At 29.2% G+C, this 57671-nt stretch carries 64 protein-coding genes, 1 other RNA gene, 2 pseudogenes and 1 other annotated feature (1 of these 68 running past the window's edge); of the genes and pseudogenes, 45 read left to right on the forward strand and 22 right to left on the reverse strand.

The annotated features are described in order from the left end of the window. Positions 1 to 96: 96 nt before the first annotated feature. From ACESR5_RS07955 to rpmH, 10 genes are all read right to left on the reverse strand, one after another. Complete coding sequence (locus ACESR5_RS07955; RefSeq protein ID WP_087304813.1) at positions 97 to 1437, reverse strand: MATE family efflux transporter; 1341 nt, start codon at positions 1435 to 1437, stop codon at positions 97 to 99. Between the two features lie 135 nt (positions 1438 to 1572). Beyond that, positions 1573 to 1794: a hypothetical protein gene (locus tag ACESR5_RS07960; RefSeq protein ID WP_087245094.1), complete on the reverse strand. Its 222-nt coding sequence runs from the start codon at positions 1792 to 1794 to the stop codon at positions 1573 to 1575. A 1-nt stretch (position 1795) separates the two neighbouring features. Continuing rightward, a complete protein-coding gene (gene mnmE / locus ACESR5_RS07965; protein ID WP_373155006.1) occupies positions 1796 to 3130 on the reverse strand; it encodes a tRNA uridine-5-carboxymethylaminomethyl(34) synthesis GTPase MnmE in 1335 nt (444 codons plus the stop codon). Positions 3131 to 3224: 94 nt separating this feature from the next. Then, complete coding sequence (locus tag ACESR5_RS07970) at positions 3225 to 3461, reverse strand: hypothetical protein (protein WP_087245092.1); 237 nt, start codon at positions 3459 to 3461, stop codon at positions 3225 to 3227. Beyond that, positions 3454 to 5196 carry an ABC transporter ATP-binding protein gene (locus ACESR5_RS07975; RefSeq protein ID WP_087245091.1) on the reverse strand — a complete coding sequence of 581 codons (1743 nt, stop codon included), beginning with the start codon at positions 5194 to 5196 and terminating at the stop codon, positions 3454 to 3456. Before ACESR5_RS07975 ends, ACESR5_RS07970 begins: the two co-directional genes overlap by 8 nt. 70 nt (positions 5197 to 5266) lie before the next feature. Next, on the reverse strand, positions 5267 to 5626 hold the full coding sequence (locus ACESR5_RS07980; protein WP_373155009.1) for a hypothetical protein: 360 nt from the start codon (positions 5624 to 5626) through the stop codon (positions 5267 to 5269). A gap of 81 nt (positions 5627 to 5707) precedes the next feature. After that, entirely contained in the window at positions 5708 to 6310 is a 603-nt protein-coding gene (locus ACESR5_RS07985; protein ID WP_087297276.1) for a R3H domain-containing nucleic acid-binding protein, read from the reverse strand. A gap of 15 nt (positions 6311 to 6325) precedes the next feature. Further along, positions 6326 to 7189, reverse strand: a complete 864-nt coding sequence (locus ACESR5_RS07990) for a YidC/Oxa1 family membrane protein insertase (protein ID WP_087245088.1) — start codon at positions 7187 to 7189, stop codon at positions 6326 to 6328. A 2-nt stretch (positions 7190 to 7191) separates the two neighbouring features. Further along, positions 7192 to 7527 carry a ribonuclease P protein component gene (gene rnpA / locus ACESR5_RS07995; RefSeq protein ID WP_087245087.1) on the reverse strand — a complete coding sequence of 112 codons (336 nt, stop codon included), beginning with the start codon at positions 7525 to 7527 and terminating at the stop codon, positions 7192 to 7194. Positions 7528 to 7566: 39 nt separating this feature from the next. Continuing rightward, positions 7567 to 7701 (reverse strand): 50S ribosomal protein L34, encoded by a 135-nt coding sequence (gene rpmH / locus ACESR5_RS08000; protein WP_003535525.1) that lies wholly within the window; start codon positions 7699 to 7701, stop codon positions 7567 to 7569. A 510-nt stretch (positions 7702 to 8211) separates the two neighbouring features. On the opposite strand from rpmH, the gene dnaA reads away from it, so the two are divergent. From dnaA to ACESR5_RS08055, 11 genes and pseudogenes are all read left to right on the forward strand, one after another. Beyond that, entirely contained in the window at positions 8212 to 9555 is a 1344-nt protein-coding gene (gene dnaA, locus ACESR5_RS08005; protein WP_087245086.1) for a chromosomal replication initiator protein DnaA, read from the forward strand. 149 nt (positions 9556 to 9704) lie between these two features. After that, entirely contained in the window at positions 9705 to 10808 is a 1104-nt protein-coding gene (dnaN, locus tag ACESR5_RS08010; protein ID WP_373155012.1) for a DNA polymerase III subunit beta, read from the forward strand. A 51-nt stretch (positions 10809 to 10859) separates the two neighbouring features. Next, complete coding sequence (locus ACESR5_RS08015) at positions 10860 to 11531, forward strand: response regulator transcription factor (protein ID WP_087245084.1); 672 nt, start codon at positions 10860 to 10862, stop codon at positions 11529 to 11531. A 3-nt stretch (positions 11532 to 11534) separates the two neighbouring features. After that, positions 11535 to 12431, forward strand: a complete 897-nt coding sequence (locus ACESR5_RS08020; RefSeq protein ID WP_373155013.1) for a sensor histidine kinase — start codon at positions 11535 to 11537, stop codon at positions 12429 to 12431. 85 nt (positions 12432 to 12516) lie between these two features. Next, positions 12517 to 12657: pseudogene (locus tag ACESR5_RS08025) on the forward strand (ATP-binding cassette domain-containing protein); the annotation flags it as partial. 7 nt (positions 12658 to 12664) lie between these two features. Continuing rightward, entirely contained in the window at positions 12665 to 13066 is a 402-nt protein-coding gene (locus ACESR5_RS08030) for an FtsX-like permease family protein (protein WP_373155014.1), read from the forward strand. Positions 13067 to 13239: 173 nt separating this feature from the next. Beyond that, a complete protein-coding gene (gene yaaA, locus ACESR5_RS08035) occupies positions 13240 to 13458 on the forward strand; it encodes a S4 domain-containing protein YaaA (RefSeq protein WP_087245096.1) in 219 nt (72 codons plus the stop codon). Then, a complete protein-coding gene (gene recF, locus ACESR5_RS08040) occupies positions 13445 to 14554 on the forward strand; it encodes a DNA replication/repair protein RecF (RefSeq protein ID WP_087245080.1) in 1110 nt (369 codons plus the stop codon). Before yaaA ends, recF begins: the two co-directional genes overlap by 14 nt. Beyond that, on the forward strand, positions 14541 to 16463 hold the full coding sequence (gene gyrB, locus ACESR5_RS08045) for a DNA topoisomerase (ATP-hydrolyzing) subunit B (protein WP_087304829.1): 1923 nt from the start codon (positions 14541 to 14543) through the stop codon (positions 16461 to 16463). The genes recF and gyrB overlap by 14 nt, the downstream gene beginning before the upstream one ends. 15 nt (positions 16464 to 16478) lie before the next feature. After that, entirely contained in the window at positions 16479 to 18938 is a 2460-nt protein-coding gene (gyrA, locus tag ACESR5_RS08050; protein WP_289527491.1) for a DNA gyrase subunit A, read from the forward strand. 286 nt (positions 18939 to 19224) lie between these two features. Continuing rightward, a complete protein-coding gene (locus tag ACESR5_RS08055) occupies positions 19225 to 19992 on the forward strand; it encodes a DUF4241 domain-containing protein (protein WP_373155015.1) in 768 nt (255 codons plus the stop codon). An 88-nt stretch (positions 19993 to 20080) separates the two neighbouring features. Here the strand turns inward: ACESR5_RS08055 and ACESR5_RS08060 are convergent, their stop codons facing one another. Then, on the reverse strand, positions 20081 to 20428 hold the full coding sequence (locus tag ACESR5_RS08060; protein ID WP_129739480.1) for a DUF6054 family protein: 348 nt from the start codon (positions 20426 to 20428) through the stop codon (positions 20081 to 20083). 132 nt (positions 20429 to 20560) lie between these two features. On the opposite strand from ACESR5_RS08060, the gene ACESR5_RS08065 reads away from it, so the two are divergent. The 4 genes from ACESR5_RS08065 (at position 20561) to serS (ending at position 25190) form a co-directional block, all read left to right on the forward strand. Continuing rightward, entirely contained in the window at positions 20561 to 21172 is a 612-nt protein-coding gene (locus ACESR5_RS08065; RefSeq protein WP_129739478.1) for a DUF4230 domain-containing protein, read from the forward strand. A gap of 80 nt (positions 21173 to 21252) precedes the next feature. Then, on the forward strand, positions 21253 to 22596 hold the full coding sequence (locus ACESR5_RS08070; RefSeq protein ID WP_373155017.1) for a dicarboxylate/amino acid:cation symporter: 1344 nt from the start codon (positions 21253 to 21255) through the stop codon (positions 22594 to 22596). A gap of 544 nt (positions 22597 to 23140) precedes the next feature. Next, positions 23141 to 23644: a GNAT family N-acetyltransferase gene (locus ACESR5_RS08075; protein ID WP_373155019.1), complete on the forward strand. Its 504-nt coding sequence runs from the start codon at positions 23141 to 23143 to the stop codon at positions 23642 to 23644. Positions 23645 to 23681: 37 nt separating this feature from the next. Continuing rightward, positions 23682 to 23871: a binding site (T-box leader), on the forward strand. A gap of 41 nt (positions 23872 to 23912) precedes the next feature. After that, positions 23913 to 25190 (forward strand): serine--tRNA ligase, encoded by a 1278-nt coding sequence (gene serS / locus ACESR5_RS08080; protein ID WP_373155021.1) that lies wholly within the window; start codon positions 23913 to 23915, stop codon positions 25188 to 25190. 94 nt (positions 25191 to 25284) lie between these two features. Here the strand turns inward: serS and ACESR5_RS08085 are convergent, their stop codons facing one another. Continuing rightward, positions 25285 to 25503: an HAD family hydrolase gene (locus tag ACESR5_RS08085; RefSeq protein ID WP_373155023.1), complete on the reverse strand. Its 219-nt coding sequence runs from the start codon at positions 25501 to 25503 to the stop codon at positions 25285 to 25287. Continuing rightward, on the reverse strand, positions 25481 to 26062 hold the full coding sequence (locus ACESR5_RS08090) for an HAD-IIB family hydrolase (RefSeq protein WP_373155025.1): 582 nt from the start codon (positions 26060 to 26062) through the stop codon (positions 25481 to 25483). The genes ACESR5_RS08085 and ACESR5_RS08090 overlap by 23 nt, the downstream gene beginning before the upstream one ends. 348 nt (positions 26063 to 26410) lie before the next feature. Between ACESR5_RS08090 and ffs the strand changes: the two genes are divergently transcribed. The 14 genes from ffs to ACESR5_RS08160 all read left to right on the forward strand — a co-directional run bounded on the left by ffs (position 26411) and on the right by ACESR5_RS08160 (position 37583). Further along, positions 26411 to 26498, forward strand: an RNA gene (gene ffs / locus ACESR5_RS08095) — signal recognition particle sRNA small type. Between the two features lie 15 nt (positions 26499 to 26513). After that, complete coding sequence (locus ACESR5_RS08100) at positions 26514 to 26957, forward strand: nucleoside deaminase (RefSeq protein ID WP_373155026.1); 444 nt, start codon at positions 26514 to 26516, stop codon at positions 26955 to 26957. 99 nt (positions 26958 to 27056) lie between these two features. Further along, positions 27057 to 27749, forward strand: coding sequence for a Bax inhibitor-1 family protein (locus tag ACESR5_RS08105; protein WP_087245069.1), 693 nt, complete (start codon positions 27057 to 27059; stop codon positions 27747 to 27749). 57 nt (positions 27750 to 27806) lie between these two features. After that, positions 27807 to 29624: a DNA polymerase III subunit gamma/tau gene (gene dnaX, locus ACESR5_RS08110; RefSeq protein ID WP_373155027.1), complete on the forward strand. Its 1818-nt coding sequence runs from the start codon at positions 27807 to 27809 to the stop codon at positions 29622 to 29624. A gap of 1 nt (position 29625) precedes the next feature. Further along, on the forward strand, positions 29626 to 29931 hold the full coding sequence (locus ACESR5_RS08115; RefSeq protein ID WP_087245067.1) for a YbaB/EbfC family nucleoid-associated protein: 306 nt from the start codon (positions 29626 to 29628) through the stop codon (positions 29929 to 29931). Then, positions 29931 to 30524, forward strand: a complete 594-nt coding sequence (gene recR / locus ACESR5_RS08120; RefSeq protein ID WP_087297263.1) for a recombination mediator RecR — start codon at positions 29931 to 29933, stop codon at positions 30522 to 30524. Before ACESR5_RS08115 ends, recR begins: the two co-directional genes overlap by 1 nt. Positions 30525 to 30546: 22 nt before the next feature. After that, the gene (locus tag ACESR5_RS08125) at positions 30547 to 30738 is read left to right on the forward strand and encodes a pro-sigmaK processing inhibitor BofA family protein (RefSeq protein WP_255376342.1); all 192 of its coding nucleotides are present in this window, start codon (positions 30547 to 30549) and stop codon (positions 30736 to 30738) included. Positions 30739 to 30807: 69 nt separating this feature from the next. After that, complete coding sequence (gene tmk / locus ACESR5_RS08130) at positions 30808 to 31431, forward strand: dTMP kinase (RefSeq protein WP_087245064.1); 624 nt, start codon at positions 30808 to 30810, stop codon at positions 31429 to 31431. Further along, positions 31428 to 32381, forward strand: coding sequence for a hypothetical protein (locus ACESR5_RS08135; protein ID WP_373155030.1), 954 nt, complete (start codon positions 31428 to 31430; stop codon positions 32379 to 32381). The genes tmk and ACESR5_RS08135 overlap by 4 nt, the downstream gene beginning before the upstream one ends. 12 nt (positions 32382 to 32393) lie before the next feature. After that, positions 32394 to 33224, forward strand: a complete 831-nt coding sequence (locus ACESR5_RS08140; protein ID WP_129737647.1) for a stage 0 sporulation family protein — start codon at positions 32394 to 32396, stop codon at positions 33222 to 33224. Beyond that, positions 33205 to 33939, forward strand: a complete 735-nt coding sequence (locus ACESR5_RS08145) for a tRNA1(Val) (adenine(37)-N6)-methyltransferase (protein WP_373155031.1) — start codon at positions 33205 to 33207, stop codon at positions 33937 to 33939. Before ACESR5_RS08140 ends, ACESR5_RS08145 begins: the two co-directional genes overlap by 20 nt. Then, positions 33932 to 34786, forward strand: a complete 855-nt coding sequence (rsmI, locus tag ACESR5_RS08150) for a 16S rRNA (cytidine(1402)-2'-O)-methyltransferase (protein WP_373155033.1) — start codon at positions 33932 to 33934, stop codon at positions 34784 to 34786. The genes ACESR5_RS08145 and rsmI overlap by 8 nt, the downstream gene beginning before the upstream one ends. 66 nt (positions 34787 to 34852) lie before the next feature. Next, positions 34853 to 35776, forward strand: a complete 924-nt coding sequence (pfkB, locus tag ACESR5_RS08155; protein WP_373155035.1) for a 1-phosphofructokinase — start codon at positions 34853 to 34855, stop codon at positions 35774 to 35776. Further along, complete coding sequence (locus ACESR5_RS08160) at positions 35766 to 37583, forward strand: fructose-specific PTS transporter subunit EIIC (protein ID WP_373155036.1); 1818 nt, start codon at positions 35766 to 35768, stop codon at positions 37581 to 37583. Before pfkB ends, ACESR5_RS08160 begins: the two co-directional genes overlap by 11 nt. A 154-nt stretch (positions 37584 to 37737) precedes the next feature. Here the strand turns inward: ACESR5_RS08160 and ACESR5_RS08165 are convergent, their stop codons facing one another. Together ACESR5_RS08165 and ACESR5_RS08170 are read right to left on the reverse strand one after the other, a co-directional pair. Beyond that, positions 37738 to 37944 (reverse strand): hypothetical protein, encoded by a 207-nt coding sequence (locus ACESR5_RS08165; protein ID WP_087304683.1) that lies wholly within the window; start codon positions 37942 to 37944, stop codon positions 37738 to 37740. Positions 37945 to 38121: 177 nt separating this feature from the next. Then, entirely contained in the window at positions 38122 to 39309 is a 1188-nt protein-coding gene (locus ACESR5_RS08170; protein ID WP_087245764.1) for a C40 family peptidase, read from the reverse strand. A 196-nt stretch (positions 39310 to 39505) separates the two neighbouring features. Between ACESR5_RS08170 and ACESR5_RS08175 the strand changes: the two genes are divergently transcribed. Next, complete coding sequence (locus tag ACESR5_RS08175; RefSeq protein ID WP_373155039.1) at positions 39506 to 40540, forward strand: GH25 family lysozyme; 1035 nt, start codon at positions 39506 to 39508, stop codon at positions 40538 to 40540. Between the two features lie 90 nt (positions 40541 to 40630). Further along, positions 40631 to 41512: a YitT family protein gene (locus tag ACESR5_RS08180; protein ID WP_373155041.1), complete on the forward strand. Its 882-nt coding sequence runs from the start codon at positions 40631 to 40633 to the stop codon at positions 41510 to 41512. Positions 41513 to 41543: 31 nt separating this feature from the next. Here the strand turns inward: ACESR5_RS08180 and ACESR5_RS08185 are convergent, their stop codons facing one another. From ACESR5_RS08185 to ACESR5_RS08200, 4 genes are read right to left on the reverse strand one after another with little or no spacing between them, the layout of a single operon-like run. Then, on the reverse strand, positions 41544 to 42077 hold the full coding sequence (locus ACESR5_RS08185; RefSeq protein WP_087245771.1) for a ferritin-like domain-containing protein: 534 nt from the start codon (positions 42075 to 42077) through the stop codon (positions 41544 to 41546). Positions 42078 to 42119: 42 nt separating this feature from the next. Beyond that, positions 42120 to 42623, reverse strand: coding sequence for a GNAT family N-acetyltransferase (locus tag ACESR5_RS08190; RefSeq protein ID WP_087245773.1), 504 nt, complete (start codon positions 42621 to 42623; stop codon positions 42120 to 42122). Continuing rightward, positions 42614 to 43120 (reverse strand): GNAT family N-acetyltransferase, encoded by a 507-nt coding sequence (locus ACESR5_RS08195; protein WP_373155044.1) that lies wholly within the window; start codon positions 43118 to 43120, stop codon positions 42614 to 42616. Before ACESR5_RS08195 ends, ACESR5_RS08190 begins: the two co-directional genes overlap by 10 nt. 9 nt (positions 43121 to 43129) lie before the next feature. After that, positions 43130 to 44050 (reverse strand): aldo/keto reductase family oxidoreductase, encoded by a 921-nt coding sequence (locus ACESR5_RS08200; RefSeq protein WP_373155046.1) that lies wholly within the window; start codon positions 44048 to 44050, stop codon positions 43130 to 43132. Positions 44051 to 44118: 68 nt separating this feature from the next. Here ACESR5_RS08200 and ACESR5_RS08205 point away from each other — a divergent pair, with 68 nt between their 5' ends. From ACESR5_RS08205 to ACESR5_RS08220, 4 genes are all read left to right on the forward strand, one after another. Then, positions 44119 to 44322 (forward strand): DUF1146 domain-containing protein, encoded by a 204-nt coding sequence (locus ACESR5_RS08205; protein ID WP_087245779.1) that lies wholly within the window; start codon positions 44119 to 44121, stop codon positions 44320 to 44322. A 29-nt stretch (positions 44323 to 44351) separates the two neighbouring features. Beyond that, positions 44352 to 45251 carry a stage II sporulation protein D gene (gene spoIID, locus ACESR5_RS08210; protein ID WP_373155047.1) on the forward strand — a complete coding sequence of 300 codons (900 nt, stop codon included), beginning with the start codon at positions 44352 to 44354 and terminating at the stop codon, positions 45249 to 45251. A 31-nt stretch (positions 45252 to 45282) separates the two neighbouring features. Then, on the forward strand, positions 45283 to 45918 hold the full coding sequence (locus ACESR5_RS08215; RefSeq protein ID WP_087245781.1) for a M23 family metallopeptidase: 636 nt from the start codon (positions 45283 to 45285) through the stop codon (positions 45916 to 45918). 187 nt (positions 45919 to 46105) lie between these two features. Beyond that, positions 46106 to 47095, forward strand: coding sequence for a rod shape-determining protein (locus ACESR5_RS08220; RefSeq protein ID WP_087245783.1), 990 nt, complete (start codon positions 46106 to 46108; stop codon positions 47093 to 47095). 210 nt (positions 47096 to 47305) lie between these two features. Here ACESR5_RS08220 and ACESR5_RS08225 read toward each other — a convergent pair whose 3' ends face one another. Continuing rightward, complete coding sequence (locus ACESR5_RS08225; RefSeq protein WP_158095470.1) at positions 47306 to 47458, reverse strand: hypothetical protein; 153 nt, start codon at positions 47456 to 47458, stop codon at positions 47306 to 47308. A 207-nt stretch (positions 47459 to 47665) separates the two neighbouring features. Next, positions 47666 to 48223: a hypothetical protein gene (locus ACESR5_RS08230; protein WP_087244979.1), complete on the reverse strand. Its 558-nt coding sequence runs from the start codon at positions 48221 to 48223 to the stop codon at positions 47666 to 47668. A 658-nt stretch (positions 48224 to 48881) separates the two neighbouring features. Between ACESR5_RS08230 and ACESR5_RS08235 the strand changes: the two genes are divergently transcribed. Continuing rightward, positions 48882 to 49661, forward strand: a complete 780-nt coding sequence (locus ACESR5_RS08235) for an HAD-IIB family hydrolase (protein WP_373155050.1) — start codon at positions 48882 to 48884, stop codon at positions 49659 to 49661. Further along, positions 49662 to 50450, forward strand: coding sequence for an HAD family hydrolase (locus ACESR5_RS08240; RefSeq protein ID WP_373155052.1), 789 nt, complete (start codon positions 49662 to 49664; stop codon positions 50448 to 50450). Positions 50451 to 50710: 260 nt separating this feature from the next. On the opposite strand, the gene ACESR5_RS08245 is transcribed toward ACESR5_RS08240, so the two are convergent. Continuing rightward, positions 50711 to 51136 (reverse strand): acyl-CoA thioesterase, encoded by a 426-nt coding sequence (locus tag ACESR5_RS08245; protein ID WP_373155054.1) that lies wholly within the window; start codon positions 51134 to 51136, stop codon positions 50711 to 50713. 196 nt (positions 51137 to 51332) lie between these two features. On the opposite strand from ACESR5_RS08245, the gene ACESR5_RS08250 reads away from it, so the two are divergent. From ACESR5_RS08250 to ACESR5_RS08285, 8 genes and pseudogenes are all read left to right on the forward strand, one after another. Next, positions 51333 to 51866 (forward strand): helix-turn-helix domain-containing protein, encoded by a 534-nt coding sequence (locus tag ACESR5_RS08250; protein ID WP_087244984.1) that lies wholly within the window; start codon positions 51333 to 51335, stop codon positions 51864 to 51866. Between the two features lie 17 nt (positions 51867 to 51883). Then, positions 51884 to 52888, forward strand: a pseudogene (locus ACESR5_RS08255) (ABC transporter ATP-binding protein); the annotation flags it as partial. A 574-nt stretch (positions 52889 to 53462) separates the two neighbouring features. After that, positions 53463 to 54305 carry an ABC transporter permease gene (locus ACESR5_RS08260; RefSeq protein ID WP_087935794.1) on the forward strand — a complete coding sequence of 281 codons (843 nt, stop codon included), beginning with the start codon at positions 53463 to 53465 and terminating at the stop codon, positions 54303 to 54305. Further along, a complete protein-coding gene (locus tag ACESR5_RS08265) occupies positions 54302 to 55108 on the forward strand; it encodes an ABC transporter permease (protein ID WP_087244987.1) in 807 nt (268 codons plus the stop codon). The genes ACESR5_RS08260 and ACESR5_RS08265 overlap by 4 nt, the downstream gene beginning before the upstream one ends. After that, entirely contained in the window at positions 55089 to 56168 is a 1080-nt protein-coding gene (locus ACESR5_RS08270; RefSeq protein WP_191341902.1) for an ABC transporter substrate-binding protein, read from the forward strand. The genes ACESR5_RS08265 and ACESR5_RS08270 overlap by 20 nt, the downstream gene beginning before the upstream one ends. A 151-nt stretch (positions 56169 to 56319) precedes the next feature. Next, complete coding sequence (locus ACESR5_RS08275; RefSeq protein WP_087244989.1) at positions 56320 to 56886, forward strand: dihydrofolate reductase family protein; 567 nt, start codon at positions 56320 to 56322, stop codon at positions 56884 to 56886. Between the two features lie 84 nt (positions 56887 to 56970). Beyond that, the gene (locus ACESR5_RS08280; protein WP_087935790.1) at positions 56971 to 57516 is read left to right on the forward strand and encodes a flavodoxin domain-containing protein; all 546 of its coding nucleotides are present in this window, start codon (positions 56971 to 56973) and stop codon (positions 57514 to 57516) included. Then, positions 57513 to 57671 carry the 5' end (the start) of a DNA/RNA non-specific endonuclease gene (locus ACESR5_RS08285; protein ID WP_373155057.1) on the forward strand. 534 nt of this gene lie beyond the right edge of the window, so the window shows 159 of its 693 coding nt (coding positions 1-159); its start codon is at positions 57513 to 57515; its stop codon lies beyond the right edge, outside the window. The genes ACESR5_RS08280 and ACESR5_RS08285 overlap by 4 nt, the downstream gene beginning before the upstream one ends.

The following is a 57671-nucleotide window of genomic DNA, read 5'->3' on the forward strand; positions in this document are numbered from 1 at the left end:
CAATGGATATAATACCATATATTCTTTCATTTGAAAACTAAAAGCTGTTGACTTTTTTACTTTGTCAACAGCCTGAAATCAGCTTTATAAGCTGATTTATACAAAAGCATGTTTTCTTACTTTTAAGTAACAGATCATTTGAGCACTTAATGTCAAAATCCATGAAATTGGATAAGAAATATAAAGAACAAAGAGAGAATGATTCATTTGGAAGACTGTAAATATCCAAATAACACGGAATAAACAGGCTCCTGTTAAAGAGATAAGCATAGGCATGACTGAGTATCCCATACCTCTTAAACTTCCTACAATGACATCCATAATACCACATAAAAAATAAGATGCACTGACAATACTTAAACGAATAAGCCCAGCAGAAATAACTTGTGGATCAGTTGAATAAATAGTTAATAAAACATTTCCTAACAAGTATGCTCCAAAACCTAAAACAAATCCAATAATACTAACAACAACTAAACATCTCACAAGAATTTGATTCACTCTTGAATAATTCTTTGCTCCCATATTTTGACTTGTAAAACTTAAGGATGTCTGATAAATAGAATTCATAGCCGTATAGACAAATCCTTCAATATTACTTGCTGAAGTATTTCCAGCAACAATAATAGATCCAAATGAATTCACTGATGATTGAATTAAAACATTTGAAATATTAAATACCATTCCTTGTAATCCTGCAGGTAATCCAATTTGCAACATTTTTATTAATTTATCTTTATGAAAACGTAATTGATCTTTAGATAATTTTAAAACACCATCAGCATGAATTAAACATCTTAACACTAATACTGCTGATATACATTCAGACATCATTGTTGAAATGGCGACTCCTGCAACACCTAAATGAAAAACAATAACAAAGATTAAATTGAAAATAACATTAATAATTCCTGCAAAAGTTAAATAATAAAGTGGTCTTTTGGTATCCCCAACAGTTCGTAATAAGGCTGCCCCAAAATTATAAACCATAAAACCAGGCATACCAATAAAATAGATACGCATATATATTGTTGATAAATCAATCACATTTTGAGGTGTTCCCATTAATTCCAAAAGTGGTCTTGCAAATATATTACCTACAAAAATCATAATAATTCCACCATAAATAGCAGTACAAATAGCCGTATGTACTGTTTCTGATGCATTTTTATCATCGTGAGCCCCACAAAATCTTCCAAATAAAACATTGGCTCCAACCGATATTCCTATGAACAGATTCACTAATAAATTGATTAATGAACTTGTTGATCCTACAGCTGCTAATGCATCACTGCCAGTAAATCTCCCCACAACAATAATATCAGCTGCATTAAATAATAATTGTAATATTCCTGATAGCATCAATGGCACAGAAAATATAATAATTTGTTTTAATAATGGACCATGACACATATCAATTTCATAACTTTTATTCATGATTTTCCTCCCCATTTCTTCGCTTGCATATTATAGCACTCTTTCATTAGAAAATATGATCTTTTCTTTTTTTGAAATGATATGATTGAATATTCAAGTTATTTCAATAAAAAAAGATGAATCAACTCATCCTTTTCATTTATTTTTAAATATCAGATATAGAATATAGAGAATAACACATTCCAAAAGACATGCTAAGGTAACAAGTATTGCAAAGTAACTAATCAGCGATAAAGTCTGATTTCCTCTATTAAATGCTGTTACAACTAAGAAAACAATAACACTTATTAACCCTATTCTTCTTAAATATTTAAAAAATTTATAATATCTTTCTGCTAAAAACTGATACTTTTTCACATTATTTACCTATACAAAAGCGTTTAAATAACTCATCCAATAAGTCCTCTTTTGCTCTTTCTCCTAAAATCTCTTTTAAACTTTCCCAACTTTCATATAAATCTGTAACAATTAAATCAGTTGGCACATATTCTTGCATTGCTTGAATAGCATTTTTTAATGATTGATTTGCTTTTTCTAATAATTGAATTTGTCTTGCATTTGCAAGAATATCATCTTGTGATGAAGTAATTTGTCCTAATTCAAACATAGCTTTAATCTTTTGAATTAATGGTTCAATATCATGATTCTTAGCACTAATTGCAATACCATCAATATCTTTAATTTCTCCCTGATCCTTTTTATTAATGACAATAATTCTTTGTGTATCCTTTGATAACTCTAATAATTCATAATCTTCTTGAGTTAATGGTTGAGAACCATCTAATACCAATAATACTAAATCTGCTTTATGAACCAGTTCTTTTGATTTATGAACACCAATATTTTCAACAACATCATCAGTATCTCTGATACCAGCTGTATCAATCATATTTAAAACAATATGATCTAATCGAATCGTTCCTTCAACAATATCTCTTGTTGTTCCAGCAATATCTGTAACAATGGCTTTATCTTCATCTAATAAAGCATTTAACAAGCTTGATTTTCCAACATTAGGTTTTCCTATAATCACTGTTGAAATACCATCTTTTAATAAATGAACATTTTTAGATGAATCAATAATATGATTCATTTTTTCTTGTAATTGTATACTTTTAGGAAGTAAAGATTCAGCTGTTAATTCTTCAACATCTTCATATTCAGGATAATCAATATTGACTTCTATCTGTGTAATAATCTGAATAAGATCTTCTTTTAAATCTTCAATAAAATGACTGATATTTCCTTGAATTCCTCTTAATGCTAATTGAGAAGCATAATCATTTTTAGCACTAATTAAATCACTAATAGCTTCTGCTTGTGATAAATCAATACGTCCATTTAAGAAAGCACGTTTTGAAAACTCTCCATGTTCTGCCATACGTGCACCCATCTTTAAACAAAGATTCAAAACCTTTTGAGTAATAAAGATACCACCATGACAGTTAATCTCTACCATTTCTTCTCCCGTAAAAGTTCTATGTCCACGATATATATTAACCAAAACTTCATCAACTTTTTCATCTTGATCTTTAATAAATCCATATGTAATAGTATGACTTGCTTTATCCATGATTTTTCCAGTAAAAAACTGTTGAACAAAAGCAATACATCCTTTTCCACTTAAACGAATAATAGATATAGCTGCTTCTAATCTTGAAGTTGCTATAGCAACAATAATATCATCATTCATTTGAATCAATTCCTTTCTTTCTACTTCATATAGTATAACAATATCTTTTTGAAATATCTATGAAGTTATGAAAAAAAGTAGCACTCTTGTGCTACTAACAATGATTTGAAAGATACATTGCAGGATAATCTTGATATTTCTTAGCTTCTTGTTCATCTAAAAATATAGAATAATGAATCTGTCTTGATGAAATCTCATGATGACCACTACAATTTGCATATCCTTCAATTTTAAATGTATATTCCTGATCTTTGATTTGAATATCAAAAACCTTTCCATTCATAACAAACCCTTGAACAATAAAATATACAGTTTGTCCTTCTTTAAGCATTTTCTTCCAATCCTTCAAATTGTAAACGATAGTATTTGGCATAAACATTATTTTTATTCAATAAGAATTGGTGTGTCCCTCTTTCAACAATACCATTATTACCAATGACAATAATTTCATCAGCATTTCTAATTGTAGATAATCTATGAGCAATGGTAATACATGTACGATTCTTTGCTAAGGCTTCTAAGCTTTTTTGAATATGACGTTCACTTTCATTATCCAAAGCACTTGTTGCTTCATCAAGAATTAAAATCTTTGGATCTTTTAAGAATATTCTGGCAATAGAAATACGTTGTTTTTGTCCACCACTTAAACGTGTTCCTCTTTCACCTACATATGTATCATAGCCATCAGGTAAACTCATAATAAAATCATGAATATTCGCTTTTTTAGCTGCTTCAATAATTTCTTCATCACTGGCACCTGGTTTTCCATAAGAAATATTTTCTTTAATAGAACCAGTAAATAAATATACATCCTGTTGTACAATCCCAATAGATTGGCGTAATGATTTGAGAGTTAATTTTCTAATATCTTGACCATCTATTTCAATACTTCCACCTGTTACATCATAAAAACGAAGTAACAATGAACAAATGGTTGTTTTTCCTCCACCAGATGGACCAACTAATGCAATAGATTTTCCTGAATCAATATGAATATTGAGATGATCTAATACTTTTTCATCATCATATCCAAAGCTCACATCTTTATAATCAATGACACCCTGAACATTAACTAAATCATGACTGTCTGGAGCATCTTGAATTTCAACTTGAGTTTCCATCACTTCATTGAATCTTTTGAATCCTGAATAACCTTTTTGAAGCATTTCTGTAAATTCTACTAAGACTTCAATTGGAGTAATAAAGATATTAATATATAAAGCATAAGTTGCAAGAGCGACAGGTTCTAATGATCCTTCAGCAATAAAGAATCCCCCAGCAACTAAAATCGTAACATATAAAAGTCCCTGAAAGAAATTATTACCACCTTGGAATTTTCCCATACAATGATAATTATTTTTCTTACTTTGTAAAAATCTTTCATTACTTCTTGCAAATTTATGTCTTTCAATATCTTCATTTGCAAAAGATTTCACAACTCTAATTCCAGCTAAAGTATCCTGTAAAGATGCATTAACACCTGCAATCTTTTGACGATTATCCATAAATGTCTGTTGCATAGATTTATTTTGTTTTAATGAAAACAACAACATACATAATGTTACAATCATCAATAAGATAGTTAAAGGAACATGAATATACATTAATAAAATAAATGAACCTATAATTTTAAGTAATGATATAAATACATTTTCTGGTCCATGATGAGCAAACTCACAAATATCAAATAAATCACTTACTAACTTACTCATCATTTCCCCTGTATTATTACGGTCATAATAAGAAAAAGATAATTGTTCAAACTTATCAAACAAATCTTTTCTCATATCTCTTTCCATTTGAGCACCCATAATATGTCCCTGTGCTGATACATAATATTTACATAATGCACGAATAGCATACATAATCAGTAAAAAGATGGCTAACCAAAATAAACTTTGAATAATTGTCTGATGATCAGCGATATATAATGTATCATTTAAATAATTTAAGATTTGAGGAAAAGCCAAATCAATAAGACTGATAATCATGGCACAGATCATATCTAAAAAGAAAACTGTTTTATATGGTTTATAATATTGTATAAACTTTCTCATAATCTTCATAATATACCCTCCATTCTACAACTTTTCCCATTATAACATATCTAAAAAAAAAGAAAACATTTCTGCTTTCTTACTCATCAAATATATTGAAAATATCTTTTTTATTTTCTAATAAATAAGCTTTTTGATCTTTGATTATATCATTTCCATTGATTATATATACTTGTTGATCATCTAATTCAATTTGATATGTGGGTCCTTTTGTTTTTTCATAATCCTTTTGAGCATTTTGAACATGAATAGACTGATTTAATGTCTTAACTAATAAATCAATCTTATCTTGATTGTGAATGGAATATTGAATCGGCTTTTCTTGTTTTCCATAAATCGTTAATGTTGCATATTGATAAGAAAGTTGTTTCATTTTTAAACTTGACCCTCCTACCACAACAATAAATAATACAAGTATGGCTATGATTTTTCTTTTCATGATTACCCACCTCAAGTTCATTCTATCATAAACAAATGAAAATCTTATGTATAATTAAAAAAACTCTATCCATGATAGAGTTTAATCAACATATGAAATTGTCGTAAATCTTCCTTTTCCTTCTCCCTGACTTTCAGTTTTTAAATGTGGACCCATTTCAGAAATTGTTTGATGAATCACTTTTCTTTCATCAGCAGGTAAAGGATCAAGTTTCACATCTATCTTTGTACGTAAGACTTGTTTACCAAGTCTTTTTGCCATAGCTGAAACTTTTCTATATCTATTTTCTTTATATCCATTAATATCTAAGCTAATTTCAAATCTTTTCTTAAATTCATTTTGTACAGCTTGTCTTGCGATAAAATTAAATGCTCTTAGAATAACCCCATTTTTACCAATTAAAATAGAATTATTATCTGTATTAATATTACAATAAATACGTCCATCTTGAGTATATGAAACAGTTTCTACTTGAAATTCCATATTTGTAAGTGTCTTTCTTACAAAGTTTTCTAAATATTCCTGAACCATACTCTGACAATAACATTCAATCACAACTTTTTTAGAAAATAATCCCTTTTTTTCTTCAATAATTTCATATGTCAATTCATCAGGAGTAATTCCTAAATCTTGGCAAGCATGTTGAATCACATCATCTAATGTTTTTCCTTCATATGTCTTCATAGTTTTGCCCAGTCCTTATTTATCTTTTTTCTTTTCAATGTGATAAAGTTGAATATAAACTGTTCTTGCAATTGTAATTAAACTTGTTGTAATCCAGTATAATGACATTGCTGTTGGCATTGATACTGCAAACCATACAATCATAACAGTCATGACAATATTCATTGTTTTCATTGATTGTTGTTGTTTTGAAACCTTATATCTTGGATTTCTCTTTAACATAATATTATTGATTTCAATCGCAAAATATTGTGTTAAACCAACCAATGCTACAATAACGATATAAGCCCATTCTCCTTCTGTAATGGCTGATATTGGCGTAATTCCTAATTTTAATCCAAATAATGTTGAAGTATATAATATTTCAACTCTTTGCACTGCCTGCCAAACTGCAAGCATGATTGGTAATGTCAAGAACGTTGAAAAACTGCTTAACATGCTGATATTATGCTTTTTATATAAAGCTTGAATTTCAGCACTTTGACGCATTTGAGAGGCCTGATCTCTTCTTCCAGCATATTTTCTTTGAATTCTTTCCATTTCTGGTTGAATTAATTGCATCTTTTGAGTTGACTCTGTTGATTTAATCATGATAGGTAAAATCAGAATATTGATGAAAATTGTCATTCCCACAACACCCCAAGCAACATTACCTAACATATTGCTGATAAATAAAATACCTCTCGCAATTGGATAAGTTAAAATAAAATCAAAAAAACCTAAATCCTTTAAACTCCAAGGAGTTGATTCATTAATAGCACGTGATGCAATCAGTTGTCCATTTTGATCAAGATTACTTGTACATCCAACTAATACGAAGACCACAGCTACTAAAGCAAATGCTTTTAAAAATTTCTTTGTACGTTGATCTAAATACATTGTTACTTTTCCATCCTTCTATTTATTTTATTATATAGAGATACAAGGCTTTCTAAATTATCATGATAATTCTGATTTAAAAACTGATATCTCACTATAATAATAAAATCCATCTTTTGATTGTTATCAAAAACCTGCTGAACCATCATTCTGACTTGTCTTTTTATTCTATTTCGAACAACAGCATGACCTAATTTTTTACTTACTGAGATTCCCACTCTTAAATGATCTTTGTTTTGATCAAAATAAATGACAAACTGTCTGTTTGCTATTGATTTTTTCTTTTTAATGATGGATTGGAAATCTTCATTCTTCTTAATTCGATACTCTTTTTTCATATTTTTTTAGAAAAAAAACCACATTAAAGTGGAATTTTTTTAGGCAGATAAAACTTTTCTTCCTCTCTTACGGCGACGAGCAAGTACTTTTCTTCCGCCTACTGTTGCCATTCTAGCTCTAAAACCATGAGTTTTTGATCTTTTTCTCTTATTTGGTTGATATGTTCTTTTCATTGATTACACCTCCAAAATAATAAATTTTTTATACACAATAACATATGCCCCATTATTATATGGGTTTTGCTTTTATAAGTCAATGAAAATATAGAAAATTATTTGATTATTCAAGCATTTTCTTTCCTGATAAAGTTCTATTTACTTTCATTTGTGCATATCATTTATCAGGAGTATTTACGTCTATTCACAACTTATGCACAAACGCTTAAAAGTTATTCACAATTGTGTATAACTCTACATTTATTCACTTATATCGACATTTTTCTTGTGCATTATTTGTTGCTTTTTATGTGAATTAAAAAAATAAAATCATTTTGTGCACAATTATGCACATAGCATAACTTTTTATGCACAATTTCGATATCATGAAATTTGTGTAAAACTAAAAAAAGCCCGTCAATTCAATATAATTTGATGTGCATAACTATGTGAATAACTTGTGCGTATTTTTTTTCATCTTCTATTTATTCACTTTTTCCTTTATAATGTGTCTTGGAGATGGTGAAAATGAACAATTTAGATATGAACTGGCAAAAAACTTTAAGTTTATTCCAAGGAAAACTTGATGATTATGGATTAGATAAAATTACTTTTGATTCTTTTTTCACTACCTTAGAAATCAAAGACATTGTAGGAAGTGTCGTGACGATCACCATTGATACAAAATGGAGCTTAGATGTTGTAGAACCTTATTTAACGCATTTACAGGAAATCTACAATACTGTCACAAATGGACACTATCAGCTACATTTAATGACTGAAGAAGATTTTAAACAAAGTCATGCAAAACAAGAACATTTATTACATTTTGATGATCACTTAAATCCTGATTTGACTTTTGATAATTTCGTTATTGGAAACAGTAATAGAATTGCTCAAAATGCATCTTTAGCAGTTGCTATGAAACCTGGTATTTCTTATAGTCCATTATTTATTCATAGTAATTCAGGATTAGGAAAAACACATTTATTAAATGCTATTGGAAATTATGCTAAAAAACGTGATCCATCTATAAATGTTTTATTTACAACAAGTGAGAACTTTGTGAATGAATATATTCAATCATTAGCTAATCATGCAATGGATGAATTTAACTATAAATATCGTCAAATGGATATATTATTAATAGATGATATTCAATTCATGGCTACAAAAGAATCATCAAGTGAGATCTTTTTCAACATTTTTAATACTTTAATTAGTAATAAAAAACAGATTGTCATTACTTCAGATAAACCACCACGTGATCTAAAGGGAATGGAAAGTCGATTAGTCAGTCGATTTTCATCTGGTTTAACAGTAAGTATTGATACACCTGAATTTGAAACGGCTAAAGCCATTTTAAGAAAGAAAATAGAAATTGAAAATGTTGATTATCCAATAACGGAAGAAGTTTTAGACTTTATTGCCACTCATTTTAATACTGATGTCAGAGAACTAGAAGGAAGTTTAAAAAGATTATTATTTTATAAGCTCATATGTGGTAAAAAATTAGATATTATTGACTTGAATTTTGCCTTAGAAGCCTTTAGTGATTCTTATAGTCAGCCAACACAGAAAAAAGAATTAACTGTTTCAAATATAAAGAAATGTGTTGCTGATTATTATAATTTAACGGTCGCTCAAATTAATTCTAAATCAAGAACATCTAGTATTATTGTCGCAAGACATATTGCCATGTATTTAGTCAGAGAACTCATTGAAGATATTTCATTCATTCAAATTGGTCATGAATTTGGTGGAAGAGATCATTCAACTGTCATGAAAGCTTGTCATAAAGTTCAACAGAAATTAGAAAAAGATATGAATTATCGTCAAGCTATTCAAGATATTAAAAAGAAACTTGTGTAAAAGTTATGCACACTTATCCACAACTTATACACATCATAAAAATAAAAAAACAATGAATAAAACGTCACTTTTTTTCACTTATGCATATTGTGCACAATATTATTATTATGTTATTATTTAAATAATATAAAATATAAAGGAGATCATTTATGAATTTTAAGATTAAAAGATTGGAATTATTGAATGCTCTAACTAAAGTTTCAAGAGCAGTTTCTATAAAAAGTCCCTTACCTGTTTTAACTGGTATTAAATTTGATTTAAAAGAAGATGAACTTATTTTAACTGGTAGTGATAGTGATATTACAATTCAAACAAGTATTCAAGATCATATTGATATTATTGAATCTGGTAGTGTTGTTTTATCATCTAAATATATATTAGAAATTATTAAAAAGATTGATTCTGAAGATGTACATATTTTTATTGTAGATGGAACACTTACAAGAATTGAAGGAGCTAACTCTCGTTTTGATTTAAATGGAACATCTTATATTGATTATCCTCGTATTGATTTAAATAAAACAGGTGTTAATTTACAGATGAAATCTATTGATTTAAAAGAAGCAATTGAACAAACTTCATTTGCGACAAGTGAAAAAGAAACAAGACCTGTTTTAACAGGAGTTAACTTCAAAGCTAAAGATCATGTTTTAGAATGTATTGCGACAGATAGTTATCGTTTAGCAAAACGTATTTTAAATATTGATTCTGATATTTCATTTAATATTATTATTCCTAAAAAGAGTTTAATTGAAATCAGCCGTATTATTGAAAAAGATGAACTGATTGATTTATATGTATCTGATCGTAAAGTTTTATTTGTTTTTGATCATGTTTTAATTCAAACAAGATTAATTGATGGAACTTTCCCTGATACAAGTCGCTTAATTCCTGATAGTTTTGATTACTCTATGAGTATTGATAGCACAAGTTTATTAAATTCTATTGATAGAGCATCATTACTGACAAATGAACAAACAAATATCGTTAAACTCACAATGAATCAGGATACAGTGATCTTATCTTCATTCTCTCAAGAAATTGGGTCAGTAGAAGAAAACTTATCTAGAGCTTTCTATAAAGGTGAACCTTTAAAAATTTCATTTAGTGCCAGATATTTAACTGATGCTATTAAGAGTATTAATGGACAAAAAGTGAGAGTCTTATTTACTGGTGAAATGAAACCATTTATTATTAAAGACTTTGAAAGAGAAGATATTATTCAATTGGTTTTACCTGTGAGAACTTATTAAGCTAATCTATTCACGATTAGCTTTTTTTGTTATAATTTGAATGGTGGTATTATGGAAAAAATTTTACTGGTTGAAGATGATTTACAAATCGTTAAGCATTTAAATTCTTATTTAAGAGAAAATGGTTATCATTTAATAGCTGTTGATGGTCAAAAAAAGGCTATGCAAATACTCCAACAACAATCTATAGATTTAATCTTATTAGATATTTCATTAAAAGAAGGTAATGGCTTTTCTTTATATAATGAAATTAAAGCTTATTATGATATTCCTATTATTTTCTTAACGGCCCAAAGTGATGAATTTAGTATTATTACAGGACTTGATTTAGGAGCAGATGATTATATATCAAAACCATTTCAACCTCGAATACTATTATCACGTATTCAAAATATTTTAAGAAGATATAAAAAACAAGATCAGATATTCCAATATCAAAATCTTCAAGTTTATATTTCTCAGGCTAAAGTCTTTAAAAATCATCAGGAAATCTTTTTATCAGCTTTAGAATATAAATTATTGTTAATATTTGTACAACATGCTCATCATTTACTAACAAGAGAATTTTTATTAGAAGAACTTTATCAGATGACAGGTGAAGATATGAATGATAATACTTTGACTGTTTATATTAAAAGATTAAGAAATAAGATAGAAGATCAACCTCAACATCCCCAAATCATACAAACCAAAAGGGGATTGGGTTATCAACTGGGAGATTAGATCATGTATATCATTATATTCTTATTATGCTGTATTATAGTTAGTTTATGTTTTTATATCTATAAAAAAAATAAAAAAATTATTTCTATTTCTAAACAAATCAATGATGTTTTATTTCATCATAATGATTTTTATATTCAAAAATATAAAGAGGGAAATCTTTCTATCTTAGAGAGTGATATATGTAAATTAGTCAATAAGATTTATGAACAAAATCATTTATTAGAAAATGAAAAACTGATTCTAAAAGAATATCTGGAAGATATATCTCATCAAATGAAAACACCTTTAACAGCTTTAAATTTAATTCATGAAAGATTAAAGAAAGCAGAAGGCAATGAAAAAAGACAATTATTAAAAGAAGAAAAGAAATTATTAGATAAAATTGAATGGCTCGTGATGAGTTTATTAAAAATGGCTCAATTAGATGCCCAGACAGTCACTTTTCATCAGGAAAGTATTACACAGAAAGATTTTGTTTTGCAGTTATTAAATCCATTTGAAATACAAATAGATATGAAAGATATTCAATTACAAATCAATATTCAAGAATCAGAGATATTCAAATGTGATATTTTATGGACTTTAGAAGCTGTATCTAATATCTTAAAAAATTGTATAGAACATGTTGAACAAAATGGTATGATTCAAATATCAATGAATCAAAATCCTTTATATGATGAAATCATTATTCAAGATAATGGTTGTGGTATTGATCAGGAAGATTTAATTCATCTATTTGAAAGATTTTATAAAGGAAAAAATGCAAAGCAGGATAGTGTAGGTATAGGTTTAGCTTTGAGTTCTATGATTATTGAAAAACAAAATGGAACAATTCAAGTAGAAAATACATATCCTGGCACAAAATTTACAATTCATTTATATAAAGAAAATGTATAGATATTTGATTATGACAAATCTGTCACTTTATTGTCACGGGTTTGTCATTTTTATTTGATACAATACAATTGAGGAGGGAGAATATATGGCAATACTAGAAGTTAAAAATTTAACAAAAATATATGGAAATGATGAAAATAAGGTTGTAGCCTTAGATCATGTTTCATTTACTGTTGAAAAAGGTGAATTTATAGCTATTGTAGGTTCATCTGGATCAGGAAAGAATTGAGTTTATGACAATTGTAGAGATATTTGTTTATGGTTTTGTCACAATTATGTTGATATTTACACTAATGAATATCTTAAACATGATGAGTGCCAGCATAGAAAAAAGAAAAAAAGAATTTGCGATGTTCATGAGTATAGGCATGAGTGTCAATGATATGAAAAAAATGTTATGGAAAGAATCTTCTATTTATGGCATAAAATCATTTGTATATAGTTTACCATTCTGTATAATAATAGAATTTCTATTATATAATTTATCTTTTAACACTATACCTTTTAGACCATCATGGATAGCTTATTTGATATCATTTATTGTGATGATGATAGTGATGATTTTAACATTTAAATTAGGATTAAATCGTTTTAGAAAACAGAATATTATAGAAACATTAAAAGATGATATGTAGTCAAAAAGACTATATATCATTTTTTAGCTTATATTTAGCTTATAAGAGGTTTTTATATAAAAATGAGATTTATCACTTTTTTTATAAATATTGAATATAAGCCATAAAAACTATCATTTTTGATGTTTTTGTGATATAATAGTTCAGGTTATGAAAGTATGGGTGATAAATATATGAAAGAAGTTACAATTCATAGTGAGTATATTACTTTAGGACAATTACTTAAATTAGCTGATGCTGTAAGTAGTGGAGCTGAAGCTAAATTAGTCATTAGTGATGGACTGGTTCTTGTCAATGGTGAAGTAGAAACAAGACGTGGGAAAAAGCTCTATCATCAGGATATTGTTTCTTTTGATGGACAAGAATATCTAATCATTAATGAAGATTCATAGTATTCAATTAAAGAATTTTAGAAATTATATTGATTGTTCAGTAAAATTTGATCCTTTTATTAATATTTTAATTGGTCAAAATGCTCAAGGAAAAACAAACTTATTAGAAGCTATATATATTTTATCAATGTCTAAAAGTTTTAAGACAAAAGTCATAGATGAAATGATTTATTTTGATCAGGACTTTGCGAAAATTCAAGGACAGGTTATTAATAATCAAAAGACATTAAATTTAGAGATTGTTTTATCAAAGTTAGGAAAGAAAGCTTTGATTAATCATAATGAAATTAAAAAAACAAGTGATTATGTTGGTTATTTAAATGTTGTTTTATTTATTCCTGAGGATTTAATGTTAATAAAAGGGAGTCCAAAATTAAGAAGAAAATTGATTGATATGGAGTTATCTAAAATATCACCTATATATATGTATGATTTTAATAAATATCAAAGATTATTAAAAGAAAGAAATAAATATTTGAAATTATTAAATGAAAAACATTTAAAAGCTGATGATTACTTAGAGGTTTTATCTGAACAGATGGCACGATTACAAGTTCAATTATTAAAGAAAAGAATTGAATTTGTTGAATTATTAAATGAGATATCTACGAAAATGTATGATTATATTGCTTTACATCAGGAAGTATTATCAATTCAATATAAAACACATTATAAAGATATGAGTTATGAAGGTATTTTAGAAGATTATCGAAAGAATTATCAAAAAGATATTGCTTTTAAACAGACAACACATGGTATTCATAAAGATGATCTGGTGATGTGTTTAAATCAACAGGATGCTATAACTTATGCTTCACAAGGGCAACAAAGATCTATTGTTTTAGCAATCAAAATCGCTTTATTAGAATTGATTAAAAAAGAAATCGGAGAATATCCTGTTTTGTTGTTAGATGATGTTTTAAGTGAATTAGATGATACAAGAAAGACGAAGTTATTGAATTTAATTGAAGGAAAGGTTCAGACTTTTTTAACTTCAACAAATATTGATGGTATTCATCATCAGGTTATAGATAAAGCAAAGAAAATCGTCATTGAAAATGGAAATGTGAAAGGAGAAAGCTATGGAAGAAAATAAAGTTCAACACAGTTATAATGAATCTGATATTCAAGTCTTAGAAGGATTAGAAGCTGTTAGAAAAAGACCAGGTATGTATATTGGTTCAACGTCTTCTAGAGGTTTACATCATTTGGTATGGGAAATTGTTGATAACTCTATTGATGAAGCTTTAGCTGGATTTTGTAGTGAAATTAAAGTGATTTTAGAAGAAGGCGATGTTGTCAAGGTTATTGATAATGGACGTGGTATGCCAACAGGTGTTCATGCGAAAACTGGTAAGAGTACAGTTGAAACAATTTTAACTGTTTTACATGCTGGTGGTAAATTTGGTGGTGGAGGCTACAAAGTTTCTGGTGGTCTACACGGTGTTGGTGCCAGCGTTGTTAATGCATTGAGTGAATGGTTAGAAGTTTATGTACATAGAGATGGTCATATTTATTATCAAAGATTTGAAAAAGGTGGACAACCTGTTGAAGATTTAAAGATTATTGGTGATTGTGATGATACTGGAACAACAGTTACTTTTAAAGCTGATCCTTTGATTTTTGAAGAAACAACTGTATATGATTATGAAACATTAAATCAGAGAATCCGTGAATTGGCTTTCTTAAATAAAGGATTGAAATTAATTTTAGAAGATCATAGACAGACACCACATAAGAAAAATGAATATCACTATGAAGGTGGTATTAAAGAATATGTTGCTTATTTGAATCGTAATAAGACACCTATTCATGAAGAAATTATTTATGTAGAAGATGAAATAGATGATATTAAAGTTGAAGTTGGTATGCAATATAATGATGGATATCAGCCAAATATCTACTCTTTCTGTAATAATATTAATACACATGAAGGAGGAACTCATGAAGAAGGTTTCCGTCTTGCTTTAACAAGAGTCATTAATAATTATGCCAAAAATAATAATTTCCTGAAAAAAGATGAAGAATCTTTAAGTGGGGATGATTGCCGTGAAGGTTTAACAGCGATTATTTCAGTGAAACATCCTGATCCTCAATATGAAGGACAGACAAAAACAAAATTAGGAAATGCTGAAGTGAGAAAAATCGCAAGTAATATCATTTCAACAGCGTTAGATAAATTTTTATTAGAAAATCCAAATACTGCACAAATTATTATTAATAAAGCTATTGTCGCAAGTCGTGCCAGAATGGCAGCTAAACGTGCCAGAGAAATGACAAGAAGAAAAACAGCTTTAGATAGTATTGCCTTGCCAGGTAAATTAGCTGACTGCTCATCTAAGGATCCTAGTGAATGTGAAGTATTCATTGTCGAAGGGGATTCTGCCGGTGGTAGTGCCAAAATGGGTAGAGATCGTAGAACTCAGGCCATTTTGCCATTACGTGGTAAGATTTTAAATGTTGAAAAATCAAGATTAGATAGAATTTTAGGGAATGCTGAAATTCGTTCAATGATTACAGCTTTTGGAACAGGTATTGGTGAAGAATTTGATATTAGTAAATTAAGATATCATAAAATTGTCATTATGACCGATGCCGATGTTGATGGTGGACATATTCGTATTTTGATGTTGACATTCTTATATCGTTTCTTAAAGCCATTAATTGAAGAAGGATATGTGTATGCTGCACAGCCACCATTATATTTATTGAAACATGGAAAAGAAGAATATTATTTATATTCTGATTATGAATTGGAAAAGAAAAAAGAAGAACTTGGTGAAAATGCCAAAATTTCTATTCAGCGTTATAAAGGTTTAGGAGAAATGAATGCTGAACAGTTATGGGATACAACAATGAACCCAGAACATCGTGTTTTATGGCAAATTGATTTAGATGATGCGATGCAGGCTGATGCTATGTTTGATATGTTGATGGGTGAAAAAGTTGAACCAAGACGTGAATTTATTCAAGAAAATGCACAAATGGCAGAATTAGACTTATAGTAAAGGAGAGAAAAAATGGAAGAACGTGGAATTAAGAAAAGATCATTAACAAAAGAAATGAAACAATCCTTTATCAATTATGCCATGTCAGTTATTGTTCAAAGAGCTTTACCAGATGTGAGAGATGGATTAAAGCCTGTTCAAAGAAGAATTGTGCATGGAATGAATGAACTTGGATGTTATAGTGATAAACCATATAAGAAATCAGCGCGTATTGTTGGGGAAGTTATGGGGAAATACCATCCTCATGGTGACTCTTCAATCTATGAAGCTTTAGTTCGTATGGCACAGGATTTCAGTTATCGTTATATGTTAGTAGACGGTCATGGAAACTTTGGTTCTATTGATGGTGATGGCGCTGCGGCACAACGTTATACTGAAGCCAGAATGTCTAAGATTTCTATGGAAATGGTGAGAGATATTAATAAAGATACAGTCAATTTTATTCCTAACTATGATGGTGAAGAATCAGAACCAGAAGTTATGCCATCACGTTTCCCTAACTTATTAGTCAATGGGACAACAGGAATTGCGGTTGGTATGGCTACAAATATTCCACCTCATAATTTAGGTGAAGTCATTGATGCCATATTGGCTGTTTCTCATAATCCTGATATTACGATTCTAGAATTAATGGAAAATTATATTCAGGGACCTGATTTTCCAACAGGAGCTTATATCTTAGGTAAATCAGCGATTAAAAAAGCTTATGAAACTGGTAATGGCTTAATTGTCATGAGAGCGAAAACGGATATTATTGATATTCATGGTGGTAAAAAAGCTATTGTTGTTACTGAAATACCATATATGGTCAATAAAGCTCGTTTAATTGAAAAAATGGCTGAACATGTTAAAGAAAAACGTATTGAAGGTATTACAGAAATACGTGATGAATCTAACCGTGAAGGTATTCGTATTATGATTGAACTTCGTAAAGATGTTCAACCAGAAGTCATTTTAAATCAGTTATTTAAATTAACAGCTTTACAGACAACATTTGGTGTCAATTCTATTGCCTTAGTGAATAACCAACCTCAAACTTTAAATCTAAAACAAATGATTACTTACTATCTTGATCATCAAGAAGAAGTGATTAGAAGAAGAACAGCTTATGATTTAAAGAAAGCTGAAGATCGTGCTCATATTTTAGATGGTTTAAAAAGAGCATTAGATCAGATTGATGCTATTATTGAACTCATTCGTTCATCACGAACAACAGAAATTATTCAACAGAGATTGATGGATGAATTTAATATGTCTGATCGACAAGCAAAAGCAATCAGAGAAATGCAGCTTCAAAGATTAGCTGGTTTGGAAAGAGAAAAGATTGAAAATGAATTAAATCAATTATTAGAATTGATTGCTGATTTAAAAGATATTCTTGCAAAAAGAGAAAGAATATTAGAAATTATTGAAAAAGAATTATTAGAAATTAAAGCTAAATTTGCTGATAAGAGAAGAACTGAAATTATCCAAGGAACATTTGATTTAGAAGATGAAGATTTAATTCCAGTCGAAGATGTTATTATTTCTTTAACTTCTAATGGATATGTCAAACGTATGCCTGTTGATACTTATAAAACACAAAATAGAGGTGGTAGAGGTATCAAAGGTATGGGAACCAATGAGGATGATATTGTGGATGCTCTTATTCATATGAGTACTCATGATGATTTATTATTCTTTACAAACTTTGGTAAAGTCTATCGTTTAAAAGGATATAATATTCCTGAATTTGGTAGAACTGCTAAAGGATTACCTGTTGTTAATTTATTAAATCTAGATAAAGATGAAAGTGTTAAATCTATGATTTCTATTGATAAAGATGATATTGATGAAGATAAGAATCTATATCTATTCTTTGTGACATTAAATGGTTTAGTTAAGAAAACTTCTATTGAAGAATTTAAAAATATTAGACAGTCTGGTAAGATTGCGATTAATTTAAAAGATGAAGATCAGTTGGTTGCTGTAAAATTAACAAAAGAAAATGAAGAAATTCTCGTTGCAGCATCTAATGGAAAATTAATTAGATTTAATGAAAATGATGTCAGACCAATGGGTAGAACAGCATCAGGTGTCAGAGGTATTAATGTAGATGGTAGTCATGTTGTGGGTATGACAACAAACGGAGAAGGACAATATATTATGGCTATTAGTGAAAATGGTTATGGTAAGATGTCTCCAATAGAAGATTACCGTGAATCACATCGTGGTGGTAAAGGTGTGAAAACCATTAATACGACTGAAAAGACAGGACAATTGGTAGCTTTAAGAGCTGTTAATGGTGATGAAGATTTATTAATTATGACAAGTGAAGGTATTATGATTAGACTTCCAATGGAACAAGTGAAACTTGCTGGAAGAAATACTCAAGGTGTTAGATTGATTAAAGTTGCTGAAGGATCAATTGTTTCAAGTGTAGAAGTTGTTGATAAATCTGAAGAAGAAACTGAAGATAATGAAGAAGAATAGTATGTTGTAGGACATACTATTCTTTTATGAATACAAAAAGATATGTTTAATGTAGAATATCTCATAGTTACTGTATTTAATGGACTTTTTGGAATATAATAGCTAAAAATTTACAATGAAATTACAACAAATGAAAGAGCATTATATGACAACTTATAGGATAATATATCAATTTCTAAAAATATTTTTCTTCAATGTCTGAAAAATTATGACTACTAAATTTTTAATGATATAATTTTTAATGAAGATAGTGATAAATAATATAAAGTTGAAGGGAGCGTTGAATATGGGGTTATTCGACAAGTTTAAAAAGAAAAGTGAACCTGTAAAAGAAAAAAGAAATAGTGAATGGCAGGAAATATATGAGAAAAACAAAGAAAAATTTAGATGTAAGATAGATTTAGAAAGCTATTTCACTGAAAAGAAAATAGGGAAAATGGAAGTTGATATTTTAGATATTGGAGAAGTTAATTTACCTACTGGGAAAATTATAGCTTGTGATCCATTGGTAGAACTTGGAGAAGCAAAAACATATCTTCAAAAAACTCCTATCGGAAAATTTTCTGTAAAAATAGCTGTAGTACTAAGTAAAGATTATGGAAATAGATATGCTTGTGTAAAAGTTGAATTTAATAAAAATAAGCCAGTGGTTTACGAACTAGCTATAACAGGAAATGAAAAGAAAATGGAAGAGGCTGAGGAAGATGAGTTTTATGGTTTCTGTGTAGATGCAGGAATGGGCTGTATAGCAGACAAAAAATCTCAATATGAATATTCAAATTATTGGAATAAACTTGAGAAAGAAGGTGCTGATAATCCTTATGATGATATTTTTGAAGAATTATTAGCAGAAAGTTTTAAAAAGTTTCCTAAATATCAAAGAGATATGGGAGACTGGGCTAATTTTATAATTCCTGACACTGATTTAAATATCCTTATTTTTGCATCAGGGTGGGGAGATGGATATTACCCTTGCTATTTTGGATATGATGAAAAAGGAGAGCTTTGTGGATTCTATATTCATTTTATAGATATTGAAAAAGAATATGAATAGTCACAAATTCCAATTTGTACGTGCCTTTGATAAAAAAATCTCATTCTGACGAAGTGATTCAAATATGGCGGTGAGAAGTTTTCTATTATTATCTAGAAATCTTTTTATATTGTTGAATAGCTTCTTTCAATTTATTTAAAAAAGCATCTTCACCTAAAGTGTTGATTTTAAAAAACATAGCTTGACTTCCACCGGAACTTATAGCAGTGACCTGAATATGATTTTGATATTCTGTTATAGTAATAGACAAGCTTAATCGGTTTCCGCCTGTATAACTATATCTCTCTAATATTAAAATACCAACATGAACATCGTGTATATCATAATAATGTTCATCTTCTATTGAAGCTGAAAAACTTGAATTTATTAATTCATTTTTTAAAAACTGACAGAAATGATTGAAAGAACCATGAAGTTCACAAGAATATTTAGCCATGATCATACCTCCTTATTTATAGATTATCATGAAGTTTTGAAAATCATGTGTATTTTATATGTTCATATCATTTCAACAATATTTGACAAATATCTTGATCTTTTCTACAATGTTTGTAAGTAGGTGAAATGAATGAAAAAAATACAAATCAGTCAAACTTTAAAAAATATTATTGTTATTGTTGTGATAGCAGTTGTTTTCTTTTTTGTTGGAAAAGTATGGCCAAGTGGTGAAGAACCAACAGCCATTACAAGTGATTTATTGTCACAACAAATTCAAGGTATTAGCGAATTAGCAAGTGTAGAATATAATTATACCAATATGGGAAAATATGAAAATCAGGCGACTTTTTATGGTTGGAAAGTCCCTTTTACAACAAAGAGTTTCATTTTATCATATGATGGTCAAATTAAGGCTGGTATTGATATGAGTTTAGTAGAAGTCAATGTTCATGGTCAAAATATTGATATAACAATACCACAAGCTAAAATCCTATCTCATGAAATTGATCAGGAAAGTATTGAAGTTTTTGATGAAACAAAAAATATATTTAATCAGATTAGTATTACTGATTATAATCAATTTGCGATAGATCAAAAGAAGAGCATGGAAAGTAAAGCACAAGAAAAAGGATTATTGGAAGAAGCTCAAAATAAAGCTAAAGAAACAATACAAACATTTGTAGAATCAATGTATTCATCTTCAGATGATTATAAAATTGAAATAAAAGTGGCAGAATCTTAAAGTTCTGTCATTTTTTGTTGAAATATAACGATATTATAGTATAATGTTAGAAGTTTGGATATAGAAATGGGAGGTCATATATGAATTCAAGTCAAAGTGGTAAGAAATTAGCGAAGAAAATGATTATTGCTTTAATTTGTGGTTTAATTGCAGGGTTTGGATGTATTTTATTAAGAGAAAATTTATTAACGAATGGGCAGGAAGCTTTATGGAATACAATCAATAATGTATTATTTCAAGATATTACTGCTGAAGGCGCTAATAGTGCAATTGGTTTATTTTATATTGTAGGTCAATTATTTGTAAATGCATTACAATTAATTATTATTCCAATGGTATTTGTATCTATTATTTTAGCTATTTGTGTTATTACAGATACAAAGAAATTAGGAAGAATTTCTTCTAAAACAATAGGAACATTCCTTATAACAACAGTTTGTGCTTTAATATGGGCTGGTATTATTGGTTCAATTGTTTATCATTTAGGAGCATTTAATGCTGTACATGCTGATAACTTAGTGATTCAACAAGGAGCTGTAGGTTCTAATCCATTAAATATCATTGTATCAGTGATTCCTAATAATTTAATTAATGCATTTACAAATAATGGTAATGTTTTAGCAGTTGTTTTCTTAGCAGTAGCGATTGGACTTGCGATGAATCAATTAAAAGATAAAACAAAAACATTAAAGAAATTATTAATTGAATGTAGTGATATTATTTCAGTTTGTTTATCATTTATAATTACAAAATGTGCACCATATGCAATATTTTGTTTATTAACAAGAACATTTGCAATCTATGGAATTGATTATTTATTACCTGCTTTAGCTTATGTCTTAACAGTTCTATTTGCTTTGTTTGTTTATCTGTTTATAGCTTATCCTATCTATTTAATGGTGATGGGAAAAATCAATCCAAAACCATTTATGCGTAAAATACCAAAAGTTGCTTTATTTGGTTTTTCAACATCATCAAGTGCAGCAACATTACCATTAAATAAAGAAACAACAGTTCATGAATTGGGTGTAAGTGATGAAATAGCTTCATTTGTTTTACCATTAGGAATGACAATCAATATGGATGGTACAGCCATCATGCAAGTTATTGCAGCTATCTTTATTGCAGCAAGTTCTGGTTATGATGTATCTTTAACATCTATGGCAGTCATTGCATTTCTTGCTTTAATTGCATCAGTAGGAACACCTGCTGCACCAGGAGCAGGAGCTGTTATCTTATTTACTATTTTGACTGGTATGGGATATACAAATGATGGGGCATTATTGGCTTATTCATTAATTTTAGCAATCAATAGACCAATTGAAATGCTTGTGACATCATTAAATGTTGTTGGAGATTCAGCAACTTCAGTGATCGTTGCCAAAAAAGAAAATATGTTAGACGAAGATATTTATAACAGTTAAGTAAGCTCATAATCGAGCTTATTTTTTGTTTTGATATTTGCTAAAAGTAAATTTCAAAAATAAAATCATTCTTTCTAAACATTATAGAATACGATATTTATGAATGATATAATGCATATGAGCAACAATAGCGGTAGGTGGTTATGCCTTGGTCGTCTTGATCGAAGGTACGTAATCCTTCGTTAACATAGATATCCATCAATTTGATGGAAATATGAATGACGGAGGTGATTGACATGACATCTTATGAAATGATCACGATAGTATTAGGAATGCTGACATTCCTTGTGACATTAATAAGTTTGATTGTGAAAATGCTTCTTATTATTATTGATAAGAGCATAAAAAAATAACTACCTCTGTCTCTGGAAAAGTTGAGGTAGTTATTCTTACTTCACAAAATCCAAGGCATAACCGTTTATTGGTTGCTCCTTTTACATTTTTATTATAGTTTATGTATTTTTAATTGTCAATATACTGATTCATTTGTTTGTAATTATTAAAAATGATATAATTTTTTATAAGAAACAGAGGTGTTATGAGGATGACTTGTTTGATTAGAAAATGGAAAAGAGAAGATGCTCAAGATTTACAACAATCTATTAATGATTTAAGAGTTTTAAATAATTTAACAGATCGTATACCTTACCCATATCATTTACAGGATGCCTATGATTATATAGATGCTATGTTATCTGCTGATGAAAATGAAATCTTTGCTTTTGCGATTGAGTATGAAGGACAAGTTGTTGGCAGTATTTCTGTTTTAAGACAAGATGATATTTATCGTAGAAGTGCAGAATTAGGATATTATTTAGGATATTCTTATTGGGGAAAAGGTATTATGAGTGAAGCTGTGAAACAGACATGTCAATATGTTTTTGAACATAGTGATATAGAGAGAATTTTTGCGGCTCCTTTTGATTATAACCCAGCCTCACAAAGAGTCTTAGAAAAATGTGGTTTTGAACGAGAAGGTATTTTACGTAAGAACGGCTTTAAAAATGGTGAGTTTCATGACATGATAATGTATTCTTTGATTAAATAATTATTGAAATTATCAAGTCTTATGCTATAATCAGTATATCAAATCGTTGCATTGGATAAGTAAATGTGAAATCATGATAGAGAGCTGATGGTTGGTGTAAATCAGTATGAGGAAACATTGAAATCTACCAATAAGAGAAGCTAATCACTTCCGGTTGAACCGTTATCTCATAAAAGTTATCATTTTGATAAGAAATAGGGTGGCACCACGATAAATTCGTCCCTTGTGAAAGGTGCTTTTTATTTTATTGAAAAAGGAGAAATGAAAAATGATTGATATTGCTATACTAAGAGAAAATCCAGAAGCTGTAAAAGAAAATATGCGAAAGAAATTTCAGCATGATCGTTTACATTTAGTTGATGAAGCTTTTGAATTAGATAAAGAATATCGTGAAGCTCTGACAAAAGCAAGTGAACTTCGAGCTATGCGTAATTCATTATCTAAAGAAATTGGACAATTTATGCGTGAAGGGAAAAAAGATTTAGCTGAAGAAAATAAAAGAAAAGTCAGTGAAATGGCAGATACTTTAAAAGAATTAGAAGCAAAAGAAGTTGAATTAGGTCCAAAATTAAAAGAAGTGATGATGAAAATTCCTAACTTTATTGATGATAGTGTACCTATTGGAAAAGATGACAGTGAAAACGTTGAAATTCAAAAATATGGAGATCCTGTTGTTCCTGATTATGAAATTCCATATCATGCTGATATTATTACAAAATTAAATGGTTTAGATAAAGAAGCAAGTGGAAGAACAAGTGGTAATGGTTTCTATTATTTGATGGGTGATATTGCTAGACTTTCTTCAGCAATGTTATCTTATGCCAGAGATTTTATGATTGATAAAGGATTTACTTATTGTATTCCTCCATTTATGATTAGAAGTGATGTTGTGACTGGTGTAATGTCATTTGAAGAAATGGATGCTATGATGTATAAAATTGAAGGTGAAGATTTATATTTAATTGGAACAAGTGAACATAGTATGATTGGTAAATTTAAAGATCAGATTGTTAATGAAGAAGAATTACCAATTACATTAACTTCATATTCACCATGTTTTAGAAAAGAAGTTGGTGCTCATGGTATTGAAGAACGTGGTATTTATCGTGTACATCAATTTGAAAAACAGGAAATGGTTGTTTTATGTAAACCAGAAGAAGCTATGGAATGGTATGATAAAATGTGGTCATATACTGTTGAATTATTTAGAAGTTTAGATATTCCTGTAAGAACACTAGAGTGTTGTAGTGGAGATTTAGCTGATTTAAAAGTCAAATCTTGTGACGTAGAAGCATGGTCACCTAGACAGAAGAAATATTTTGAAGTCGGATCTTGTTCTACATTAGGAGATGCTCAAGCTAGACGTTTAGGTATTCGTACAAAAGGTGAAAGAGGAACATATTATGTCGCAACTCTTAACAATACTGTTCTAGCAAGTACACGTGCATTAATTGCATTTATTGAAAACAATTATAATGAAGATGGAAGTATTTCTATTCCTGAAGTCTTAAGACCATATATGGGTGGAAAAGAAAGAATTGGTTAAGATTCAAAAATGACATGGTGTCCTGGATAAAAATCCGGGGCATTTTTTTATTTTATAAAGATATAAAAAAAGCTGCAAAGATGCAGCTTAGATCTTATATAAGGTGATGTAAAAGGCAATAGTGATAAATACCATCATCACATACATGACCGCATATATCATCAGCAATCTCTTTCACTTGTGATGAAGCATTTCCCATTGCAACACCTGTCCCTACTGTTTGTAACATTTCTATATCATTATTTCCATCACCAAAAGCGAGAGCCTGTGATGCATCTAATTGATAATAGTCAAGAATTTTTTTGAATACCAATACCTTTACCACTTTGAGCAGGAATAATATCAACTGCTCTATCCCACCATGCTGTAATTTTAGCATTTTCTACATTGTCCATAAGAATTGAATAATCTTTTTCTCTACAACCAACCATTATTTGATAAACTTCATCTTTAGCGACTTCATTAAAATCATCAGCAACTTCTACTTTCATTTTGGCAAAGTCAAAATATTGTACCAAATCATCATCTTTTCCATTGCTGGCAATTCTGTTTTTTGTAGCAATGGATAATGGTCTATGTAGTTTTTTGGCATTTTGAATAATTTGTTGAACATCATAAGATGGAATAGGGAAGTTTGAAATATCTTGATCCTTTGTAAAACAATAAGAACCATTAAAAGTTAAGAAAGCATCAAATTCAATCCCATCAAAATGTGGTAAACTCATGGGTGTTCGACCAGTTGCTAAACAGATTCTGATTTGATTTTCTTTTAATCTTTTTAATGTTTCAAGCATTTTTTGAGATATTTGTTTTTTATTCATATCAATAAGTGTTCCATCAATATCAAAAAAAATGATTTTTATTGTTTTCATATAAATCTCCTTTATATTGAGTGATATATATTATTGTATAATTTTTAAGTTTATATATAAAGATAAATAATGATTTTATTTGAATATTCGTACATATCAAATTTATATTCAAGACAGTCATAAAGACATCATTTAGATAATTTTGGTGTTTAGAAGGTTATTTAATATTGAGAAGAATATGAACTAACAGTATCCTTTTTAAAACTATCGTAGTGATTTAAAACATTAACAATAGAACACGAATTATTTAACTTATCATCAAAAGTTGAAGTTTTATAAAGGAAAAGATGGATTTATTGGGAAATAGAATTTTTTATTGATTTGTATAAGAAATATGCTATAATAGATTTTGCCATTACAATAGGCGGCTTCGAACCATGTCAGGACCGGAAGGTAGCAGCATTAAGAATGTCCGTTTATGTGTAGTGGCTTTTTTCTAAGGAGTGAGATTATGAGTGATGAAGAATATATGAAAATAGCTTATCAGCAAGCTTGTTTAGCAAGAGACATTGATGAAGTGCCTATTGGAGCTATTATTGTTAAAGAGGGTGAGATTATCGCAAAGGCTTATAATCAAAAAGAATCTACCCATGATGTAACGGCACATGCTGAAATGATTGCAATTAGAGAAGCTTGTCAAAAATTAGGCAATTGGCATTTAGATGGCTGTACATTATATTCAACATTAGAGCCATGTATTATGTGCAGTGGAGCTATTATTCAAAGTCGTATAGAAAAAGTTGTTTTTGCTGCTAAAGGACAACGATGGCATGGATTATCAACTTTTTTAGCAAATCATGAGTTTAATCATCATCCTCAAGTGATTTCAGGAATCTTAGAAAAACAATGCTGTTTATTATTGTCCCAATATTTTAAAGGAAAAAGAAATCATTAATGCAGATTTTTTATCTTAAGCATATGTTTTGATATTATCTTATAGACTTTCATCATTTATCCATATCAATATGATATACTATATTTAGAGGTGAGATATATGGATCAAAAGATGTTAACGAAACAAATGAATTATGAAAAATTCTTGTCTGAAGTTATCAAATGGGTTTTCTTTGGCGTAGGCATAACGGCTATAACTTCCATATTAGTGATTTTTTCAGGGATTATCTATGCTTTAATACCTTTTTATTTTCCAGTTTTGATAATTTCAGTTATTATTGAAATCGCATTTGTATGGATATTAAATAAAAAGATAGACAAACCTATAGATGAATTATCATTTTCATCAGTTAAAAGATTTTTTATCTTATATTCAATTGTTAATGGTGTTATTTTTTCATTTATATTAGCATCAGTTTCTATTTATATAACAGCTTTAGCATTTGCTTTAACATGTGCTTATTTTGGTTTGTTATATACCATTACAAAATATACGACTTCAAGTTTTTCAAATATCGCTAAAGTCTGTATATCAGTATTACCAGTCATGATTATTGGTTATATCATTTTATTGTTTATTCAGGCACCAATGCTTTATTATATTATTGTTTTTTTAGATTTATTAATTTTTACAGGTATTACTTTATATGATTTCAAAATGATTTCGACAATGTATGAACAATCGTCAGAAGAATACCAAGAAGGATTAATATTGTTTTGTGCTTTTGAACTGTATTTGGATTTTGTTAATATCTTTATTGATATTTTAATGTTAATCATGGATAATAATTAGATATCGAAAGATATCTTTTTTTATGTTATAATGTGACAAGACAAGGAGTTGATAGAGGTGGCATATAAGACATTATATCGTGTTTATCGTCCGCAAAAGTTTGAAGATGTTGCTGGACAAGAACATATTATTACAACTTTAAAACATGCTGTTGATGAAAATAAAATTGCTCATGCTTATTTATTCTGTGGTCCACGAGGAACTGGAAAAACAACAATTGCTAAATTATTAGCAAAAGCTGTTAATTGTACAGGTTCTCCTAAACCATGTGATCAATGTGAGAATTGTCAACAGATAACTTTAGGTACGCATCCAGACGTTATTGAAATTGATGCTGCCAGCAATAATGGTGTTGATGAAGTGAGAAATCTTATTGAAAAGGTCAAATACGCACCAACACAAGGAAAATATAAAGTTTATATTATTGATGAATTTCATATGATGTCACCAGGTGCTTCAAATGCTTTATTAAAAACATTAGAAGAACCTCCAACTCATGTTATATTTATTTTTGCAACAACAGAACCACACAAAATATTACCGACAATTATTTCTCGATGCCAAAGATTTGATTTCACTAAATTAAGCATTCAAGATATTGTTCATCGTATGAAAGATATTATTAATGAGGAACATTATGAATGTGATGATGAGGCATTGGAATTGATTGCAAAACTGGCTGATGGTGGAATGCGTGATGCATTGTCTATTTTAGAACAATGTCTTGCTTATAATGATCAACATTTAACTGTAAAAGATGTGAATCAGATATATGGAATTGTTTCTTTAGAAAATAAGATTGATTTTATAAAAACAATTCTTTCTAAAGATATGAAAAAAGCTTTATCATTATTAGATGATATGAAAATGAATGGAACAGATATTAAAAGATTAACATTAGATTTAGTTGATATTTTAAAAGATGTTGTTATTTATCGTAATACACATGATGAATCTATTTTATTTGTTTTATCTAAATATTACTTAGATTTAATTGTACCGTATATGGGTTGTGAAGAAGCATTAGATTTTATTGATATTTTAATGGATGCCAGTGAAAAATATGCGAAAGTAATCAATCCTTCCGTTTATTTTGAATTAGCTATTTTAAAAATGTGTAATCAAATAAAAGATGAAAAAGTTATTCATATGGAAACTGTAAAAGTACCTGAACAGCCTATTCAACAACTTAAACAAAGTGATGTGATTATAGAGGACCATCATGATGTTGAAGAAGATCATCATGATATGATAGAAGAAGAACCTGTTCAAGAAGAGATTATTGATGAAAGCATTGATGATTCATCTTTAGAAAGTCATGAAAATGATGATATTCCTACTTTTGAATTTGAACAGAAGCAGGATATTGAGCCAACTGTTGATGATGAAATTCAAGTAGATGAAGCTGATATTATGAATATCCTTGTTCAAGCCAAAAGAACAATATTGGAAAGTATTCAAGAAAGATGGCCAATTATTAAAAGATATTTAGCTAATCTGAACATGGCTAAAAGTGCAAGTATGTTATGTGATGGAACAGCAGTAGCTGCATGTGAAGGTGGACTTATTATTTCTTTTGAATATCAGCCATCTGTTAATGCTGTTAATTATTATAAGAATTATAAACAGTTAAGTGCTTTTCTTAGCGAAGTTTTAGGAAGTGAGTATCGTTTTATAGCTATTCAGCAGGATGAGTGGTTGAAAATGCGTAGCCATTTTATTGAATTAAAGAGAAAAGGTCAATTACCTCAACCTCATGAATTAACATTAAAGCATATAGATAGTCATGATTTAGATCATGTTGATATGACTGAAGCACAAGAATTTGCGATTCAATTATTTGGAGAAGATATTGTAGAATTTAAGGAGGATTAATATGAATTTTGGAAATTTATTACAACAAGCGCAACAAATGCAACGTAAAGTCAATAAAGCAAAGAAGGAATTTGATGAAAGAGAATTTGAATTCAATAGTCAGGATGATTTGATTGTTGGAAAGATGAAAGGGAATCTTTCTATTATTGAATTACATATTGCACCTTCTTTAATGCAAGAAGATCAGGACAATATGGAAGCTTTATTAATGGCAACTATTAATCAAACAATAGCTAAAGTTTCTAAAGAAAGGGAAGATACATTAAATCAAGTTACAAATGGTGTTGATGTATCAGCATTTCTATAATGGAATATCCACAAAGTTTTGAAGAACTGGTTGAATGTTTTAAAATGTTACCAGGTATTGGAACAAAAGGAGCTGAACGACTTGTTTATCATGTTCTTTCAATGGATTTACAACAAGTTGAAAGATTCTCAGATGCCTTATTAAATTTGAAAAAACGAATTCATTATTGTAAGAAGTGTGGACATATTTGCGAAGGAGAAATTTGTGATATATGTCAGGATCCAACAAGGGATCAGACAACTATTTGTGTGGTAGAATCACCTAAAGATGTTTTTGCAATGGAAAAATTGAAAGAATATCATGGATTATATCATGTATTACATGGAACTATATCCATTATGGATGGTAAAACAATTGATGATTTAAATATTCATTCTTTGTTTGAACGTTTCAATGACAATATTAAAGAAGTTATTATTGCTACAAATCCTACACGTGAAGGTGAAACAACAGCTTTATTTTTAGCTAAACTTCTTTCAAAAGAGAATATTCCAGCTTCTAGAATAGCTAATGGATTACCAATAGGAAGTAATTTAGATTATGCTGACGAATTGACTTTATTAAAATCATTAGAAGGAAGAAAAAAAATCTAATCATCTCATATATTAAAATGAGGTGATTTTTTTGTTGAAAGTAACACGCATTTTTATGAGATTGCTTATGGCAACTATTTCAATTTTTATATTTAATGCTTTTTCCTCAATAACTCATTTAACTTTATCACTCAATATATTTAATATTCTTATTATTTCTATATTTGATATTTTTGGCTTTATACTTTGCATTGTTTTAAAAGTTGTCCTTTAATTGTCAAGAAATAAAACTTTATCTTTGGATTAATTTTTTATATAATAGAGAAAGAAATGAGGTGTTAATATGTCAGGCGTTTTTATTTCTTTTGAAGGTGGAGAAGGTAGTGGAAAGACAACTATTGCCTCAATGATTAAAGAAGCGCTTACAAAAGAAGGGTATCATGTTGTTTTAACAAGAGAACCTGGTGGTGTTGAAATTGCTGAAAAAATTCGTGATATTATACATGATGTAAAATATACAAATATGGATAGAAAAACAGAAGCTTTACTCTATGCAGCAAGTCGTAGACAGCATCTAGTTGAAAAGGTTATTCCAGCATTAGAAAAAGGATATATTGTGATTTGTGATCGCTATGTTGATAGTTCAATGGTTTATCAAGGTATTGCCAGAGGGATTGGTATTGACGAAGTTTATCAGATGAATTTATTTGCGACTGAAAACATTTTACCAAAGCGTACAATCTTCTTTGATATTTTACCGGAAGATGGACTCCAACGTGTATATGCAAATAAGGATAGAGAAGTAAATAGGTTGGATTTAGAGAATATTGATTTTCATCGAAAAGTTTATCAAGGTTATTTAACTTTATGTGATAAATTTCCTGAACGTATTGTAAAAATAGATGCTTCACTAGATGTAAATCAAGTTTTTAATCAAGTCTTATCAAGAATTCAAGAAATTCTATGAGTTATAAAGAAATCTTAAAACAACAACAACCTATTTTATATCAGATTATTTCAAAAAGTTTTAAAAACAATAAAATTCCACATGCTTTTTTATTAGTAGGGAAGAATGCTCGACAACCAGCTCATTTTATTGCGAAAAGTTTGATTTGTGAAAATGATGTTCTCGCATGTGATCATTGCAATGAATGTAGACGTATTGATGAACATAATTATGGGGATTTTATTTATTGTAATGGACTTGAAGAAACAATTAAGAAACCACATATTGAATATATTCAAGAACAATTTTCTAAATCTGCTTTAGAAGGAAAGTCAAAAATATATTTAATGGAAAATATTGAAAATTCAACTATTGAAGCAATGAATAGTTTATTAAAAATGCTTGAAGAACCAACTTCAGGTGTTTATGCTATTTTTACTTGTCAAAACTTAAATCGTGTTTTACCTACGATTCAATCAAGATGTCAAGTTATTCAATTATTACCTGTTTCTCAAAAATTACTGAAAGAAGAGTTAAAGGGAGATGACATCTTGGAAGATGATATCAATATTTTATCTGAATTGTTTACAAGCTATGATGAATGTCAAAAATATATTGAATCTGATATGTTTGAAAAACTAAAGCTTGAAGTTTATCATTTTCTTGATGATCTTTATTTTCACAGAGATAATTTAATTATTAATGTTCAGACTCATTTATTAAAAGATTTTAAAGAAAAAGAGAACATTCAATTATTTTTGAATATGCTTGTTTTAGCATTAAGAGATTTGTTTCACGTGAAACATTCTATGAATCTCACTTATCCATCTTTTTTAAGTCTATATAAAAGAATAAATGATAGTGATGAAAATATTATTAATAAAATTGATTTGATTTTAAATACAGAATATTTATTGAGTACAAATGCCAATGTTATGTTGTTAATGGATAGTATGATGTTTAGAATATAGAAAGGAGAACTTATGGAAGAAAGATTAGCTCTTATTCGTTTTAATAATGTTGGAAAATCTTATTATTTTTCAACTGATTTAGATCTTTATAAAGGTGATAAAGTCGTTGTAGAAACAATAAGAGGGTTGGAATTAGGAGAGTTGGTATCAGATTTAAAACATATTTCTGAATTTAATCTTGATACTGAACTGAAAAAAATTAAAAGAGTTGCAAATCGTGCAGATTTGGAACTATTTGCTTATAATCAAGCAAAGGCTGAAAAGTCTTTAGAAATATGTAAAGAGATTGTCAAAGAGTATGATTTGGACATGCATTTAGTAAGTTGTGAATATACACTTGATGCTTCAAAAGTTATATTTATGTATACTTCTGAAACACGTGTAGATTTTAGAGAATTGTTGAAAGAGTTGGCAAGTGTTTTTAAATGTCGTATTGAATTAAGACAAATTGGACCTCGTGATAAATCTAAGATTGTGGGTGGACTTGGATCATGTGGTTTACCACTTTGCTGTTCATCATTTTTAGGAGAATTTGATGGTGTTTCTATTAATATGGCAAAAAATCAGATGCTTGCAATCAATATTGATAAGATATCAGGAGCATGTGGAAGATTGCTTTGTTGTCTTAAATATGAAGATGATACATATACAAAGGAAAAACAAAGATTTCCTAAAATTGGTTCAAAAGTAAAATACGATAATAAAATTGTAAAAGTGACTGGTTTAAATGTAATAAGTGATTTAGTCAAAATTGAACATGATGGTAATATTTCATTTGTATCATTAGATGAAATTCAAATATTACCACCTAGAGAGCATAAACATGAACCAAGAAGTCGTTAATTATTTATTGGCTTATGAAAATATGCAGATTATCCAAAGAAAAGATATGTTTAACTTTTCTTTGGATACTGTTTTATTAGCTCACTTTTGTACAATTAATAAAGATTTAGATGAAATTATTGATTTTGGAACGAATAATGCTGCCATTCCTCTTTTGTTGAGTTTAAGAACTGACAAGAAAATAAAAGGGATTGAAATACAAAAAGAAGCTGTAGATTTGGCTTTGAAGAATGTTCAATTAAATCATTTAGAGAATCAGATTAAAATTATACATTCAGATATTAAGGATTATGTAAAGAATGCTTCTAAAGTAAAATTGGTTGTATGTAATCCGCCATTCTTTAGGGTTGATGAAAGAAGTAATCTTAATGATAATGAGTTCCTTAAAATAGCTCGTCATGAAATTAAAATAAATTTAGATGAAATTATTCAATCAGCAGCAAGAATTTTGGATAATAAAGGACGTTTTGCAATGGTTCATCGTCCTGATCGTATGATTGAAATTATTAATATCATGCAAAAATATGATATTGAACCTAAACGTATTCGCTTTGTTTATCCTAAAATTGGAAAGGATTCTCATATCTTTTTAATTGAAGGTATGTATAAAGGAAATAAAGGATTGAAAATTGAATCACCATTATATGCTCATAATGATGATGGTAGTTATACGAATGAAATAAGAAAAATGTTTGGAGAAGATATCAATGAATAGACAAAAAAGTTTTGAAAATTCATTACCTACACTATATATTGTAGCGACACCTATTGGTAATTTGAATGAAATGACTTATCGTGCTATACAAACTTTAAAAGAAGTCGATTATATTGCTGCAGAGGATACACGCAATACCATTAAATTATTAAACCACTTTGACATTTCAACAAAACTTGTTTCTCATCATGAACATAATTTAATGATTGAAATACCTAAAATTATTAATGATTTAAAGAGTGGTTTGAATATTGCTTTGGTTAGTGATGCTGGATATCCTGCAATTAGCGATCCAGGTTATGAACTTGTTAAAGAGGTTATTCGTGAAGGATTTAATGTTGTACCTGTTTCAGGTGCTAATGCATGTTTAGATGCATTAGTTGTTTCAGGTATTGCTCCTCAGCCATTTATGTTTTATGGTTTCTTAGATAGGAATGATAAGAATAAGAAGAAGGAGTTAGAAAAACTTAAAAATTATAGAGAAACAATTGTTTTTTATGAAGCACCACATCGTATTAAAAAGACACTAAAATTGATGTTAGAGATTTTAGGAAATCGTTCAATTGCATTATGTAGAGAATTAACTAAGAAGCATGAAGAAATTAATCGAGGAACAATTGAAGACATATTATCTGTTATAGATGATATGAAAGGTGAAATGGTCATTGTTGTAGAAGGTAATCAAGAAGAAAATGTAGAAGATATAAAAACTTTTGATCAGAGTATTGAAGAACATGTTGAAGAGTATATCGAAAATGGTTTAACTACTAAGGATGCTATTAAAGCAGTAGCAAAAGAAAGAGGTTTATCCAAAAATATTATATATAATGAATATCATAAAAAATGAATATAGAAATATATTCTTTTTTTTATATTTTATGTATAATAAACATATAAAAAAGGAGGAATAAATATGATTTATACAATAACATTTAACCCATCAATTGATTATATTGTTGAAGTAGATGATTTTCAACTAGGGAAAGTCAATAGAACAGCAAATGAATATATTTTAACTGGTGGAAAGGGAATTAATGTTTCAATCGTTTTAAATAATTTAGGAATTGAAAGTCAGGCATTAGGTTTTATTGCAGGATTTACAGGTTCCTATATTCAAAGTCATTTAGAAGAAAATGGTATACATACAGATTTTATTGATGTTCAAAATGGTTATTCACGTATTAATTTTAAAATGAAAAGTCATGAAGAATCAGAGGTTAATGGAAATGGACCAATGATTAATGAAACTGATTTAACAAAGCTTATTGAAAAAATAAAAAAATTAAACAAAGGGGATATACTTGTTTTATCAGGAAGTATACCAAAATGTATATCTGATGATATTTATGCTCATATCATGAAAGAGATTAATCATTTAGGAATAAAAGTTGTTGTTGATGCAACAGGAAATTTATTAATGAATGTATTAGAATATAAACCATTTTTAATTAAACCTAATAATCATGAATTAGAAGAAATGTTTCACGTGAAACTTTTTAATCAAAAAGACATTGTTAAATATGCTAAAAAGCTTCAAGAAATAGGTGCAAAAAATGTATTGATTTCAATGGCAGGAGATGGAGCACTCTTTGTATGTGAAAATGGAAAAGTCTATTTTTGTGATGCACCTAAAGGTCAAGTTGTCAATTCAGTAGGTGCTGGAGATTCAATGGTTGCAGGATTCATTGCAGGATATGTCAAAACTCAAGATTATCTACAAGCTTTTAAAATGGGAGTAGCAACAGGAAGTGCAAGTGCATTTTCAAAAAACTTAGCGACTGCTGATGAAGTTGAACTTTTATTAAAAACAATTAATGAGGTCGAATATGAATATTAAAGATTTATTAAAAGAAGATAGTATTATTCTTAATTCAAACGCAAAAGATAAAAATGAAGCGATTCATGAAATGGTAGAAAAACACTTTCAATGTGGACATATCAAAGATAAGTTCGTTTTTGAAAAAGCTATCTTAGAGAGGGAAAAGATATCATCAACAGGAGTGGGCAATTTGATAGCAATACCTCATGCTCAAAGTGAAACAGTTTGTTATCCTTCTTTAGTAGCAATGGTTAACAAAAATGGTATAGATTATGAAGCATTGGATCAAAAACCAGTCTCTCTCTTTTTTATGATTGCTGTACCTAAAGATGGTGGATCACAGCATTTACAGATATTAGCTCAACTATGTCAAATGTTAATGGAAGAAGATATTGTTAAGCAATTGATTAATAGTCAAGATGAACAAGAGTTTATTCATTTATTATTTCAAAATATGGATACAATGAAAGATCACAATGTTGTTCAAAATAATATTGATCTAGTAGCTGTAACTGCATGTCCTACAGGAATAGCACATACTTATATGGCAGAAAAAGCATTAATAGAGAAAGCAAAAGAAATGAATATATCCATAAAGGTTGAAACAAATGGAGCAAGTGGTATTCAACATAAATTAACAAAAGAAGATATAGAAAATGCAAAATGTGTTATTGTAGCGGCAGATAAGAAAGTGGAGATGGAAAGATTTCAAAATAAATATGTTATTCAAGTTCCTGTGACAAAAGCGATTGATCATACTGAAGAATTATTAAAAAACGCATTACAGCAAAAAGCAGAAATTTATCATGGCAAAGAATTATATAAAGAAAGTAATGAGAAGGGAACTAGAAAAATATATCAACATCTCATGAATGGTATATCACAGATTATACCTATCTTAATGATTTCAGGTATATTAATGAGTCTTATTCCGTACTTACAGAATATGGATGTTGATCAGGAATATTTAACTATCATGTATTATATTGCATCACTTGCTATTAATATTGCAATTCCAATAACCAGTGCTTTTATTGGTGATAGTATAGCAGGAAAACAGGGATTTGTTGTTTCTTTGATTTCATCCATCTTTTTGATTAATGTGCAGGGTAATATTATAGAAGGGATTTTAGTAGGATTCATAGGTGGATATCTAGCATTAGGCTTATCACATTTGTTTTCATATTTACCAAAGGATTTACAAAGTTTAACTCCAAATTTATTTGTACCTATTATAGGAACAACAATATTAAGTTTTCTCATTTATATGTTAGCCCCATATTTTATTGATTATGTCAGTTTATTGAATCAAAATCTAGATAGTATTGTAATTGTTATTATTGGTGCAATCTTAGGTATGATGATGTCCATTGATTTAGGTGGTCCAATTAATAAGATTGCTTACACAATAGGTATTATCGGTATCTTTACAGGTAGATATGATATGATGTCAGCAGTTATGTTAGCTGGTATGATGCCACCATTGATCATATGGTTAACAATGTTAACAACAAAAGTTTTTGATCAAGAAGATAAACAAAAGAAATGGTCTTGTTTATTAAATGGATTGTGTTTTGTCAGTGAAGTAGCTATTCCATATATGAAAAAATATAAAAGCGCTGTTAAATATCCATGTATTATAGCATCAAGCATAGCTGGCGCATTATCAATGTATTTTCAATGTGGTCAAGCTTTCCCACATGGTGGTATATGGACAATATTCCTCATTAATAATCCAATTTATTTTATCTCTAGTTTAATGATTTCACTGATCATAGGAACACTATTAATCGTTATAATGAATAAATTAAAACTAAAAGCATAAATTGCTATATGCAATTTATTGGAATAAAAAAGAAGCTGTGACAAAATATCTTTTTAAAAATTGATATGTTCAGCTTCTTTTCTTTAATTTGAATTTTGATAAAAAAATAATAGTATCTTCAAAATTGATTCTCTTTGTTTTTTATAAATGACTTCTATTTATTTATGTTCTTTAATATAATAAAACCAAAAGTAATGATTAAGATAATGATTGTAATCTGCATAGCTAAAATTTGTTTAAGAATATAGTCAGTACCATTCATGTTTGATATAAAACTATAAACAATTTCTTTACCTAAAATGATGCTGAGTATTATACCTAAAAAAATTTTAACACCTGTATTATTCAATAATTGTTTCATAGTGTCACCCCATATCTACTTTTTACAATATAATTTTAAAATCTCTATACTTATTATAGAAGATTTATCACGATGGTGAAGAATATATGTATTATCAATGAAATGAAAAAGGGTAATGATGATCAAAAAATGATTTTCATTACCCTGTTTGTAGACTATTGGATATTTATTTTGCTATTAATATAATCTTCTATAATTATAAACATATCTTTCCCAGTATCCAGATAATGGGGCAGTTTTAACACATTGATCAGGATATTGTCCAACAGTTCCAGAACCTTCTCCAGAAGCATGAACAAAACTTCCACCACCAATATAGATACCAATATGAGCAACACCACTACCATAACTAAATGTAATGACATCACCAGGTTGTAATTCTGATCGAGAAATAGCTTTTCCACTACCAGCATATCCTGCTGCAGTTGTACGACCAAGACTTACGCCAGCTTGGTTATAAGCCCAATAAACTAAACCAGAACAATCGAAATAATTAGGACCATTTGCACCCCACCAATAACGACAACCCAGTCTTGTTAGAGCTTTTTGAGCAATGGCATTTCCTACGGCTGAATCACCTGGAACATATGATCCACCACCGCCACCACCACTAGGAGCACGAGAAATCAATTCAGATAAAGCTGCATCAATTTTCTTTTGTGCAGAGGAAACTTCTTTAGATTCTTGTTGACTATCTTTAATTTTTTCTTGTTGTGCAGTTTTCAGTTCTATGTATTTTTCTTGTAAAGCTTCCTGTGATTTTTTCTGTGATTCTAAGTTTTCTTTAGCTGTTTCTAGAGACTTTTGTTGTGTGTCAAGATTTTGCTTTTGTTGTGTGAGTTCTTCTACTAACTCTTTTTCATAAGCTGTAATATCATTAACACTTCCTATACGTGAGAAGAAAGTTGAGAAATCTTCAGAACCAAATAAGAAATCTAAAACCCAGTTAGAGTTATATGTTGTTTGCATAACATATAAACGTTCTCTCATTTGTTCTTCTTTCTTTGCAATGTCTTTCTTTATTTTTTCGATTGATTTTAACATATAATCAATTTCTTTGTTTTTTTCATCTATTTGAGAATTTAAAGTTTCGATCTTTTTAGATACTTCTTCAATGTTATCATTAGTTTCACTTAAATCATCTTTTGTATCTTGAATCTCTTCTTTTAAATCTTGATTTTTTTCTTTTAAATATTTGTTAAATTCCTGACATACTTTTTTATTAGAATTTGTTAGATTTGAAGAACAAATTTTAATATATTTATCTTCCTGTCCTTCAAAATCAGTCGCATGAACATCTATTGGAAATAGACTCATAGCAAATACTGAACAAAAAGCTAAAAAACTTATACCTAATTTTTTCATTCAATTAATCACCTCTGTAAAAAACATTATAACATAAAAAACTCTAAAAAAAATACCAATTCATAGAATTTATGAAAGTCAGTAATTCATACATGTTTATATATTATAAAGCATATAATAGAAAGTCGTTATAACTATGGCAAATGTGGAGGCATTTTTTTTATAAGAACATATTGTATCTTGAGGAGGTGAGTTAATGGTTAAAGATGGTATTGATGTTTCACAATATCAAGGTGAAATCAATTGGGAACTTGTTAAAAATCATATTGATTTTGCAATTTTGAGATGTGGCTTTGGGCAGGATTTGCCTGGACAAGATGATCCTACTTTTAAACGTAATGCTGATGAATGTACAAGATTAGGTATTCCTTTTGGTGTTTATCTTTATTCATATGCCACTGATGAAAGGGCGGCATTATCAGAAGCTAGACATGTTATGAGACTTATTCAAGATTATCAGATGGAATATCCTATTTATTTGGATTTAGAAGATCCGAGTATAGGAAGATTAACAAATGATCAAATTGAAAAAAATGCAAGAGTCTGGGCTGATGAGCTTGCTAAACATAATTATTTCCCAGGATTCTATGCTTCATATTATTGGTGGACAACAAAACTAACTGGTCCAACATTTAAAAGATATACAAGATGGGTTGCTCGCTATGCTGAAGAATTAGGAGTAGAAGGATTTGATATGTGGCAATATACGAATCATGGTTTTGTTGAAGGAATAAGTGTACCTGTAGATAGAAATCATTCATATCGTGATTTTCCAACAGAAATTAAAGCTGGTGGATATAACAACTTCAATGTTGAAACAAACCCAGAACCTGCACCAGAACCAGAAGTACCACAACAAAACTATCAGGTAGGAGATCATGTAACATTTAATCATGTTTTTATCTCTTCAGACAGTAGTGTTCCTTTAGTTCCATATATGAATCATGGTACTATTACAAGAGTTGTTCCTAATGTGAGAAATCCATACTTGATAGGAAATGGTCTTGGATGGGTGAATAATGAAAGTATTACAGGAACTCTCAGATATTTATCTCATCCAACATATCGTGGAGATTCATTGGTAGATGCTTTGAGTCAGATAGGAGTTGATTCATCTTTTGCATCGAGAAAAGATTTAGCACAAAAAAATGGAATTGAGAACTATACTGGTAGTGCCAGACAAAATTTAGAATTATTAAGACTCCTTCAAGAAGGTCGCTTAAAAAGTTAAGGTATTGCTGTAAAGCGATACCTTTTCATATTGTATTTATGTTTGTACAATAGTATAATAGAGGCGTTTTAAAGGGGAGAGTGAAATATAATGGTTTATGCCAAGACAAGAAATGAAAAAGAATGGAAAAAACATATTACTTCGTTTATATGTGTACTTGTTGCTTCCATTATTATGTCTATCAATATAAAATCATTTGTTAGAGCAGGGAATTTGATACCAGGAGGATTTACAGGTTTATCATTATTGATTCAAAGATCATGTAGTGTTTTTTTTCAATTAGAATTACCTTATTCTCTTATTAATATTTCATTAAATGCTGTACCAGCATTTATTGGATTTAAGATAATAGGAAAGAAATTTACAAGTTATTCAGTACTAATGATTGTTCTCAATTCATTTTTAGTCGACTTAATACCAGTCACACCTATTACATATGATCCATTACTTGTATCAGTTTTTGGGGGTATTTTAAATGGTATAGCTATTGTCATTGCATTATATGGAAAAGCATCAAGTGGAGGTACTGATTTTATTGCTGTCTATTTATCAAATAAATTAAAGAAACCATCATGGAATTTTGTATTTGGAATTAATGTTGTTATTTTGACAACAGGAGGTTTCTTATTTGGATTTGAAGCAGCCATGTATTCAATTATTTTCCAGTTTGTTTCAACACAAGTCATAGAAAGATTACATCGTAGAGATCATAAAGTGACTTTATTAATTATTACAAAAGAAGGGGAAACAATTGGACAAGAGTTATTAGAATATACACATCATGGTGTAACACAATTTGAAGGACAAGGATGTTATTTAAAAGAAAATAAAACAATGTTATATACTGTTGTTGGAGCAGATGAAGTGAAAGATGTTGTTCAGTTGATTAAAGCATTAGACCCACATGTTTTTATTAATATTATCAACTCTGAAGGTGTAACAGGAAGATTTTATCAAGAACCTATCGAATAAGAAAAGGAAGGTTTATATAGATTTCGTATTTCTATATAAATCTTCCTTTTTCTATTTCGGAACTATTTTGTAAATATTCATTTAAAAAATATTCAAAAATTTGAATGTGTAATTCTTCATCCTCAATAATACGATGCAAAATCTTTTGGATTGTTCTTTCTTTTATACAGGTTATTTGTTGTTGATATATAGCAATTGTATTTTGTTCTTGAATAATCGCATTTTCTAATAAAGATTTTAAATGACTAGGATAGACATTATATCCAGGTGACCAGTATTCTAGACAACCTTGCTGACAATCCCAAAGTCGAGGATCTGCACCTAAATGATAAGCTAAATGAGCAAAGATATCTAAATGATGCATTTCAACAATACTGATTTTTTCCATTGCTACAGATAATTCAGGCCAAACGTCTTTTAAAATAACATGATTATAAAAATAAAGACTAACAGCATTCATTTCCGAATAGAGTCCAGCTAAATTAGATAACATTAAAGATGCATATTGTGGATTTTCCTTTATATCAGTCATTTCTGGATAAGGTTTGTTGATAAAGTAGTTCATAAAATAACCTCCATACTTCTACTGTATGAAGGTTATCTATAATTATTCTAATATTTTTTCAAAACCGATACGTAAGTCACCACTTAATAGAGTAATTTCTCCACATTGATGAAAACCATGTTTTTGTAAAAAACGTTGCATAGATAAATTATCTTCATGGGTATCAATGCGGATACTATGAATATGGTTTTGTTGACATTCATGAATAGCATATTCTAATAATTGATGAGCTATATTTTGACCCTTATGACTTTCATCTACAACTATTCGATGAATAACAGCATAAGGCTTATGATGAGTTAACCATTGTCCCTGAATCTTTTGATAAGTTGGCTCGTCTTCAATAGCAAAATACATTGTTCCAATAATATCATGATCTTCAATAACATAACTATTATTCTTTTGAATATCTTCAATAATATCTAAAGATTGAGGGTAACCATCTTGCCATTGATCAATATTTTGTTGTTTAAAATAATTTTGAGCTTGATGAATAAGTGTCATAATTCTTTGTACATCATCAAGATGAGATTTTCTTATTTCCATGTTGTTCTCCTTAAACTATAAATGATGACATCATGATATCGAAAGTTCTTATAGGCATGTTCAAATAAGTAACCTTCTTTTTCAAAATGATTCCATTCTAAAACACGACATGATGCTTTATTTTCTACAAAGACTTCAGCATAAATTTTATGAATATGGTAACATTCAAAAACATGCTGACAAAATAAACGTACAGCTTGTCGCATGATACCACGATGAGCATAAAGGGGATTTAACCAATATCCTAATTCACAATTATGGACGTAAATATCATTATGCAAAGTTCCACCAATACAACCTACACAAATACCATCTACAACAATTCCAAAATCTAGACCATGATTTTGTAAAGAATGAGTAATAAAAGACATAGCATGATCTAATGTATATGGATAGGGAAAAGTATTTCTTAAATACGTACCAATACTTTTTTCATTAGCATGATATGCTAATTGACAGGGATCAATTTGATCTAAAGTTTTTAATTCAATAATCATAGACTCTCCTTAAGGAAGAGGCTTATCACTCGCAAGGTAAAGATCGTACCATTGTTGACGTGTTAAATGAATATCACACGCTTGGACCATTTCTTTTAAATGAGCAGGTGAAGTTGTTCCCATAATAGGTTGCATACAAGCTGGATGACGAAGTAACCATGCAATTGCAATAGCACTCTTTGTCACATGATATTCATCTGCTAGTTTTTCCATGACAGAATTAAGTTTTTCATAGTTAGGATGATCAATAAAACATCCTTCTGTCCATGATGCCTGTACAACACTCCAAGGTTGAATCGTGATATCATGTAAACGACAATAATCTAAAACACCACCATCTTTATCTTGAGCCCATGATTCTTTCATATTCATATTCATTCCTGAATCAATCATAACAGAATGTACGATAGATAACTGTAATTGATTAATAATTAATGGGTGTTGAGTATATTTTTGTAAAAGTTCTATTTGTAAAGGTGTATGATTAGAAACACCAAAATATTTCACTTTTCCACTTTCATATAATTCATCAAAAGCTTCAGCAACTTCTTTTGGATCACATAAGGCATCAGGACGATGCAATAATAAAATATCAATATAATCAGTTTGTAATCTTTTTAAAGAATTTTCAACACTTGTTAAGATATGCTCCTTAGAAAAATCATAGCGTTTCCCTGGAACAATTCCACATTTTGTTTGAATAATCATTTTTTCACGATATTCAGGGTGCTTTTTTAAAACTTCACCAAAAATTTCTTCTGATTTTCCTCCACCATAAATATCAGCATGATCAAAAAAGTTAATACCTGCATCTAAAGCAGTTTGAACGAGTTCTTCGACTTGTTCTAGGCTTTTATCAGCAATACGCATACAACCTAAAGCTAAACGAGAAGCCTTTAAATCTGTTTTTGATATTTGAAAATAGTCCATAAATTAGTCCCTCCTGTTGTTATTATATAAAATAATGATTATAATGTAAAAGAAAAAGAGGTGTTTCTATGTATCATATTGTTAGTATTATCGTGTATATTGTTTCGATTACTCTTGCTATGATTGGTTTAAGTTGTTTTCGCTTTGATCAATACATCAGAAAAGGTAAAGAAAGAGAATTTCATATTTTCTTTATTGTTACATCAATAGCTTTAGGTTATTTATTTGCATCTTTTATATTGGATTTTGGAAGTTTAAGTTTTCAATTCTAAATAAGAAGTTTTCAACATATATATGAATGATGAAAAAAATATATGTAAAACTTCTTTTTATATTTTCTATTTTATTAGTGATCGGTTGTTTTCATTATCAGGATGCAATGGTTTGGATTCATTCAAAATATCAAGTGAAAACAAAGGAAAAAAATGTACAAGTTCAAATGTCTGATCAGGTTGTATCCATCCCATTAGAAGAATATCTTATAGGAGTTATTGCCGGGGAAATGCCAGTCAGTTTTGAAAAGGAGGCACTCAAGGCACAGGCAGTAGCCAGTCGTACTTTTGTATTATCAAGGGATTTAAAAGTTGATAATACAACCAATTCACAGGTTTATTTAGATGATGATGAAATGAAGAAAAAATGGGGAAAACAATATGCACAAAATAAACAGAAAATAGAAGAAGCAATTCAAGAAACAAAAGGTGAAGTTATGACATATCAGGGAGAATATATTTCTGCATTGTTTTTTTCTAGCAGTAATGGTAAAACTGTTAATAGTGAAGATTATTTTACGGGAGAAGTGGCCTATCTTAAATCGGTTGATAGTCATTGGGATACAAGTATTGATCCTCATAATACAAGGAGTCAGACTTTTACCAAACAGCAATTAGCCAATATATTTAATGTTGTTCCTGAACAAATCAAAATCACATCCCATACATCAAGTGGCTATGTTGACAAAGTCACTATTAATCAAAAAACATATACAGGTAGAGAAATCAGAGAAAAACTATCGCTACCATCTTCGTGTTTTCAAATTCAGTTTTCATCAAAAGGTTATACTTTTATTACGCATGGCAATGGTCATGGTGTTGGTATGAGTCAATATGGTGCTCAAGCTATGGCTTTAGAAAAGAAAAGTTATAAAGAGATTTTACATCATTATTATCAAAATGTTGAAATTGAAAGTATAGACTCTTAACTTTTGTTCATACTTAAGTTGAGGTGAAAACATGAAGAAAAGATCTTTTCATTATAAGAAGATATTAGGAATCTCACTAGCTTTAGCTTTATTTTTAGGTGGTATTGGGATTGTTCAAAATATTTTAGATGAACGTACTCAAAATTTTGAAGATGAAACTGTTGTCAAAGTGGATGAAAATCAGACAAAAGAAAACAAAACTGAAGAAAAGAAAGTAGAAACTTTAAAATCACCGGTTAAAGATGGTATAGGGATAGTGAGATATTATTATGATAAGGATGATGATGCCACAAAGCAAGAACAGTCCTTAATATTATTTGAAGATGTTTATCGTCCTAATCAAGGTATTGACTATGCCAATAAGAATGAAAAATTTGATGTGTTGGCAGCTATCAGTGGTACTGTTACAAAGAAAACAAATGATCCTGTACTTGGCTGGGTTATCACTATTACCAATAGTGATAATATTTCTACAACTTATGAATCATTATCAGAAGTATCAGTAGAATTAAATAAAGAAGTCAAACAAGGTGATGTGATTGGTAAAAGTGGTGAGAATGTTTATGAAGCTGACTTAAAAAATCACTTACATTTTATTCTTCAAAAAGGAGATCAATTGTATAATCCAGAGAAATTTATTGGACAGACACTTGATATGATTAAATAAAATTTAGGTTCTTAGGAATCTAAATTTTTTTAAAATATTCACATAAATTTCATACATTTGGTATATTATCATTGAGGAAAAGAAAGTGTTTTGAAAAAGATAAAAATTATGTTGATATAGAAATAATTTTTTCTTGTAATTAATAGGAAAAATGATACAATAGAAATGCTTATAGGAGGAATGTTCAATGAAATTATCAAAGGAAATTGGTATTGACTTAGGAACAGCTAACATCCTTATTTATGTCAAAGGTGAAGGTATTGTTGTCAATGAACCTTCTGTTGTAACTATCAATACTGAAACAAATAAACCTATCGCAGTAGGAGAAGAAGCCAGAGATATGCTTGGAAAAACTCCAGGTAAATTTCAAGCTATTCGTCCTTTAAAAGATGGGGTTATCGCAGATTTTCAAATTACTGAAATATTATTAACTCATTTTATTAATAAACTTAACTTAAAAGGAGTTTTCTCAAGACCAACTATCTTAATTTGTTGTCCATCAAATATCACTTCAATTGAAAAGAGTGCTATTCAGGATGTTGCATTAAGATGTGGAGCTAAACGTGTTTATATCGAAGAAGAACCAAAAGTAGCTGCGATTGGTGCTGGATTAGATATTTCTAAACCATCAGGAAACATGGTTGTAGATATCGGTGGTGGAACAACTGATATTGCAGTTCTTTCATTAGGTGATATCGTTACAAGTACATCTTTAAAGATTGCTGGAGATAAAATGGATGCTGAATTAATTAAATATGTTAAAGATAAATATAAATTATTAATTGGTGACCGTACAGCAGAAGAAATTAAGATGACAATTGGTAGTGCTTATGAAGCTGATCCAAAAGAAGTAATGGATGTAAGAGGTAGAGATTTAGTTACAGGATTACCTCATACAATCCAATTGAATGCTAAAGAAACTCAAGAAGCTTTAGAAGAATGTTGTATGACAATTTTACGTTCTACAAAACAAGTTCTTGAACAAACACCACCAGAATTATCAGCTGATATCGTTAATAAAGGTATTTTCTTAACAGGTGGAGGAGCTTTACTTCATAACTTAGATAAATTCTTAGAAGAAGGATTAGGAGTTCCTGTATTTGTAGCTGAAAATGCTCTTGATTGCGTCGCTGAAGGATGTGGTGTTATGTTAGAAAACACTCAATATTTACAATAGTTAATAAAAGAGGCTGTAACGAAATAGCTTTTAAAAGTGAATGCGTACAGCTTTTTTATGTGAATTTTGAGAATAAAAAATGATAAACTTATGATATGAAAATGGACAATGATGATTATTGCCCATTTTTATTATGACTTAAAGATATTTGGTTGAGTTATTTTTAATAATGTCTTCATTGACAAAATCAATGAAATCAATCATAGAATATTATTGAACCTTGATTTTTAACTTTTTATAAATTAGGAAACCAAAATAACCAAAGATCAAGAATGATAAAATAGAATCAAACACAATAGCAATCATATTATTTGTTCCATTAAATACTTCCAATAATAAAGGTATACTGACTGCAAATCCCATTAATAATCCTCAAATACAATGAAACCATGATTTTGGAAAGAAAACAAAACCTATAAATAAAACAATCATTAGCAACATAACTGAATCATTCATAAACGAAAAGTGATATTCGCCGTTTTGTTAGAATAGTGCTAAAAGACCTAAAACACAAATTCATAAATTATTCATCTTAGGACTCATAAATTTCATAAAACCACCATCCATATCTTAGACTAATTCATCTTTACTGCGCATTAATTCTTCACTGCCATTTTGATAAGTTTGTATAATTTGCTGATGGTATTTTTCATATATGTTGATCATTTTTGTAATATACGGATTCACTATGTCTTGAATATTTTTTATATTTTCAAAATCTGAACTGTTCTGTATATTTGAACAGTCAACATATCTTCTAATCCAAAAATCATCAGTTTTGATAAATACATATATACTTTTTTTACCGTATATCCATAATGAAGTGCTACTCATCAGCTCAACTTCACATTCATATCCTTCATATTTCCAATTATATTCATGTTGTTTCTTATTATAATCATTTATATACGCTTTAGAATCTCTTTCCTTTAGAAAATAGATGTACTCTGTATCATCTTGTAATGAAACACCAACAGGTTCATTTTCCTTATTATAAATAAAATCAAAGCCATCATAATTCTCCACGAAATACGGATTATAGTCATTATATCTCCATAATTGTGAAAACAAAAATCCAATTATCAAAAGACTCATAAAACCTAAAACTATTATTATACGTTTTTTCATATTACATTTTTACCTCGACAAGCTTTATTCCCATTATCCTACTATTTTTTATAAGTTTTTTAGAAAGTTTAATCATTGAACTATAGCTCATAAGAGCTATATATAAGTTATAATCATCAAGTTTAAAATAGTAGAACTTATTTCTATATGAATGATTATTATTTTCCACCATAGTATTAGCAAAATCATCAATCAATTTATTTGAATCATAGAATTGTTTTCCATTGAAATGATATAATTAAATATTATGAATGGATACATCTTTTTCTAAGTATTCTTCAACTGAATGATTACAATATGAGTGAAATATACTGCATTGATCATTGTTATAAGAATATTCATAATATTATCAATAGTCATAGAGAAATTTTAATTATTTCTTCATACAATCTTATATGTCATTTTTACCTTTATGACTGTATCTATAATGGAAAGAATTGCCTTCTTTTTTCGTACCATCCTTCCTTGGCGTATTATTCTTTTTCTATTTCAATTATACTATGATATATATATTGACTCAAATATAAAATCAATTCTATAAATAGTTTAAATATCTTTTATCATTTATAAAATATTGAAAATAATAGTTTTTTCTTTATCTGTAAAAAAATAGATTTTTTATATGATTTTGTTAAAATAGATGACTGAGGTGATAAAGATGGGGAAAAAGAAGTATTTTTTCTTTGATATTGATGGAACTTTAGCTGTTGGAACTCCGGGTGACCAATATGTTCCTGAATCAGCGAGAAAAACAATTAAAGAATTAGAAGCAAAAGGACATTTTGTTGCTATTGCAACAGGTAGAAGTTATGCAATGGCAGTCAATCATATGAAAGAATTAGGATTTAAAAATATGGTGAGTGACGGGGGAAATGGAATCACTATCAATGAAAAACTAATTGAAATCAAACCTTTAGATTATGATAAGTGTCTAGCATTAATTGATGAATGTAAAGAAAAAGGATTCATTTGGGCAATATCACCAGATAATGAAACAAGACGTTTAGCACCAGATAATCGCTTTTATGATTTTACACATGATATTTATATGGATACAGTTGTTGAAGAAGGCTTGGATCCAAGAAATTATGATCAAATCTATAAAGTTTATGTGGCTTGTTTTTCTCCAGAAGAAGAAAAACTAGAAACTTTAAAGCAATTACCTTGGTGTCGTTTCCATAAAGAATATTTATTTGTTGAACCAGGAGATAAATCAGTAGGAATTAAAGCTATTGTTGATCATTTTGGTGGAGATTATCAGGATGTTGTTGTTTTTGGTGATGAGAAGAATGATTTGAGTATGTTTCGTGATGAATGGACTTCTATTGCGATGGGAAATGCTATTGATGAATTAAAAGCAAAAGCAACATATATTACAGATGATGCTGATAAAGATGGCATTTATAAAGCATGTCAGCATTTTGGATGGGTGGATTAAATGAGTAGGAAAATTATATTTTTTGATATTGATGGAACATTGTTTTGTCCAGAGTTAGGACGTATTACTGATGAAGTGAAAAATGCAATTAAATCAGTTCAAAAGCAAGGACATTTATGTTTTGTTGCAAGTGGTAGACCTTATGGATTCATTGCTGAAAATGTAAAAGAAATAGGGTTTGATGGATATGTACTGGCAAATGGGGCTAATGTGAAATATCATAATAAAGATTTAACAGCAAGATATTTAAATCCAGAAAAGGTTAAAGAATTGACTGAGTGTTTAAAGTCTAAAAATATTGAATATATTTTGCAGACACCAACACTTTGTTATTTGAATCAGTCAAACCAATGTTTATTAGATTTCTATTCTCATTGTAATATAGATTTTCATAATTTATGTTATCAATATGATGAAGAAGATATTATAAAAAGAACAGTTAAAATGGAAGCATGGACAAAAAATCAGGAAGAGTTAGATTATGCGATTTCATGTTTTCAATCTTTTTCTTACGAATTGCATCCAGATCATCATAGCCTAGAAATTTATTCTAATGAAGTATCTAAGGCAACAGGTATATTAGATGTTCTACATGAATTGAATATTGATGTGAATGATAGTTACTGTTTTGGGGATGGTCCTAATGATCTAGAAATGTTTGAAATAGTTGGACATCCTATTGCGATGGGAAATGCTATTGAAGATATTAAAAAAAGAGCAGAAATCATATGTCCAAGTGTTCAGGAAAATGGAGTGGCTATACAATTAGAAAAGATGTTTAATGAATAACTAGCTATCAAAGCTAGTTTTTTCGTATTATTGATAATATAAAAAGAGCAGAAACATTCTGCTCATATAAAATCTACATAAATAATATCATTGCAAACATAAAAAGTAAGGATATACTGGCAACTAATAGTGCAAAGTTAAAGCCAGTTTTTTCGTGTACTTCATTTTTAATGCCAAAAGCTAATGAAAACACAAAGAGAAAAGGCAAAATAAACCAGGTAAGATATATCAATGTATGAAAGCCATCAGTTTGAAAGAGTTCACTCAACATTGTTTGTATCCTCGTTAAGAAGCTGAACAAAAATTTGATCTAATTCAGGTAAAAATCTTTTTAAAATAATAGGTCTACCATTTTGATTCAGAAAACAATGTAAACTTTTCCCAATAGCTACAATGTCATCATTGACTTTCATCGTATATTCTATTTCTAGACGTGTTCCCTTATATGCAGAAACATTTGTTTCAATGTTAATAAGATCAGGGAAAGTCGTACTTTTTTTATAATCACATTGAATGCCTATAACAGGAGAACTAATACCTAATTCTTCCATCTTATCATAACCAAAACCAATATGATTTAAAAAATCAATACGTGCTTCTTCCATAAAACGAATGTAATTAGAATGATGTGTAATTTGCATTTTATCGGTTTCATAATATTGAACTTGATGTGTATATGTGTGCATAATCTATACTCCTTTACTTTTTTATTATAATGAATTTATTATATATATTCAAATTGATTTTGATAAAAAAGTTTAATATTTATGAACTTTATTTTAAAAATATGAAATTTATTGTTGCATTAGGGGTAGAAATATGTATAATAAAGTTGTTTGATTTTTTGAATTTAAAGTTTAGTATAGTGACATGGAGGTTTATATGGACATTGGAAAGAAATTGAAGGATTTACGTATTAAAAATGATTTGACCTTGGAAGAGTTGGCTTCAAGAAGTGAACTCACAAAAGGATTTCTTTCTCAAGTCGAAAGAAATTTAACCAGTCCAAGTATCTCTACACTCGAAGATTTGTTAGAGGCACTAGGCACCAATCTTTCTGAGTTCTTTCAATCTGATCAGGAAGAAAAGATTGTCTTTCATACACAGGATTTCTTTGTGGATGAAAAAGACGAATATACGATTGAATGGGTTATTCCTAATGCTCAGAAAAATGAAATGGAACCAATTCTTTTAACTATTCATGGACATGAAAGAAGTAAAGAAATGGAATGTCATAATGGAGAAGAATTCGGTTATATTTTAAAAGGAAATGTCACTTTAGTTCGTGGGAATAAAAAATATAGATTAAAAGCAAAAGAAACATTCTATATGGATGGTAAAGAAAGTCATTATTTTATCAATAATGGTTCAAGTGATGCCAAAATATTGTGGGTCACAACACCACCAATGTTTTAAAAGAAGGGAGTATGATTATGGATAAGAAGAAGTTAATACAATTTCGTAATATAGTGAAAGAATTTGATGGACAAATTGTTTTAAAAGGTGTCAATCTTGATATTTATGAAAATGAGTTTGTGACTTTACTGGGACCTAGTGGGTGTGGAAAGACAACATTACTAAGAATTTTAGGTGGTTTTCTAGATGCAACTGAGGGAGAAGTTATTTTTGATGGAAAAGACATTAGTCAAGTTCCTCCACATAAAAGAGAGTTAAATACTGTCTTTCAAAAATATGCTCTTTTCCCACATATGAGTGTTTATCAAAATATTGCCTTTGGATTAAAAATTAAGAAAATGAGTAAAGACGTTATTGAACAAAAAGTTATGAAAATGTTAAAGCTCATTGGTTTAGAAGGTTTTGAAAATAAAAACGTTACACTTCTTTCAGGGGGACAACAGCAACGTGTAGCGATTGCCAGAGCACTTGTTAATGAACCTAAGGTTTTATTATTAGATGAACCACTTGGAGCATTGGATTTAAAATTAAGAAAAGAAATGCAATATGAATTAAAAAGAATTCAACAGGAAGTTGGAATTACCTTTATCTTTGTTACACATGACCAGGAAGAAGCCTTAACTATGTCAGATAAGATTGTTGTTATGAAGGATGGGGAAATTCAACAAGTTGGAACACCTCAGGAAATCTACAATGAACCAGAAAATAGATATGTCGCTAACTTCATTGGGGAAAGTAATATTATTCCAGCTGTCATGTTAGAAGATTATAAAGTGAAATTTGATGATATTGTTTTTGACTGTGTGGATTTTGGATTTAAAGATAAACAACCTGTTGATGTTGTGATTCGTCCAGAGGATATTGATATTGTCGATGTCAAAGATGGAAAAATGACAGGAGAAGTCTTAAGTGTTCTTTTTAAAGGTGTACATTATGAAGTTATGGTTGAAACTGTTCCAGGAACAAGTGTAACTGTGAACATGCATGTCATCAGAAATCGTGATGTGACATCTGAAAACGGAAAAGAAAAAATCAGTGCCAATGATTTCTATGTCGATATTGAAGATGTCAAATCATTAGATGATGCTGAAATTATTGCGCGTGCTGATGCACAGGCATGGAATCCTGAAACAGATGATTATATTTCTATCAGCAAGATTGATTATGATTTAAAAGAAGAAATTGGTGAATATGCAGTGACATTCTCGACTTCAAGTGGAACATCAGTAGAACGTAAGATCATTGTTGTGAATCAACCTGTTGTGAAAAATGAAAGAGCGAATGAAGGGGTTATGGCATTCAATTTCTTTAAGACAGTTGATGAACTTGATGAATCCGTAGCCTTAGATACAGATTTAAAAACATGGGCAAATGCTCAAGGATGGAAATTAAATGATGAAGATGAATCTGTAGATATTTATGTAGATTATGATTTTGATCCTGAACATATTGAAGAAGGAACATATAAAGTCACTTTCTCAACAGAAGGTAGAGAATTAAAGATTCATACAACAGATTATGTGGAAGAAGGTAAAGAGGTCGGTTTAACATTCTTCCCTGAAGATATTCATGTCATGGAAAAGATGGGGTTCTAGAATGAAACGTTTTTCACAATTAGCATGGCCCTATATGATATGGGTGATCTTAATGATTTTATTACCAATGTTATTAATTCTTTTCTATTCATTAACAACAAGTGGAAATGATATCATTAACTTTACATTTACTTTGGATCATTTTAAAAAGTTTTTTACCGACCCAGACTTTTTACTTGTCTTATGGCGTTCATTGACGATTGCTGTGAAGACAACAATTATCTGTGTTGTCTTAGGTTATCCAGTTGCTTATTTTATTGCAAGAAGCAGTGATCGTGTTCGTAATATTCTTGTTTTAGCTATTACTTTACCAATGTGGATTAATATGTTAGTCAGAACATATGCCTGGATAGGAATTCTTTCTGATGGGGGTATAGCTCAAACAATTTTAGGTTTCTTTGGACTCAAAGATATGGAGTTGTTATATACAGAAGGTTCTGTATTGCTTGGAATGGTTTATAACTTTATTCCATTTATGATTCTACAAATCAATACATCTTTATGTAAGATGGATAAATCATTATTAGAAGCCAGTGCTGATTTAGGGGCGAACAGAGTCCAGACATTCTTACGTGTCACTTTGCCATTATCTTTATCAGGAGTTGTCAGTGGAATAACACTTGTCTTTTTACCAGCAGTGAGTTCATTCTTTATTCCTAAACTTCTTGGTGGAGGACAGTTCTTCTTAATTGGTAACGTTATTGAAAATCAATTTATTACAGTTGGAGAATGGAACTTTGGTAGTGCAATCTCTATGATTATGGCAGTCATTATGATGATTTGTATGTATGCAATTAGAAAAATTGATGAACGTAATAGTGGAGGAGGGAATCAGGAATCATGAAAAAAGATAAGAGAATTATTGGTAAAATTTTAATGGTTCTGATGATTTTATTCTTCTATTTACCAATTGTATTTATGGTTATCTTCTCTTTTAATGAAAGTAAATCATTAACACATTTTACTGGTTTTAGTTTAAACTGGTATGAAAAACTCTTCCAAAATAGAGATATGATGGAATCATTATATGTCACAATTACAGTTGCTGTGATTGCTACAATTGTATCGACAATAGTAGGAACAATTAGTGCCATTGGTTTATCAAAATCAAGCAAGATTGTTAAAAAAGTCATGATGCAGTTAAATGATTTTCCAATTATGAATCCAGAAATTGTGACAGCTATTGGATTGATGCTACTATTTATTACATTTCATATAGAACGTGGTTTTATGACAATGTTACTTGCTCATATTACATTCTGTATACCTTATGTTATTTTAAGTGTGATGCCTAAAATTCGTTCACTAGATCCAAATCTATCTGATGCAGCAATGGATTTAGGAGCAACACCATGGCAAGCTTTAACAAAAGTTTTAGTACCACAAATTATGCCTGGTATCGTATCAGGAGCCTTAATTGCCTTTACAATGTCATTTGATGATTTTATCATTTCATACTTTGTAACAGGAGGAGGGGTTAAAAACTTAAGTATCATGGTTTATACAATGAGTAAAAGAGTTAACCCAACAATCAATGCAATATCTACGCTTGTCGTAGTATTGATAACGGTAGTCTTAGTGATTATCAATGTAGTACCACTAATTAAAGCAAGAAGGGAGAAAAAAGATGAAAAAGTTATTAACTAGTTTATTAGCGGTTGCAACAATGTTTACTTTAACAGCGTGTGGAGGGGATTCAAATGCAGATAAGCCATATGCCGGACAAGAATTACACCTTTATAACTGGGGAGAATACATGGGTGAAAATTTTATCTCTGGTTTTGAAGATTTAACAGGCGCAACAGTCGTTGTGGATTACTTTGATTCAAATGAAACTATGTATATCAAAGTCGCAAATGGAGAACCATATGATATTTTAGTTCCTAGTGACTATATGATTGAAAGATTAATTCAAGAAGATCTTATTCAAAAATTAGATAAAGATAAGATTACATGTATGGATGAGCTTGTTGATGCTGTCAAAGGATTACCTTATGATCCAAACAATGAATATTCTATTCCATATTTCTGGGGAACAGTAGGAATTGTTTATGATAAAACAAAAGTCAGTGAAGCTGATTTAGAAAAAGAAGGATACAATATTTTCTTAGATACTAAATACAAAGGAGATATTTATCTATATGATTCTGAACGTGATTCATTCATGATGGCATTAAAAGCTTTAGGATATTCAATGAATACAAAAGATGAAAAAGAATTAGAAGAAGCTTATAACTGGTTAGTGAAATGTGTAGAAACAATGGAACCAGAAATCGTAACTGATGAAATTATTGATAACATGGCTCAAGGTAGAAAAGCTTTAGGATTGATTTACTCTGGAGATGCTGCTTATGTTATGAGTGAAAATGAAAACATGGGATTCTATATGCCTGAAACAGGAACAAATTTATGGAGTGATGCTATGGTGATTCCAAAGAATGCTGAAAATGTAGAATTAGCACATGAATTTATTAATTATGCTTGTAGCTATGAAGCTGCTATGGATAATTCAAGCTTTGTAGGATATACTTCTGCTAATCAGGAAGTTATGGATGAATTAGCAAGTGGAGATTATGAAGGAATTAATGCTTACGTACCTAGAACTGGTAATGATAAAGATGAAGTTTTTGAATATGATGAAGCAACTCGTAAAATCATTTCAGATTACTTCAGTAAAGTAAAAATCGCAGCTTCAAATGCTCAATAACAATAATGAGAAGGTTGATACTATGTATTAATCTTCTTTTTTTGTTTGAAAAATAAAAAAGATGAACATTTATATAAGTATTAATTGCATATAAAAAGAAATGACGACAAAGATTTAACATGTTATAATTTGAATGCATTGAGGTGGATGAATGAGAAAAGTTATTTTATTTATTGCGATGAGTCTAGATGGATATATTGCTGATCAAAATGGTGGAGTAGACTGGTTACAAGGACAGGACTCGAATCAGGAAACAAAAGATATTTATACAGAATTTATTCAAAATATAGATACAGTTATTATGGGATGGAATACATATTATCAGATTGTAACAGAATTATCACCAGATCAGTGGATTTATTCTTCACTTCAAAGCTATGTCATAACACATAATCAAAAAGAATCAACAGAAAATATTCAATTTGTTTTACAGGATCCAAGCGATTTGATTAGGGAGTTAAAACAAAAAGAAGGAAAAGATATATGGATTTGTGGTGGAGCACAAATCATTCAATCGCTTATGCAAAATCAAATGATTGATGAATATCATATTTCTATTATTCCAATTCTTTTAGGATCAGGCATTTCATTGTTTCATACAGGATTTTCAACAATTCCATTACAATTAGTAGAATCTCATGAGAATAATGGAATATTGGACACAATTTATATACGAAGAAAAGAAACGGATATAAATGAGTCATGTGATAGAAAATGATTTTTTAGAAATAGTAAGGTTTCTATTTTATTGTATGTATAGAGCAAGAAAAAGGAATGAATATCATGGAAGGAAGGCATAAAAATGAAAGGAATTATTATATATGGTTCTCACTATGGAACAACAAAACAATATGCTGAAGAATTATCAAGATTAACACATTTACCATTAGAAAACGAAGAAGATGTAAAAAATATACATGATGATTTCATTGTTTATTTAGGTGGATTATATGCAGGAGGAGTTAAGGGATTAAAACATATAGTTAAAATGATACCATCACAGACACAAATGATTGTCGTGACAGTAGGTTTAGCAGATGTTCAAGATGAACAAAATATAAAAAATATAAGACATGCTCTCCAACAACAATTATCACCAGAACTTTTTCATGGCTCAAAGTTTTTTCATTTACGTGGAGGTATTGATTATTCAAAGTTAAGCTTTAAACACAAGACTATGATGACTCTTTTATATAAGGTTACTAAAAATAAACCACGTGAAAATATGACTGCAGAAGATCAAGCTATGGTGGATTCGTATAATAAAAAAGTTGATTTTGTTGATTTTCAAGCATTAAAGCCAATTGTTGAAGAAATTAACTTTATCATGCAAGGAGAATCGAAATGAGAAAAAGATATAAAAAGAAACTTATAAAAATTATTGTTGCTGGTGTTGTTGCACTGGGTGGATATCTTGGTGTTGAATTTCATCAGCAGACATATAGTGCTATCAGTATTGAAGATGTCCCAGAATATAGTGGTCAACCTTATGTGATTATTAAT

Source organism: Clostridium sp. AUH-JLR23 (assembly GCF_964238065.1).
Classification (GTDB): domain Bacteria; phylum Bacillota_I; class Bacilli_A; order Erysipelotrichales; family Coprobacillaceae; genus Allocoprobacillus; species Allocoprobacillus merdigallinarum.

What these genes read in the sequence shown, in the direction of transcription:
- ACESR5_RS07955 (WP_087304813.1), bottom strand. Translation starts at nt 1,437, where the DNA reads ATGAATAAAAGTTATGAAATTGATATGTGTCATGGTCCATTATTAAAA.
- mnmE (WP_373155006.1), bottom strand. Translation starts at nt 3,130, where the DNA reads ATGAATGATGATATTATTGTTGCTATAGCAACTTCAAGATTAGAAGCA.
- ACESR5_RS07970 (WP_087245092.1), bottom strand. Translation starts at nt 3,461, where the DNA reads ATGCTTAAAGAAGGACAAACTGTATATTTTATTGTTCAAGGGTTTGTT.
- ACESR5_RS07975 (WP_087245091.1), bottom strand. Translation starts at nt 5,196, where the DNA reads ATGAAGATTATGAGAAAGTTTATACAATATTATAAACCATATAAAACA.
- ACESR5_RS07980 (WP_373155009.1), bottom strand. Translation starts at nt 5,626, where the DNA reads ATGAAAAGAAAAATCATAGCCATACTTGTATTATTTATTGTTGTGGTA.
- ACESR5_RS07985 (WP_087297276.1), bottom strand. Translation starts at nt 6,310, where the DNA reads ATGAAGACATATGAAGGAAAAACATTAGATGATGTGATTCAACATGCT.
- ACESR5_RS07990 (WP_087245088.1), bottom strand. Translation starts at nt 7,189, where the DNA reads ATGTATTTAGATCAACGTACAAAGAAATTTTTAAAAGCATTTGCTTTA.
- rnpA (WP_087245087.1), bottom strand. Translation starts at nt 7,527, where the DNA reads ATGAAAAAAGAGTATCGAATTAAGAAGAATGAAGATTTCCAATCCATC.
- rpmH (WP_003535525.1), bottom strand. Translation starts at nt 7,701, where the DNA reads ATGAAAAGAACATATCAACCAAATAAGAGAAAAAGATCAAAAACTCAT.
- dnaA (WP_087245086.1), top strand. Translation starts at nt 8,212, where the DNA reads ATGAACAATTTAGATATGAACTGGCAAAAAACTTTAAGTTTATTCCAA.
- dnaN (WP_373155012.1), top strand. Translation starts at nt 9,705, where the DNA reads ATGAATTTTAAGATTAAAAGATTGGAATTATTGAATGCTCTAACTAAA.
- ACESR5_RS08015 (WP_087245084.1), top strand. Translation starts at nt 10,860, where the DNA reads ATGGAAAAAATTTTACTGGTTGAAGATGATTTACAAATCGTTAAGCAT.
- ACESR5_RS08020 (WP_373155013.1), top strand. Translation starts at nt 11,535, where the DNA reads ATGTATATCATTATATTCTTATTATGCTGTATTATAGTTAGTTTATGT.
- ACESR5_RS08030 (WP_373155014.1), top strand. Translation starts at nt 12,665, where the DNA reads ATGACAATTGTAGAGATATTTGTTTATGGTTTTGTCACAATTATGTTG.
- yaaA (WP_087245096.1), top strand. Translation starts at nt 13,240, where the DNA reads ATGAAAGAAGTTACAATTCATAGTGAGTATATTACTTTAGGACAATTA.
- recF (WP_087245080.1), top strand. Translation starts at nt 13,445, where the DNA reads ATGAAGATTCATAGTATTCAATTAAAGAATTTTAGAAATTATATTGAT.
- gyrB (WP_087304829.1), top strand. Translation starts at nt 14,541, where the DNA reads ATGGAAGAAAATAAAGTTCAACACAGTTATAATGAATCTGATATTCAA.
- gyrA (WP_289527491.1), top strand. Translation starts at nt 16,479, where the DNA reads ATGGAAGAACGTGGAATTAAGAAAAGATCATTAACAAAAGAAATGAAA.
- ACESR5_RS08055 (WP_373155015.1), top strand. Translation starts at nt 19,225, where the DNA reads ATGGGGTTATTCGACAAGTTTAAAAAGAAAAGTGAACCTGTAAAAGAA.
- ACESR5_RS08060 (WP_129739480.1), bottom strand. Translation starts at nt 20,428, where the DNA reads ATGGCTAAATATTCTTGTGAACTTCATGGTTCTTTCAATCATTTCTGT.
- ACESR5_RS08065 (WP_129739478.1), top strand. Translation starts at nt 20,561, where the DNA reads ATGAAAAAAATACAAATCAGTCAAACTTTAAAAAATATTATTGTTATT.
- ACESR5_RS08070 (WP_373155017.1), top strand. Translation starts at nt 21,253, where the DNA reads ATGAATTCAAGTCAAAGTGGTAAGAAATTAGCGAAGAAAATGATTATT.
- ACESR5_RS08075 (WP_373155019.1), top strand. Translation starts at nt 23,141, where the DNA reads ATGACTTGTTTGATTAGAAAATGGAAAAGAGAAGATGCTCAAGATTTA.
- serS (WP_373155021.1), top strand. Translation starts at nt 23,913, where the DNA reads ATGATTGATATTGCTATACTAAGAGAAAATCCAGAAGCTGTAAAAGAA.
- ACESR5_RS08090 (WP_373155025.1), bottom strand. Translation starts at nt 26,062, where the DNA reads ATGAAAACAATAAAAATCATTTTTTTTGATATTGATGGAACACTTATT.
- ACESR5_RS08100 (WP_373155026.1), top strand. Translation starts at nt 26,514, where the DNA reads ATGAGTGATGAAGAATATATGAAAATAGCTTATCAGCAAGCTTGTTTA.
- ACESR5_RS08105 (WP_087245069.1), top strand. Translation starts at nt 27,057, where the DNA reads ATGGATCAAAAGATGTTAACGAAACAAATGAATTATGAAAAATTCTTG.
- ACESR5_RS08115 (WP_087245067.1), top strand. Translation starts at nt 29,626, where the DNA reads ATGAATTTTGGAAATTTATTACAACAAGCGCAACAAATGCAACGTAAA.
- recR (WP_087297263.1), top strand. Translation starts at nt 29,931, where the DNA reads ATGGAATATCCACAAAGTTTTGAAGAACTGGTTGAATGTTTTAAAATG.
- tmk (WP_087245064.1), top strand. Translation starts at nt 30,808, where the DNA reads ATGTCAGGCGTTTTTATTTCTTTTGAAGGTGGAGAAGGTAGTGGAAAG.
- ACESR5_RS08135 (WP_373155030.1), top strand. Translation starts at nt 31,428, where the DNA reads ATGAGTTATAAAGAAATCTTAAAACAACAACAACCTATTTTATATCAG.
- ACESR5_RS08140 (WP_129737647.1), top strand. Translation starts at nt 32,394, where the DNA reads ATGGAAGAAAGATTAGCTCTTATTCGTTTTAATAATGTTGGAAAATCT.
- ACESR5_RS08145 (WP_373155031.1), top strand. Translation starts at nt 33,205, where the DNA reads ATGAACCAAGAAGTCGTTAATTATTTATTGGCTTATGAAAATATGCAG.
- rsmI (WP_373155033.1), top strand. Translation starts at nt 33,932, where the DNA reads ATGAATAGACAAAAAAGTTTTGAAAATTCATTACCTACACTATATATT.
- pfkB (WP_373155035.1), top strand. Translation starts at nt 34,853, where the DNA reads ATGATTTATACAATAACATTTAACCCATCAATTGATTATATTGTTGAA.
- ACESR5_RS08160 (WP_373155036.1), top strand. Translation starts at nt 35,766, where the DNA reads ATGAATATTAAAGATTTATTAAAAGAAGATAGTATTATTCTTAATTCA.
- ACESR5_RS08165 (WP_087304683.1), bottom strand. Translation starts at nt 37,944, where the DNA reads ATGAAACAATTATTGAATAATACAGGTGTTAAAATTTTTTTAGGTATA.
- ACESR5_RS08170 (WP_087245764.1), bottom strand. Translation starts at nt 39,309, where the DNA reads ATGAAAAAATTAGGTATAAGTTTTTTAGCTTTTTGTTCAGTATTTGCT.
- ACESR5_RS08175 (WP_373155039.1), top strand. Translation starts at nt 39,506, where the DNA reads ATGGTTAAAGATGGTATTGATGTTTCACAATATCAAGGTGAAATCAAT.
- ACESR5_RS08180 (WP_373155041.1), top strand. Translation starts at nt 40,631, where the DNA reads ATGGTTTATGCCAAGACAAGAAATGAAAAAGAATGGAAAAAACATATT.
- ACESR5_RS08185 (WP_087245771.1), bottom strand. Translation starts at nt 42,077, where the DNA reads ATGAACTACTTTATCAACAAACCTTATCCAGAAATGACTGATATAAAG.
- ACESR5_RS08190 (WP_087245773.1), bottom strand. Translation starts at nt 42,623, where the DNA reads ATGGAAATAAGAAAATCTCATCTTGATGATGTACAAAGAATTATGACA.
- ACESR5_RS08195 (WP_373155044.1), bottom strand. Translation starts at nt 43,120, where the DNA reads ATGATTATTGAATTAAAAACTTTAGATCAAATTGATCCCTGTCAATTA.
- ACESR5_RS08200 (WP_373155046.1), bottom strand. Translation starts at nt 44,050, where the DNA reads ATGGACTATTTTCAAATATCAAAAACAGATTTAAAGGCTTCTCGTTTA.
- ACESR5_RS08205 (WP_087245779.1), top strand. Translation starts at nt 44,119, where the DNA reads ATGTATCATATTGTTAGTATTATCGTGTATATTGTTTCGATTACTCTT.
- spoIID (WP_373155047.1), top strand. Translation starts at nt 44,352, where the DNA reads ATGAAAAAAATATATGTAAAACTTCTTTTTATATTTTCTATTTTATTA.
- ACESR5_RS08215 (WP_087245781.1), top strand. Translation starts at nt 45,283, where the DNA reads ATGAAGAAAAGATCTTTTCATTATAAGAAGATATTAGGAATCTCACTA.
- ACESR5_RS08220 (WP_087245783.1), top strand. Translation starts at nt 46,106, where the DNA reads ATGAAATTATCAAAGGAAATTGGTATTGACTTAGGAACAGCTAACATC.
- ACESR5_RS08225 (WP_158095470.1), bottom strand. Translation starts at nt 47,458, where the DNA reads ATGGGATTTGCAGTCAGTATACCTTTATTATTGGAAGTATTTAATGGA.
- ACESR5_RS08230 (WP_087244979.1), bottom strand. Translation starts at nt 48,223, where the DNA reads ATGAAAAAACGTATAATAATAGTTTTAGGTTTTATGAGTCTTTTGATA.
- ACESR5_RS08235 (WP_373155050.1), top strand. Translation starts at nt 48,882, where the DNA reads ATGGGGAAAAAGAAGTATTTTTTCTTTGATATTGATGGAACTTTAGCT.
- ACESR5_RS08240 (WP_373155052.1), top strand. Translation starts at nt 49,662, where the DNA reads ATGAGTAGGAAAATTATATTTTTTGATATTGATGGAACATTGTTTTGT.
- ACESR5_RS08245 (WP_373155054.1), bottom strand. Translation starts at nt 51,136, where the DNA reads ATGCACACATATACACATCAAGTTCAATATTATGAAACCGATAAAATG.
- ACESR5_RS08250 (WP_087244984.1), top strand. Translation starts at nt 51,333, where the DNA reads ATGGACATTGGAAAGAAATTGAAGGATTTACGTATTAAAAATGATTTG.
- ACESR5_RS08260 (WP_087935794.1), top strand. Translation starts at nt 53,463, where the DNA reads ATGAAACGTTTTTCACAATTAGCATGGCCCTATATGATATGGGTGATC.
- ACESR5_RS08265 (WP_087244987.1), top strand. Translation starts at nt 54,302, where the DNA reads ATGAAAAAAGATAAGAGAATTATTGGTAAAATTTTAATGGTTCTGATG.
- ACESR5_RS08270 (WP_191341902.1), top strand. Translation starts at nt 55,089, where the DNA reads ATGAAAAAGTTATTAACTAGTTTATTAGCGGTTGCAACAATGTTTACT.
- ACESR5_RS08275 (WP_087244989.1), top strand. Translation starts at nt 56,320, where the DNA reads ATGAGAAAAGTTATTTTATTTATTGCGATGAGTCTAGATGGATATATT.
- ACESR5_RS08280 (WP_087935790.1), top strand. Translation starts at nt 56,971, where the DNA reads ATGAAAGGAATTATTATATATGGTTCTCACTATGGAACAACAAAACAA.